At 72.9% G+C, this 55837-nt stretch carries 56 protein-coding genes and 1 tRNA gene (1 of these 57 cut by a window edge); 27 read left to right on the top strand and 30 right to left on the bottom strand.

Annotated elements, in window-relative coordinates:
- Positions 1–39: 39 nt before the first annotated feature.
- The 11 genes from JOE61_RS11625 to JOE61_RS11575 all read left to right on the top strand — a co-directional run bounded on the left by JOE61_RS11625 (position 40) and on the right by JOE61_RS11575 (position 9892).
- On the top strand, positions 40–549 hold the full coding sequence (locus JOE61_RS11625) for a VOC family protein (RefSeq protein WP_193669598.1): 510 nt from the start codon (positions 40–42) through the stop codon (positions 547–549).
- Positions 546–1229: a GntR family transcriptional regulator gene (locus JOE61_RS11620; RefSeq protein ID WP_193669640.1), complete on the top strand. Its 684-nt coding sequence runs from the start codon at positions 546–548 to the stop codon at positions 1227–1229. The genes JOE61_RS11625 and JOE61_RS11620 overlap by 4 nt, the downstream gene beginning before the upstream one ends.
- Entirely contained in the window at positions 1226–1690 is a 465-nt protein-coding gene (locus tag JOE61_RS22525; RefSeq protein ID WP_193669597.1) for a (2Fe-2S)-binding protein, read from the top strand. The genes JOE61_RS11620 and JOE61_RS22525 overlap by 4 nt, the downstream gene beginning before the upstream one ends.
- On the top strand, positions 1687–3762 hold the full coding sequence (locus JOE61_RS11610) for a xanthine dehydrogenase family protein molybdopterin-binding subunit (RefSeq protein ID WP_307822957.1): 2076 nt from the start codon (positions 1687–1689) through the stop codon (positions 3760–3762). Before JOE61_RS22525 ends, JOE61_RS11610 begins: the two co-directional genes overlap by 4 nt.
- 49 nt (positions 3763–3811) lie before the next feature.
- Entirely contained in the window at positions 3812–4390 is a 579-nt protein-coding gene (locus JOE61_RS11605; RefSeq protein ID WP_193669596.1) for a carboxymuconolactone decarboxylase family protein, read from the top strand.
- A complete protein-coding gene (locus JOE61_RS11600) occupies positions 4383–4886 on the top strand; it encodes an OsmC family protein (protein ID WP_193669595.1) in 504 nt (167 codons plus the stop codon). The genes JOE61_RS11605 and JOE61_RS11600 overlap by 8 nt, the downstream gene beginning before the upstream one ends.
- 382 nt (positions 4887–5268) lie before the next feature.
- Positions 5269–6261 carry an ABC transporter substrate-binding protein gene (locus JOE61_RS11595; RefSeq protein ID WP_193669594.1) on the top strand — a complete coding sequence of 331 codons (993 nt, stop codon included), beginning with the start codon at positions 5269–5271 and terminating at the stop codon, positions 6259–6261.
- Between the two features lie 63 nt (positions 6262–6324).
- Positions 6325–7122: an ABC transporter ATP-binding protein gene (locus JOE61_RS11590; RefSeq protein ID WP_193669593.1), complete on the top strand. Its 798-nt coding sequence runs from the start codon at positions 6325–6327 to the stop codon at positions 7120–7122.
- Positions 7115–7882, top strand: a complete 768-nt coding sequence (locus JOE61_RS21715; protein ID WP_193669592.1) for an ABC transporter permease — start codon at positions 7115–7117, stop codon at positions 7880–7882. The genes JOE61_RS11590 and JOE61_RS21715 overlap by 8 nt, the downstream gene beginning before the upstream one ends.
- Positions 7879–8706: an ABC transporter permease gene (locus JOE61_RS11580; RefSeq protein WP_193669591.1), complete on the top strand. Its 828-nt coding sequence runs from the start codon at positions 7879–7881 to the stop codon at positions 8704–8706. The genes JOE61_RS21715 and JOE61_RS11580 overlap by 4 nt, the downstream gene beginning before the upstream one ends.
- Positions 8707–8719: 13 nt before the next feature.
- Complete coding sequence (locus JOE61_RS11575) at positions 8720–9892, top strand: M24 family metallopeptidase (RefSeq protein ID WP_193669590.1); 1173 nt, start codon at positions 8720–8722, stop codon at positions 9890–9892.
- A 33-nt stretch (positions 9893–9925) separates the two neighbouring features.
- On the opposite strand, the gene JOE61_RS11570 is transcribed toward JOE61_RS11575, so the two are convergent.
- The 4 genes from JOE61_RS11570 to JOE61_RS11555 are packed head-to-tail and all read right to left on the bottom strand — an operon-like array spanning position 9926 to position 14754.
- The gene (locus JOE61_RS11570) at positions 9926–11386 is read right to left on the bottom strand and encodes an NAD-dependent succinate-semialdehyde dehydrogenase (protein WP_193669589.1); all 1461 of its coding nucleotides are present in this window, start codon (positions 11384–11386) and stop codon (positions 9926–9928) included.
- 34 nt (positions 11387–11420) lie between these two features.
- Positions 11421–12662, bottom strand: coding sequence for a M24 family metallopeptidase (locus JOE61_RS11565; protein ID WP_307822956.1), 1242 nt, complete (start codon positions 12660–12662; stop codon positions 11421–11423).
- A gap of 5 nt (positions 12663–12667) precedes the next feature.
- Entirely contained in the window at positions 12668–13618 is a 951-nt protein-coding gene (locus tag JOE61_RS11560) for an NAD(P)-dependent oxidoreductase (RefSeq protein WP_193669588.1), read from the bottom strand.
- 2 nt (positions 13619–13620) lie between these two features.
- Positions 13621–14754 (bottom strand): alpha/beta hydrolase family protein, encoded by a 1134-nt coding sequence (locus JOE61_RS11555; protein ID WP_193669587.1) that lies wholly within the window; start codon positions 14752–14754, stop codon positions 13621–13623.
- Positions 14755–14904: 150 nt separating this feature from the next.
- Between JOE61_RS11555 and JOE61_RS11550 the strand changes: the two genes are divergently transcribed.
- From JOE61_RS11550 to JOE61_RS11530, 5 genes are all read left to right on the top strand, one after another.
- On the top strand, positions 14905–15807 hold the full coding sequence (locus tag JOE61_RS11550) for an ABC transporter substrate-binding protein (protein ID WP_193669586.1): 903 nt from the start codon (positions 14905–14907) through the stop codon (positions 15805–15807).
- Positions 15791–16990 carry an MFS transporter gene (locus JOE61_RS11545; protein WP_227491884.1) on the top strand — a complete coding sequence of 400 codons (1200 nt, stop codon included), beginning with the start codon at positions 15791–15793 and terminating at the stop codon, positions 16988–16990. Before JOE61_RS11550 ends, JOE61_RS11545 begins: the two co-directional genes overlap by 17 nt.
- A gap of 5 nt (positions 16991–16995) precedes the next feature.
- Positions 16996–18012: a LacI family DNA-binding transcriptional regulator gene (locus JOE61_RS11540; RefSeq protein ID WP_307822955.1), complete on the top strand. Its 1017-nt coding sequence runs from the start codon at positions 16996–16998 to the stop codon at positions 18010–18012.
- A 121-nt stretch (positions 18013–18133) separates the two neighbouring features.
- The gene (locus tag JOE61_RS11535; RefSeq protein WP_193669584.1) at positions 18134–19378 is read left to right on the top strand and encodes an MFS transporter; all 1245 of its coding nucleotides are present in this window, start codon (positions 18134–18136) and stop codon (positions 19376–19378) included.
- 15 nt (positions 19379–19393) lie between these two features.
- Positions 19394–20287 (top strand): hypothetical protein, encoded by an 894-nt coding sequence (locus tag JOE61_RS11530; RefSeq protein WP_193669583.1) that lies wholly within the window; start codon positions 19394–19396, stop codon positions 20285–20287.
- Here the strand turns inward: JOE61_RS11530 and JOE61_RS11525 are convergent, their stop codons facing one another.
- A complete protein-coding gene (locus JOE61_RS11525; RefSeq protein ID WP_193669582.1) occupies positions 20288–21523 on the bottom strand; it encodes a fatty acid desaturase family protein in 1236 nt (411 codons plus the stop codon).
- Between the two features lie 43 nt (positions 21524–21566).
- Positions 21567–22727, bottom strand: a complete 1161-nt coding sequence (locus tag JOE61_RS11520) for a ferredoxin reductase (RefSeq protein ID WP_193669581.1) — start codon at positions 22725–22727, stop codon at positions 21567–21569.
- Positions 22728–22811: 84 nt separating this feature from the next.
- Here JOE61_RS11520 and JOE61_RS11515 point away from each other — a divergent pair, with 84 nt between their 5' ends.
- The gene (locus JOE61_RS11515) at positions 22812–23981 is read left to right on the top strand and encodes a PucR family transcriptional regulator (protein ID WP_193669580.1); all 1170 of its coding nucleotides are present in this window, start codon (positions 22812–22814) and stop codon (positions 23979–23981) included.
- Positions 23982–24015: 34 nt separating this feature from the next.
- A complete protein-coding gene (locus JOE61_RS11510) occupies positions 24016–24984 on the top strand; it encodes an SGNH/GDSL hydrolase family protein (RefSeq protein ID WP_193669579.1) in 969 nt (322 codons plus the stop codon).
- A 15-nt stretch (positions 24985–24999) separates the two neighbouring features.
- Here JOE61_RS11510 and JOE61_RS11505 read toward each other — a convergent pair whose 3' ends face one another.
- Complete coding sequence (locus tag JOE61_RS11505; protein WP_193669578.1) at positions 25000–26529, bottom strand: amidohydrolase; 1530 nt, start codon at positions 26527–26529, stop codon at positions 25000–25002.
- 64 nt (positions 26530–26593) lie between these two features.
- Between JOE61_RS11505 and JOE61_RS11500 the strand changes: the two genes are divergently transcribed.
- Complete coding sequence (locus tag JOE61_RS11500) at positions 26594–27256, top strand: hypothetical protein (protein ID WP_193669577.1); 663 nt, start codon at positions 26594–26596, stop codon at positions 27254–27256.
- 24 nt (positions 27257–27280) lie between these two features.
- On the opposite strand, the gene JOE61_RS11495 is transcribed toward JOE61_RS11500, so the two are convergent.
- The 4 genes from JOE61_RS11495 to JOE61_RS11480 form a co-directional block, all read right to left on the bottom strand.
- Positions 27281–28723 carry a serine hydrolase domain-containing protein gene (locus JOE61_RS11495; RefSeq protein ID WP_193669576.1) on the bottom strand — a complete coding sequence of 481 codons (1443 nt, stop codon included), beginning with the start codon at positions 28721–28723 and terminating at the stop codon, positions 27281–27283.
- Between the two features lie 36 nt (positions 28724–28759).
- A complete protein-coding gene (locus JOE61_RS11490) occupies positions 28760–30121 on the bottom strand; it encodes a DUF222 domain-containing protein (RefSeq protein WP_193669575.1) in 1362 nt (453 codons plus the stop codon).
- A gap of 130 nt (positions 30122–30251) precedes the next feature.
- A complete protein-coding gene (locus JOE61_RS11485) occupies positions 30252–30416 on the bottom strand; it encodes a MerR family transcriptional regulator (protein ID WP_193669574.1) in 165 nt (54 codons plus the stop codon).
- Positions 30417–31078: 662 nt separating this feature from the next.
- A complete protein-coding gene (locus JOE61_RS11480; protein WP_193669573.1) occupies positions 31079–31549 on the bottom strand; it encodes a hypothetical protein in 471 nt (156 codons plus the stop codon).
- Between the two features lie 118 nt (positions 31550–31667).
- On the opposite strand from JOE61_RS11480, the gene JOE61_RS11475 reads away from it, so the two are divergent.
- A tRNA-Gly gene (locus JOE61_RS11475) sits at positions 31668–31741 on the top strand.
- Between the two features lie 130 nt (positions 31742–31871).
- Entirely contained in the window at positions 31872–32564 is a 693-nt protein-coding gene (locus tag JOE61_RS11470; protein ID WP_193669572.1) for a hypothetical protein, read from the top strand.
- Here JOE61_RS11470 and JOE61_RS11465 read toward each other — a convergent pair.
- The 3 genes from JOE61_RS11465 to JOE61_RS11455 form a co-directional block, all read right to left on the bottom strand.
- Positions 32521–33363 carry an MBL fold metallo-hydrolase gene (locus JOE61_RS11465; RefSeq protein ID WP_193669571.1) on the bottom strand — a complete coding sequence of 281 codons (843 nt, stop codon included), beginning with the start codon at positions 33361–33363 and terminating at the stop codon, positions 32521–32523. The two genes, JOE61_RS11470 and JOE61_RS11465, sit on opposite strands and share 44 nt — an antisense overlap.
- Before the next feature lie 76 nt (positions 33364–33439).
- Positions 33440–34615: an FAD-dependent oxidoreductase gene (locus JOE61_RS11460; RefSeq protein ID WP_193669570.1), complete on the bottom strand. Its 1176-nt coding sequence runs from the start codon at positions 34613–34615 to the stop codon at positions 33440–33442.
- Between the two features lie 22 nt (positions 34616–34637).
- Positions 34638–34859, bottom strand: a complete 222-nt coding sequence (locus tag JOE61_RS11455) for a PspC domain-containing protein (protein ID WP_193669569.1) — start codon at positions 34857–34859, stop codon at positions 34638–34640.
- Between the two features lie 158 nt (positions 34860–35017).
- On the opposite strand from JOE61_RS11455, the gene JOE61_RS11450 reads away from it, so the two are divergent.
- Both JOE61_RS11450 and JOE61_RS11445 read left to right on the top strand, forming a co-directional pair.
- Positions 35018–35875, top strand: a complete 858-nt coding sequence (locus tag JOE61_RS11450; protein WP_193669568.1) for a hypothetical protein — start codon at positions 35018–35020, stop codon at positions 35873–35875.
- Positions 35872–36225: a GntR family transcriptional regulator gene (locus JOE61_RS11445; protein ID WP_193669567.1), complete on the top strand. Its 354-nt coding sequence runs from the start codon at positions 35872–35874 to the stop codon at positions 36223–36225. The genes JOE61_RS11450 and JOE61_RS11445 overlap by 4 nt, the downstream gene beginning before the upstream one ends.
- Before the next feature lie 9 nt (positions 36226–36234).
- Here JOE61_RS11445 and JOE61_RS11440 read toward each other — a convergent pair whose 3' ends face one another.
- Complete coding sequence (locus tag JOE61_RS11440; protein WP_307822954.1) at positions 36235–37719, bottom strand: serine/threonine-protein kinase; 1485 nt, start codon at positions 37717–37719, stop codon at positions 36235–36237.
- A gap of 35 nt (positions 37720–37754) precedes the next feature.
- Here JOE61_RS11440 and JOE61_RS11435 point away from each other — a divergent pair, with 35 nt between their 5' ends.
- From JOE61_RS11435 to JOE61_RS11425, 3 genes are all read left to right on the top strand, one after another.
- Positions 37755–38333, top strand: a complete 579-nt coding sequence (locus JOE61_RS11435; protein WP_193669566.1) for an RNA polymerase sigma factor — start codon at positions 37755–37757, stop codon at positions 38331–38333.
- Complete coding sequence (locus JOE61_RS11430) at positions 38330–39805, top strand: M1 family metallopeptidase (RefSeq protein ID WP_193669565.1); 1476 nt, start codon at positions 38330–38332, stop codon at positions 39803–39805. Before JOE61_RS11435 ends, JOE61_RS11430 begins: the two co-directional genes overlap by 4 nt.
- Positions 39806–39936: 131 nt before the next feature.
- Positions 39937–40917, top strand: coding sequence for a Rossmann-fold NAD(P)-binding domain-containing protein (locus JOE61_RS11425; protein ID WP_193669564.1), 981 nt, complete (start codon positions 39937–39939; stop codon positions 40915–40917).
- On the opposite strand, the gene JOE61_RS11420 is transcribed toward JOE61_RS11425, so the two are convergent.
- Genes JOE61_RS11420 through JOE61_RS11405 form a run of 4 tightly spaced genes read right to left on the bottom strand, consistent with a single transcriptional unit; the run spans position 40901 to position 43545 of the window.
- Positions 40901–41734, bottom strand: a complete 834-nt coding sequence (locus JOE61_RS11420; RefSeq protein ID WP_193669563.1) for a PH domain-containing protein — start codon at positions 41732–41734, stop codon at positions 40901–40903. The two genes, JOE61_RS11425 and JOE61_RS11420, sit on opposite strands and share 17 nt — an antisense overlap.
- Positions 41735–41747: 13 nt before the next feature.
- Positions 41748–42935, bottom strand: coding sequence for a hypothetical protein (locus JOE61_RS11415; RefSeq protein ID WP_193669562.1), 1188 nt, complete (start codon positions 42933–42935; stop codon positions 41748–41750).
- Entirely contained in the window at positions 42932–43240 is a 309-nt protein-coding gene (locus JOE61_RS11410) for a hypothetical protein (RefSeq protein WP_193669561.1), read from the bottom strand. The genes JOE61_RS11415 and JOE61_RS11410 overlap by 4 nt, the downstream gene beginning before the upstream one ends.
- On the bottom strand, positions 43237–43545 hold the full coding sequence (locus tag JOE61_RS11405) for an SAV_915 family protein (protein WP_193669560.1): 309 nt from the start codon (positions 43543–43545) through the stop codon (positions 43237–43239). The genes JOE61_RS11410 and JOE61_RS11405 overlap by 4 nt, the downstream gene beginning before the upstream one ends.
- An 81-nt stretch (positions 43546–43626) precedes the next feature.
- Between JOE61_RS11405 and JOE61_RS11400 the strand changes: the two genes are divergently transcribed.
- Entirely contained in the window at positions 43627–45099 is a 1473-nt protein-coding gene (locus JOE61_RS11400; protein ID WP_193669559.1) for a carboxyl transferase domain-containing protein, read from the top strand.
- Here the strand turns inward: JOE61_RS11400 and JOE61_RS11395 are convergent.
- From JOE61_RS11395 to JOE61_RS11345, 11 genes are all read right to left on the bottom strand, one after another.
- Complete coding sequence (locus JOE61_RS11395) at positions 45090–45875, bottom strand: acetoacetate decarboxylase family protein (RefSeq protein WP_193669558.1); 786 nt, start codon at positions 45873–45875, stop codon at positions 45090–45092. The two genes, JOE61_RS11400 and JOE61_RS11395, sit on opposite strands and share 10 nt — an antisense overlap.
- 26 nt (positions 45876–45901) lie before the next feature.
- Positions 45902–46711: an acetoacetate decarboxylase family protein gene (locus tag JOE61_RS11390; RefSeq protein ID WP_193669557.1), complete on the bottom strand. Its 810-nt coding sequence runs from the start codon at positions 46709–46711 to the stop codon at positions 45902–45904.
- Positions 46684–47322, bottom strand: coding sequence for a nitroreductase family protein (locus tag JOE61_RS11385; protein ID WP_227491882.1), 639 nt, complete (start codon positions 47320–47322; stop codon positions 46684–46686). The genes JOE61_RS11390 and JOE61_RS11385 overlap by 28 nt, the downstream gene beginning before the upstream one ends.
- Positions 47323–47375: 53 nt before the next feature.
- Positions 47376–48161 (bottom strand): SDR family NAD(P)-dependent oxidoreductase, encoded by a 786-nt coding sequence (locus JOE61_RS11380; RefSeq protein ID WP_193669556.1) that lies wholly within the window; start codon positions 48159–48161, stop codon positions 47376–47378.
- Positions 48162–48248: 87 nt separating this feature from the next.
- A complete protein-coding gene (locus JOE61_RS11375; RefSeq protein WP_193669555.1) occupies positions 48249–49250 on the bottom strand; it encodes a zinc-dependent alcohol dehydrogenase in 1002 nt (333 codons plus the stop codon).
- The gene (locus tag JOE61_RS11370) at positions 49251–50093 is read right to left on the bottom strand and encodes an SDR family NAD(P)-dependent oxidoreductase (protein WP_227491881.1); all 843 of its coding nucleotides are present in this window, start codon (positions 50091–50093) and stop codon (positions 49251–49253) included.
- Entirely contained in the window at positions 50090–51022 is a 933-nt protein-coding gene (locus JOE61_RS11365) for an ABC transporter permease (protein WP_193669553.1), read from the bottom strand. Before JOE61_RS11365 ends, JOE61_RS11370 begins: the two co-directional genes overlap by 4 nt.
- A 79-nt stretch (positions 51023–51101) precedes the next feature.
- Positions 51102–52649, bottom strand: a complete 1548-nt coding sequence (locus JOE61_RS11360) for a sugar ABC transporter ATP-binding protein (protein WP_193669552.1) — start codon at positions 52647–52649, stop codon at positions 51102–51104.
- Positions 52650–52692: 43 nt separating this feature from the next.
- Positions 52693–53667 (bottom strand): sugar ABC transporter substrate-binding protein, encoded by a 975-nt coding sequence (locus JOE61_RS11355; protein WP_193669551.1) that lies wholly within the window; start codon positions 53665–53667, stop codon positions 52693–52695.
- Between the two features lie 112 nt (positions 53668–53779).
- Positions 53780–55351 (bottom strand): class I adenylate-forming enzyme family protein, encoded by a 1572-nt coding sequence (locus JOE61_RS11350; protein ID WP_193669550.1) that lies wholly within the window; start codon positions 55349–55351, stop codon positions 53780–53782.
- Positions 55348–55837: the final stretch of an acyl-CoA synthetase gene (locus tag JOE61_RS11345; protein ID WP_193669549.1), read on the bottom strand. It continues 1103 nt past the right edge of the window; 490 of the gene's 1593 nt are visible here — the last part of the coding sequence; its start codon lies beyond the right edge, outside the window; its stop codon occupies positions 55348–55350. The genes JOE61_RS11350 and JOE61_RS11345 overlap by 4 nt, the downstream gene beginning before the upstream one ends.

The raw sequence follows: 55837 nt of genomic DNA, 5'->3' as shown, positions 1-55837 counted from the left end.
CCAATCAGCGTCGCATCGTCCGACGAAGGGGAGGCCCACGTGCCGCTGCCCGGTCTGCGCCGCCTCGACCACGTCGGCTTCACGGTGCCCGACCTCGAGGAGGCCCACCGCTTCCTGGTCGACGTGCTGGGCTGCGAGTACCTCTACTCCCTGGGCCCCTTCGCCCACGACGACAGCGAGTGGATGAGCGAGCACCTCGACGTGCACCCGCGCGCGGTGATGGTCGAGAACCGCTGGTTCCGCTGCGGCGAGCAGGCCGTCCTCGAGGTCTTCCACTACTCCTCCCCCGACCAGCAGGTCGTGCGCCCGCGCAACAGCGACGTCGGCGGGCACCACCTGGCCTTCTACGTCGACGACCTCGACGCCGCGGTCGAGCACCTGCGCGAGGCCGGGGTGCGGGTGCTCGCCGGCCCGACCGCCAGCCGCGGCCCCGCCGAGGGCAACCGCTGGATCTACTTCCTCGCCCCGTGGGGGATGCAGATGGAGCTGGTCAGCGCGCCGGGCGGCAAGGCCTTCGACCGGCAGGATGGTGCCTCGTGGACGACATGAGCACCCAGAGCACCGAGAGCCCCGAGACCACCGAGGGCAACGGCAGCGCCGCCTCGACCCGGGTGGCCGCCCAGCTGCGCGAGGCGATCCTGCGCGACGAGCTCAAGCCCGGCGAGCGGATCCGCCAGGAGGAGGTCGCCGCCCGCTTCGGCGCCAGCCGGCTGCCGGTGCGCGAGGCGCTGCGGATGCTGGAGTCGGAGGGCCTGACCCAGCTCGAGCCGCGCAAGGGCGCCCGGGTGACCCGGCTGAGCCAGCACGAGGTCGAGGTGGTCTACCGGATGCGCGAGCGGCTCGAGCCGCTCGCGCTGGTCGAGAGCCTGCCCAGCCTCACCGACGCCGACCTGGCCCGGCTGCGCGACATCCAGGACCAGATCGAGGCCAACGACGACCTCGAGCGCTTCCTCGACCTCGACCGCGAGTTCCACCTGCTCACCTACAGCGGCTGCACCCTCGACCCGCTGGTCTCGATGGTGGTGCGGCTGTGGAACTCCACCCAGCACTACCGGCGCGCGTACGTCGCCCTGGGCGGCGGCAGCCGGATGTGGGTCGTCAACTCCGAGCACCGCCTGATCCTCGACGCGATCGAGCGCCGCGACCCCGTCGACGCCGAGCGCTACCTCGAGGGCCACATCCGCCGCACCCGCATCGAGCTGGGCAACCACCCGGAGGTCTTCACGTGAGCGACCCGACGACCGTGGACGTCAACGGCGTCAGCGTGACCCCGACCAGCGACGGCGACACCCCCCTGCTCACCGTGCTGCGCGACGAGCTGGGCCTGCTCGGCAGCCGCTTCGGCTGCGGCCAGGGCCTGTGCGGGGCCTGCATGGTCGACGTCGACGGCACCGCGATGCCGTCCTGCCAGACGCCGCTGTGGCAGGTCGCGGGCCAGCAGGTCACCACGGTCGAGGGGCTCGGCACCGACGGGCGCCCCCACCCGGTGCAGCAGGCCATCCTCGAGCGCCAGGCCGCCCAGTGCGGCTTCTGCCTCTCCGGGATCGTGGTCGCGGCCGCCGCGCTGCTCGCCGAGGAGCCCGACGCCGACGCCGACCGGGTCGCCGAGGCACTGGACCGCAACCTGTGCCGCTGCGGCGCGCAGCGGCGGATCATCGACGCGGTCCTGGCCGCCGGGGGTGCCCGGTGACCACCACGACCGCGGGCGCCCCCGCCGCCACCCTGCCCGCCCACGTCGCCGAGAACCCGCGCCTGGGCTCGTGGGTCACCGTGCGCGACGGCCTGGTCGAGGTGCACCTCGGCAAGGTCGAGCTCGGCCAGGGCATCGTGACCGCGATGGCCCAGGTCGCCGCCGACGCCCTCGGCCTGCCCACCTCGGCGATCCGGATGGTCGCCGCCAACACCGCCACCGGCCCCGACCAGGGCCTGACCGCCGGCAGCCTCTCGGTGCTGCAGACCGCCCCCGCGCTGCGCCACGTGGGCGGGGTGGTGCGCGCCCTGGCCGGCCCGGCCCCCAGCGGCGCCGAGCCGCCGACGGCGTACGTCGACCGCATCGGCGCGCTCGACCCGGCCACCGACCTCACCACCCAGGTGCCCGCCGGCCCCGCGCCGCAGGTCGCGGTGGGCCGCGACGAGCCGCGCCTCGACCTGCCCGACAAGGTGCTGGGCCGCCCGCGCTACCTGGGCGACCTGCGCCCCGAGGGGCTGCTGCACGGTCGGGTGCTGCGCCCGCCCTCGCCCACCGCCCGGCTGGCCACGCTGGCCGACGACTGGTCGGCGCCCGGGGTGCGGCTGGTGCGCGACGGCTCGTTCCTCGGCGTGGTCGGCGAGCGGGAGGTCGATGTCGACCGGGCGCTCGAGCGGCTCGCCGCGGCCGCCACCTGGACCGAGCAGGACACCCTGCCCGACGAGGACGACCTGCCGGCCTGGCTGCGCCAGGGCCCGCACGAGGAGATCGAGGTCGTCGACGAGGACGGCGCACCCGGAGCCACGAACGGGGCCGGGACCGCCACGCTGACGGCGTCGTACTCCAAGCCGTTCCTGGCCCACGCCTCGATCGCGCCCAGCACGGCCCTGGCGCGGTGGGGCGACGACGGCTCGCTGCACGTGCACAGCCACAGCCAGGGCATCCACGCCCTGCGCGACGCGCTGGCCGCGGTGCTCGGCCTCGCCACCGACCAGGTGGTGGTCGAGCACGTCGAGCAGGCCGGCTGCTACGGCCACAACCCCGCCGACGACGCCGCCCTCGACGCCGCCCTGCTGGCCCGCGCCGTGCCCGGGCGACCAGTGCTGAGCCGCTGGAGCCGGCCCGACGAGCTCGCCGCCGGGCCGCTGTCGCCGCCGGCGACCGCGACCCTGTCGGCCGAGCTGGTCGACGGCCGGATCGCCGGCTGGAGCCACGACGTGTGGAGCCTGGGCCACAGCTCGCGCCCCGGCTTCCGCGGCACCCCCGGGCTGCTCGCCGGCGCCCACCTGGCCGAGCCCGTCCCGCTGCCCGACCCGACCGACCCGCCGCTGGTCGCCGGCGGCGGCACCACCCGCAACGCCGTCCCCCTCTACACCGTCGGCCCGCGCCGGGTCACCGGCCACCGGCGGCTGCAGGCGCCGCTGCGCACCTCGGCGATGCGCGCGCTGGGCGCCTACCTCAACGTCTTCGCGATCGAGAGCTTCATGGACGAGCTGGCCGAGGCCGCGGGCGCCGACCCGGTGGCCTTCCGGCTCGCCCACCTCGACGACCCGCGGGCCGCGCACGTGCTCGAGACCGCCGCCCGCCTCGGCGACTGGCACGACCCCCTGCCCGACGACGTCGGCCGGGGCCTGGGCCTGGCGCGCTACAAGGACAAGGGCGCGTGGTGCGCGGTGGTGGCCGAGGTCGCCGTCGAGGCCGACGTGCGCGTACGCCGCCTCACCGTGGTCGCCGACATCGGCAGCGTGGTCAACCCCGACGGCGCGCGCAACCAGCTCGAGGGTGGCGCGACGCAGGCCACCAGCTGGACCACCAAGGAGCGGGTCCGCTTCGACCGCCGCCGGGTCACCAGCACCGACTGGGAGACCTACCCCGTGCTGCGCTTCGCCGAGACCCCGCTGGTCGAGGTCCACCTGGTCGAGAGCGACGCCCCGTCGCTGGGCGCGGGCGAGGCCGCCCAGGGCCCCACGGCGGCCGCGATCGCGAACGCCGTCCACCGGGCGCTGGGGGTGCGGGTCCGAGACCTGCCCCTCGACGCCGCCGCCGTGGTGCGGGCCATCGAGGCCCACGACTGACCACACGACCAGACGACCCGAAGACCCGAAGACCGACAGAGGAGACCGCATGCCCCGCATCAGCTACGTGCCGATGGACCAGATGGACGACCAGATGCGCGCCGAGATGGAGCGCTGCGCCCGCGACGGCACGCCCCGCCCGGAGAGCTCGGCGGTGCGCGCGCACTCCCCCGAGGTCTTCAAGACCTTCACCGACTACTGGCACGCCACCTTCCGCTCCGGCGAGCTCGACCACGCCATCAAGGAGCTGTGCCGGCTCTACATCACCCGCACGACCAACTGCCAGTTCTGCGGCAACCAGCGCTCCTCGAGCGCGGCGCTGCCGGAGTACGCCGACGACGACCTGCTCAACTTCGAGGACGCCGAGTCCTACGACGAGCGCCAGAAGGCCGCGCTGGCCTACGCCCAGGCGATCGCCTGGGGCGAGCAGGACCTGGACGGGTTGTGGTCGCGCCTGCACGAGCACTTCACCGAGACCGAGCTGGTCGAGCTGGGCTGCTTCGTGGCGCTGACCTTCGGCCAGCAGTCGTGGATCCGCCTGCTCGGCATCGGCCACCAGGAGTACGCCGTCGAGGGCATCTCGTCGACGACCGGGCTGGCACCGGGCGTGGCGGCGTCGCATGGCTGAGCCGACGAGCAGCACCCGCGTGGTCGAGCGCGCCGACGCCGCCCCCGACTTCCTGCGCCGCAAGACGCTGACCGCCCACAACGAGGCGACGATGCGCACCGTGGTCGACACCGGCGAGTTCGGCACGTTCACCACCGACGAGCCGGTCCCCCACGGCGGCAGCGGCGAGGGCCCCTCCCCGCTGCAGGCCGTGCTCGGCGCCCTGTGCGGCTGCGAGGCGGTCACCTTCAACCGCACCGCCACCGACCTGGGCTTCAGCTACGACTCGCTCGACTTCGAGGCCGCCTTCACCATCGACATCCGCGGCCGCCTCGGCGACCGCACCGTGCGTCCGCACTTCCAGACCGTGCGCGTGCGTGCCGTCGTGGCCACCAGCGAGACCCCCGAGGCCTTCGCGGCCGTCGTCGAGGAGACCGAGGCCCGCTGCCCGGTGATGAACCTGATCGTCGACGCCGGGGTCGACCTGCGGGTGGAGTGGGTGCGCGACGCGGGCTGAGCCGCCCCGACCACGAAGAACAGCACTGCAACGGCCGCATTCGTTTGCAGCAAACCCCTGGCAGGGAGCTCCCCCGGAGCGCGCCCGAGCCTGCCCGGATGCGGCCGGAGAGGCCGGCCACCCGGCCGGTCCACAGGCGCGCCCAACTCCTGTACAGGCGCGAAAGCAGGCTCGTCCAGCATGTGACGGCAACCACATCCAATTGCCCGAATCCGTTGACACTCGCGTCGGCTCGGTGCTTCACTTTCGGTGCAATCGATTGTAGTTCTGCTGGGGTGTCAGCGTCGGGCTCAATCGACCTGAGGAGAGAGAGGGTCTCGTGACACGACGAAGCATCGGCTCGAAGCGAGTAGCGGCAGTCCTGAGCATCGGAGTCGTCCTGATGGCGGCTGCCTGCTCCGGCGGCGACGACGACGACGCGCAGGGCGCGGACGGATCGAGCGGCAACGGCCAGCTGAAGGTGAGCATGCCGGTCATCCCGCCCAACTTCGTGCACGTGATGCCGTGGGTGGCCCAGGACCAGGGCTTCTACGACGACTTCGGCGTCGACGTCGAGCTGGTGAGCCTGGACTCCGGCGTGACCGCCCTGCGCGGCGCCGAGGCCGGTTCGGCCGACATCGCGGCCGTGCCCACGCCCACGCTGATCAACGCGGTCGCCCAGGGCGGCTCGGCCAAGGCGTTCTACACCTACTCGCCCAACCTCGACGTGCAGATGGTGGTCAGCGACGACATCGGCTCCTGCGAGGAGCTCGAGGGCCAGGTCGTGGGCGTCGACGAGGTCGGCGGCTTCGCGGAGGTGCTGACCAAGAAGTTCTACACCTCCTGCGGCCTGACCCAGGACGACGTCAAGTACGGCAACTTCCCCGGCGCCGAGGGCCAGGCCATCGCCCAGGGCCAGGCCGTCTCCGGCGTGCTGCACATCGACGAGGCGGCCGGCGTCATGCAGCAGTTCCCCGACGCGGGGCTCAAGTCGCTGGTCAACCTGTGGGAGGTCGTGCCCGACTGGCACTACGCCGGCTACGCGGCCCCGACCGACCTGCTCGAGGAGAAGCGCGACGAGATGGTCGCCTTCACCGCGGCCAACATCGCGGCCAACGAGTTCATGAGCGACTCCGCCAACAAGGAGGCCGTGCTCGACACCGCCGTCGAGGTCACCGGTCTGGACCGCGAGATCCTCTCCGACACCTACGACACGTTCCTCGAGGACGGGCTGTTCCCGAGCGACAACGGCTACCCGCAGGACATGGTCGACTACACCGCCGACCAGCAGGTCGAGCTGGGCAACATCGAGGAGGGCGACAAGCCCGCCTACGAGGACCTGGTCGACACGACCATCTACGAGGACGCCCGCGCCCTCGTCGACGAGCAGTCCTGATCCGTGAGGGGGTGGCCCGCCCGGGCCACCCCCTCCCCCGGCTTCTTCGAAAGGCTCCATCCAGTGGCGAACGTTGACATCACCGGCCTCAGCAAGCACTTCGACTCGCTCAGCGTCTTCGACGACGTCGATCTGCACGTCGGCGACAACGAGTTCGTGTCGATCCTCGGCCCCAGCGGCTGCGGCAAGACGACCCTGCTGCGCATCGTCGCCGGCATCGAGGAGCGCACCTCGGGCTCGGTGCTGGTCGACGGCGACGAGGTCGAGCGGCCCCGCCCCGACACCACCCTGGTCTTCCAGAACTTCCGGCTGCTGCCCTGGCGCACCGTCGAGGACAACGTCGCCTACGGCCTGCGCCTGCGCGGCAAGAGCAAGGCCGAGTCCCGCGCCGCCGCGCAGCCCTACATCGCCATGGTCGGCCTCGAGGGCCGCGAGAAGAAGTACCCCTACCAGCTCTCCGGCGGCATGCAGCAGCGCGTGGGCCTGGCCCGCGCGCTGGCCATCAAGCCCGGCACCCTGCTGATGGACGAGCCCTTCGGCGCCCTCGACGCCCAGACCCGCGAGCTGATGCAGGACGAGCTGCTGCGCATCTGGAGCAACGACAAGCGCACCGTCATCTTCGTGACCCACTCGATCGACGAGGCCATCGTGCTCTCCGACCGGGTCATCGTCATGCAGTCCAACCCCGGTCGCATCGTCGAGGACATCACCATCCCCTTCGAGCGCCCCCGCACCCCCACCGCGATCCGCACCGACCCCCGCTTCGCGCGGCTGCGCGCCGAGATGTGGTCGCTGCTGCGCCAGGAGCCCCTGAGCACCGAGCTCAGCCCCGAGCTGCTCAACGGTGTGAGCGGTGAGTGACCGCGGCCTCTCCCGCAGCCGGGTCCTGCAGCTGAGGGTCGGCTTCGCGCTGTTCGTCCTGGCCGCCTGGTACCTCGTGGCCCTGACGATGGGCGGGCTCTTCCTCGCCCCGCCCCACGAGATCGCCTCCCGGCTGGGCGAGTCGATCGCCAGCGGCGAGTTCACCACCTACCTGGCCCCCACGGCGTACGTCGTGGCGGTCGGTGCCGGCCTCGGCGTCGCCGTGGGCGTGCCGTTCGGCCTGCTCATCGGCCGGGTGCGGATGCTCTACTGGCTCACCGAGGCGCCGATCAACATCTTCTACACCACGCCGCTGGTGGCGCTGATCCCCTTCATCCTGGTGATCGTCGGCTTCAACTACACCTCGAAGATCTTCATCGTCTTCCTCTTCACGGTGCTGCCGATCATCATCAACACCTCCGCGGGGGTGCGCACCGTCGACCGCGACCTGGTCGAGCTGTCGCACTCGTTCTGCGCGAAGGAGTGGACGGTCTGGCGCGACGTGCTGGTGCCGGGCTCGCTGCCCGCGACCATGACCGGCCTGCGGATCGGACTGATCCACGCCCTCGTCGGGGCGGTGCTCGCCGACTTCTACGCCGGGGCCAGCGGCTTCGGCTACCTGATCATCCTCTACTCCAACCGCTTCGACATCGCCGGTGCGCTGGGCCCGGTGCTGGTGCTCGCCGCCGCGGGCGCCGGTGTGGCCAGCCTCCTCAAGATCGCCCAGCGACGACTCTCACCCTGGCAAGGAGTGTCATGACCCAGGTCAGCGACGCCATCGGCACGCCCCGCACCGTCACCCCGCGCCCCCGGCGCGCCGGCATGTCCGCCGCCACGAAGGAGCGCCTGTGCTGGTGGAGCGGACTGCTGCTGATCCCCGTGGTCTGGCAGCTCTACTCGATGGTGGCCGAGAGCCCCCTGATCGTGGGACCCATCGAGGTCGCGCAGGCCGCCGAGGGCATGCTCGCCGACGGCTCCCTGTTCACCGCGGCGCGCGAGAGCGCCCTGGTCTTCGCGGCCGGCATGGCCGCCGGCACCGCCGTCGGCCTGCTCATCGGGATCCTGGTGGGCCGCTTCCGCACCGTCGACGTGATGCTCGACCCCTACATCTCGGCCCTCTTCGCGACCCCCCTGGTCGCCGTCATCCCGATCCTCATCGTGGCGCTGGGCTTCGGCTTCCAGGCCAAGGTCGTGATCGTGGCGATGTTCGCGTTCTTCCCCGTGGCCATCAACACCGCGGCCGGAGTGCGCGGCGTGCCGCGCGACCTCGACGAGCTGGCCGCGTCGTTCTGCTCCTCCGAGCTGCAGACCTGGCGCGACATCCTCGTGCCCGGCGCCCTGCCCTTCATCGTCACCGGGGTCCGCCTGGCCGTGGGCCGCTCGCTCATCGCCGTCGTGGTCGCCGAGTTCTCCACCGCCGTCACCGGCCTGGGGTTCCTGATCCTGGTCAACTCCCGGCGCTTCAACATGGCCGAGGCGCTGGTGCCGGTCGTCGTGCTGATGGCCACCGGCTTCCTGCTCTACACCCTGCTGAAGAAGGTCGAGGCGCGCCTGGCGCCCTGGATCCTGCGCAGCTCCGACTGATGGGCTCCGACTGATGACGGCCGACCGCGAGGCGGCGCTGCCGCCGCTGTTCAGCCCCGACGAGATGGCGCGGCGCCGCAGGGCGCTCGACGAGGTGCTCGAGGCGCACGGCCTCACCCACGTGGTCCTGCACGGCGCCAACCGCTCGGGCAGCGCCGTGCAGTGGCTCACCGGCTGGCCGGTGACCCGCGAGGCGCTGGTCGTGCACAGCCACGGGTCCACCGGCGTGCCCGACACGCTGCTGGTCAACTTCTACAACCACGTCCCCCAGGCCCGCCGCGTCGCCGCCGACGCCGACGTGCGCTGGGCGGGCTCGCGCACCCACGAGACGATGCTCCAGGAGCTGGCGCGCCGCGGCGCGCTGGGCGGCGGGGTCGGGGTCGTCGGCGCCCTGCCGATGATCGGCCACGACACCCTGCGCGGGGCCGCCGACCGGGTGCTCGACCTCTCCGGCGCCTACACCCGGCTGCGCCTGCGCAAGTCGCCCGAGGAGCTGGCCTGGCTGCGCCGCGCCGCCGAGCTGACCGACCTGTCCTGCGCCGCGATGCGCGACGGGGCCCGCCCCGGCAGCACCGAGCACGAGCTCGGCGCCCTGGTCGAGGGCGCCTACCTGCCGCTGGGCGGCACCAGCTACATCCACTACTTCTCGATCACCTCGATGGCCGAGCCCGCCCAGTGCGTTCCCTCGCAGTGGCCCAGCGCCCGCCGGCTGCACGCCGGCGACGTGGTCTCCTGCGAGCTGAGCACGAGCTGGGGCGTCGACTACCCCGGCCAGCTGCTGCGCACCTTCACGGTCGGCGCGGAGCCCACGGCGCAGTACGCCGAGCTGCACGCCGTCGCCGACGAGGCGCTGGCCCGCGTCGAGGCCGTGCTGGCCCCGGGCGTGGCGCCCGCCGAGGTCGTCGAGGCGGCCTCGGTGATCGAGGAGGCCGGCTTCACCACGGTCGACGACCTGGTGCACGGGCTGGGCGGCGGCTACCTGCCGCCGGTCTTCGGCTCGCGCAGCCGCACCCTGGAGCCGCTGCCCACCACGACCTTCGAGGCGGGGATGACCGTGGTCGTCCAGCCCAACGTCACCACGCCCGACGGCACGGCCGGCGTGCAGACCGGCGAGCTGCTCCAGGTCACCGACGGCGGCTGCGCCCGGCTGCACTCCTTCCCACGCGGGATGGGCCGCATCGCCTGATGCGGCCCATCCCGGGGGGTGGAGCGGCCGGGGTCACCAGGTGACGGCGACGTACTTGGACTCGAGGTAGTCGAGCATCCCCTCGTGGCCGCCCTCGCGGCCCACGCCCGACTGCTTGGTGCCGCCGAAGGGGGCGGCCGGGTCGGAGACCACGCCGCGGTTGAGCCCGACCATGCCGGAGTCGAGGCGCTCGCTGACCCGCAGTCCGCGGGCCAGGTCGCGGGTGTAGACGTAGGACACCAGGCCGTACTCGGTGTCGTTGGCCATCGCGACGGCCTCGTCCTCGTCGGTGAAGGTCACCACCGGGGCCACCGGGCCGAAGATCTCCTCGCCGAGGATGCCCGAGGTGCGCGGCACGTCGAGCAGCACGGTCGGCTCGTAGTAGAAGCCCTCGCGGTCGGGGCGGCTGCCGCCGGTGACCACCCGGGCGCCGTCGGCGACCGCGCCGTCGACCAGCTCGGCGACCTTGGCAGCCGACTCCTCGTTGACCAGGGGGCCGACCTCGGTGTCGTCGTGGGTGCCCGGCCCGACCCGCAGCGCCGCCATCCGCTCCGCGAGGCGGCGGCTGAACTCGTCGGCGACGTCGGCGTGCACGTAGAACCGGTTGGCGGCCGTGCAGGCCTCGCCGCCGTTGCGCATCTTGGCGATCATCGCCCCGTCGACCGCGGCGTCGAGGTCGGCGTCGTCGAGGACCAGGAAGGGCGCGTTGCCGCCCAGCTCCATCGAGCAGTTCACGACCTGGTCGGCGGCCTCGCGCAGCAGCACCCGGCCCACCTCGGTGGAGCCGGTGAAGGACAGCTTGCGCACCCGCGGGTCGTGCAGCATGGCCGAGACCACGGCCCCGGAGCGGCGCGCGGGCAGCACGTTGACCACGCCCGGCGGCACGCCGGCGTCCTCGAGGATGCGGGCCATCAGCAGCGCCGTCAGCGGGGTGTCGCTGGCCGGCTTGAGCACCACCGTGCAGCCGGCGGCCAGGGCCGGGCCGATCTTGCGGGTGGCCATGGCGGCCGGGAAGTTCCAGGGCGTGACCAGCACGCAGACCCCGACCGGCTGGCGCAGCACCAGGATCTTGTTGGCCCCCGAGGGGGCGGTGGTGACCTCGCCGCCCGCGCGCACGGCCTCCTCGGCGTACCAGCGGAAGAACTCGGCGGCGTAGGCCACCTCGCCGCGGGCGTCGGTGAGTGCCTTGCCGTTCTCGAGGGAGATCAGGAAGGCGAGCTCCTCGCCGCGCTCGCGCATCAGCTCGAAGGCGCGTCGCAGCACCTCGGAGCGCTCGCGCGGGGGCGCCGCGGCCCACGCGTCGGCAGCAGCGGCGGCGGCGTCGACCGCCGCCATCGCGTCGTCGACGGTGCCGTCGGCCACGCTGGCCAGCACCCGGCCGGTGGCGGGGTCGAGCACGTCGAACCGGCCTCCGTCGGAGGCCGGCACGACCTTGCCGCCGACGCACAGGTCGAGCGGCAGGTCGGTGATCTGGTCGAGGGTGAGGTCGCTCATGGCGAGACCTTTCGCGCGGTGGGTCGGCTGGGGATCAGTAGGGGTTGGTGACGAAGAGCTCGTCGGCCGGGAAGAGCGTGAGCACCTGGGGGCCGTCCTCGGTGATGACGATCTCCTCCTCGATGCGGGCCGCGGAGTAGCCGTCGGAGGCCGGGCAGTAGGTCTCCAGCGCGAAGACCATCCCCACCTGCAGCTCGACCGGCTCCTTCATGGAGTTGAGGCGGGAGATGATCGGGCGCTCGTGCAGCCCCAGGCCCAGGCCGTGGGCGAACTGCAGCCCGAAGGCCTCCATCTCGCTGTCGAAGCCGAACTCCTCGGCCTTCGGCAGCAGCGCGGCGACCTCGTCGGTGCCGACCCCGGCCTTGATGCCGTCGATGCCGCGGTCCATCCACTCGCGCGCCTGGGTGTAGGCGTCGCGCTGGGACGGGGTCGAGCTGCCGACGGCGAACGTGCGGTAGTAGCAGGTCCGGTAGCCGTTGAAGGAGTGGATGATGTCGAAGAACGCCTGGTCGCCCGGGCGGATCAGCCGGTCGGTGAAGTTGTGCGGGTGCGGGTTGCAGCGCTCGCCCGAGATCGCGTTGACGGCCTCGACCTGGTCGGAGCCCATCTCGTAGAGCCGCTTGTTGGCCAGCGCCACGATCTCGTTCTCGCGCACGCCGGGCTTGAGCGCCTCGGTGATGTCCTGGTAGACGCCGTCGACCATCGCCGCCGCCTGGTTGAGCAGGACGATCTCGTCGTGCGACTTGATGCACCGCGCGTCGAGCATCAGCTGCTGGGCGTCGACGACGCGCAGGCCCTGGCGCTCCATCTCGAAGAGGAACGGGGGCTCGACGATGTCCATGCCGACCGGCAGGTCGGCCACCCCCGCCTCGACCAGCAGCGACTTGATCTCGGAGACCGCGCTCTGCATCAGCCCGACCGACGGGGCCACCGCGCCGCGGAAGCCCAGGAAGCCGGCGCGGTAGTTCTCCTTCGGCACCCAGCGCGAGTGCTGCTGGTGGTGCTTGACCGCGGAGCCGAAGTCCCACAGCACCGGCTCCTTGTCGCGGGCCAGGAGCGCGTAGCGGATCATCTTGTCGCCCAGCGCACCGCCGATCCACGTCTGCGTGGTGTAGCGGATGTTGTAGAAGTCGAAGAGCAGGAACGCCCCGCACTCGCTGCTCTCGAGCGCCGCCTTGGCCCGGCCCAGGCGGTAGTCGCGCAGCCGGTCGAAGTCCACGCGCCGCTCGTAGTCGACGCCCATGTGACCGGGCGCCGGCAGCGGTCGACCCGCCACCGGGCTCACCCGCCCAGGCCGTCGTCGACGACGACGTCCTCGGGCTTGAGGCTGATCCCCGACGCGGCGGCCTGCAGGTCGAGCAGGATCGCGAAGTCCTCGGAGAGCCGCCCGCTGCTGACGCTGGCCTGCACGGCCGCCGCGGTGGCCGCGGCCACCGGCATCGGCACGTCGAGGTCGTGGGCCGCGGCGAAGCCGAGGTCGAAGTCCTTGCGCAGCAGCACCGGCGTGAAGGTCGGGGTGTAGTCGAGGTTGACGAAGGCCGGGGACTTGTAGCGGGTGAAGACCGAGCCCATCACCGAGTTGTTGAGGAACTCCAGGAAGGCCGCGCGCGGCATCCCGCCCTTCTCGGCCAGCACCGTGATCTCGGCCAGGCACTGGGTGACCACGCCGAGCATCAGGTTGTGGCAGATCTTGGCCAGCCGGGCCACGTCGCCCTCGCCGACGTACGTCGCTCCCTTGCCCAGGTGCTCGAGCAGCGGCGCGACGCGCAGGTAGGTCTCCTCGGGTCCGGAGACGACCAGGCTGAGCCCACCGGAGGTGACGACCTTGCCGTTGCCGCTGACGGGCGAGGCGAGGAAGTCCACGCCGCGCTCGGTGCAGGCCTCGCGCATCGCCGCCGACGACTCCGTCGAGACCGTCGAGCAGTCGACGACCACCGAGGGCACGTGGTCGGGGTCGGCCAGCAGTCCGCCCTCGCCGACGAGCACCTGCTCGAGGTCGGCGGGCGTGGAGACCATCGTGAAGACGACGTCGTGGCCGCGCAGGTCGGCGATGGTGTCGGCGACCGAGCAGCCGACGTCGGTCAGCGCCTCGGCCTTGGAGCGGGTGCGGTTCCAGACGGTGACGTCCTCGCCGGCCCGGGCCAGGCGGGTGGCCATGGCAGCGCCCATCCGGCCGGCTCCGATCCAGCCGATCCGCAAGGTGCCGGGGGTGGGTGCGTCGGTGGTGTCCATGGTCAGCCTGCCTTCGTGGTGAGGGGGTCGGTGGAGATGTCGGTGGTGTCGTCGGTGGAGATGGTGGGGGCGGGAGCGCCGGTCAGCCGGGCGGCCAGCCAGTCGGCGGTGCGGGGGCGGTGCCAGGGCGCCAGGTCGGCGCACCCGTGGTTGCCCTGCTCGAGCATCAGCAGCTCGACCGGCCCGGAGACGGCGTCGCGCAGCCGCACGGCGTGCTGCCAGGGGATCAGCCGGTCCTGGCGCCCGAAGACGATGAGGAGGGGGGCCACCACGTCCGCGGCCACCGGCTCCATGCCCAGGCCCAGGGCGACCTGGCGGGCCTCGTCGTCCGTGGCCACGCCGGCGCGCACCCGGAAGGTGTCGCGGGTCAGCTGCGGCAGCCCGTCCCAGCACTCGCCGAAGTTGAAGGGACCGGCGAGGGAGACGCAGGCCGCGGCCCGCTCGCCCAGCGCAGCGGCGACGCGGGGGGCGTAGTAGCCGCCCAGGCTCACGCCCCACACGCCCAGCCGGCCGCGGTCGATCTCGGGCAGGTCGCCCAGCGCGGTCCACAGCGCCTCGGCGACCGGCGACCAGTCGCCACGGATCGGCAGGTCGTACTCCGCCTCCCCCTGGCCGGGGCCGTCGACGGCGAGCGTGGCCAGGCCACGGTCGAGGAAGCCCTGCTCGGTGGTGCGCAGCTCCTCCTTGGTCGAGTCCAGGCCGGGCAGTATCACGACGACGGGGTGCGGGCCGTCGCCGTGGGGCAGGCGCAGCACGCCCACGAGCCGGGTGTCCTCGAAGGGGACCTCGACCCGTCGGCCCGGAGGGTCGAGGTGGGGCAGGGCGTCGGTGAGGCAGTCCACGGCCCGGCGGTGCGCGGCGCGCATCTGCTCGAGGTCGTCGACGAAGACGAACTTCGCGAAGTGGTGGTAGACCGACGCCTGCGCGAGGTGCTCGCCGGCCGAGCGGTGCCGCCCCTCGTCGAGCGCGGCGCGGCCCAGGGCCTCGTGCTCGGCGCCCTTCTCGGTCCACGCCGAGCACCACTGCTCCCAGCTCTCGACACCGCTGGTGACCCGCGCGAAGTCGCCCGCGGTCACGCCGTTGGCGGTGAACCGGGGCCCCCAGTGGGAGATCGCCGACGCGACCCGCTCATCCATGTGCACTCCTGTCCCACCCCTGGCGGGAACGCCCCGCCGTGGGTTCTGCAATCGACTGCAGCCTGACCTAGGCATCAGCCGGATGTCAAGCGCCACCAGTCCCGTGCAACTCGGGCTGCAATCGACTGCACAATCCGGTACGGTTCTCAGGTGACTGTCACCGTCGTCGGCTCCTTCACCCCCTCCGTCCTCCTCGACCTCGCCGCCTCCACCGGGCAGCTGCGCGAGCACGGGCTCGACGTGGAGGAGGTGCCCGTCTCCTCCTCGCCCGGCCAGTTCCGCTCGCTGCTCGACGACGAGCTGCACGTGGCGCTGACCAGCCCCGACAACGTGATGGCCTACCGCTTCAGCCCCGCCAACCCCCTCGGCGCGCTCGCCGACGTGCGCATCGTGGGCGCCGTCGACCGCGGCATGGGCCTGGGGCTCTACGCCCGCCCGGGCCTGGGCCGCGACGACCTGGCCGGCGCCCGCGTGGGGGTCGACGTGCCCACCTCCGGCTTCGCCTTCGCCCTCTACGCCCTCGCCGACGCCCTGGGCACCTCCCGCGACGACTACGAGCTGCTCACGCTCGGCTCCACCCCGCGGCGCCTCGAGGCGCTGCTCGCCGGCGACTGCGACGTGACCATGCTCAACGCCGGCAACGAGCTGGTCGCCGAGGCCGCCGGCTGCGTGCGGCTGGCCGGGGTCGAGCGCCTGGGCGCCTACCTGGGCACCGTCGTGGCCGTCGCCGGCGAGCGCCACCTGCCCGAGGCCGAGGCACTGGTGGCGGCGTTGCTGGCCACCGGGCGCGACGTGCTCGAGGGGCGGCTCGACGCCGAGGCAGCCGCCGCCGCGGCCGCGCGCCTGGACCTCACCCCCGACCTCGCCGCCCGCTACGTCGCCCGGATGCGCAGCGCCACCGAGGGCCTGGTGCCCGACGGCGCGGTCGACCGGCCCGCGCTCGAGACGCTGGTGCGGCTGCGCACGACCTACCAGCCGGTGCCCGCCCCCGGCGGCGGCGACGTGCTCGACGCCGCCCTCGACGAGGACTCCGGGCTTGTCCACCCGCGCTGAGGCGGCGGCGCCACCCGGCCCGGCCTCGCCCATCCGGCTGCTGCAGACCACCGCCTTCGTCAGCACCCTCGACCGCTTCGCGATGCCGCCGCTGCTGGTGGCGATCGCCGCCGACATGGGTGCCCCGCTCTCGTCGGTGGTGCAGGCCGCCGGGGTCTACTTCCTCGTCTACGGGCTCTCCCAGCCCTTCTGGGGCGTGGTGTCCGACCGGCTGGGGCGGGTCCGGACGATGCGGCTGACCCTGCTGCTGGCCGGGGTGTGCACGATCGCCTCGGCCCTCACCGGCTCGCCGGCGGCCCTGGGCGCGGCCCGGGGCCTGGCCGGTGGCTTCTTCGGCGCCGCCTACCCCGCCACGCTGATCTACCTGGGCGACACGGTGCCGGCGGCCGTGCGGCAGCGCGACATCGCCCGGCTGATGGTCGGGGTCGCGCTCGGCACCGCGCTGGCCTCGGTGGGCGCCGGGGCGCTGGCCGACGTGGCGAGCTGGCGCGTGACGTTCGTGATCACCGGCGTGGCCTCGCTGGCCCTGGCCTGGGCGCTGCACCGCCTCCCCGAGCCGGTGCAGGAGCAGCGCGCGCCCTCGCCGCTGCAGTCGCTGGCGCTCATCGGCCGCTCCCGCATCGGGCTGCTCGTGCTCTGCTTCGCCTTCACCGAGGGCGCGGTGCTGCTCGGCGCGCTGACGTTCCTGCCCCCGGCGATCGAGAGCGTGGGGGCCTCGGCCGCCCTCGCCGGCGCGGTCACCGGCATCTACGGCGTCTCGGTGCTGATCAGCTCGTGGGCGGTCGGCCGCCTCTCCCAGACCTGGCACCCCAGCCGGCTGATCGGCGGCGGCGCTGTCGCCGGCGCCGTGGCCTGCGTCCTGATGGCCATCAGCCAGCAGCCGGTGATGGGCGGGGTCGCGGTGGTGCTGGTCGGGGTGGCCTGGACCTCGATGCACTCCTCGCTGCAGACCTGGGCCACCGAGGTGCTCCCGGGCGCCCGCGCGGTGATGGTCTCGTTCTTCGCCGGGTCGCTCTTCGTGGGCAGCGCGGTCTGCGCGGTGGCCGTCGCCGGGCCCGCGGCGGCCGGCGACTACACGGCCGTGTACGCCGCCCTCGCGGTGCTGGCGCTGCCGCTCGGGCTCGCCGCGGCCTGGGCCCGCGCGCGCTGGCAGCGCCCCGCGGCCCCGACGTCCCTAGGATGAGCACCGTGCAGACCCCGACGCTCCGCGACGTGGCCGAGGCCGCGGGGGTCCACGCGGCCACCGCCTCCCGCGCCCTCAACCCCGGCACCCGTGGCCTGGTCAACGCCGAGACCGCCAAGCGGGTGATCAAGGTGGCCGAGAGCCTGGGCTACCGGCCCAACCCGATCGCCCGCGGCCTCAAGACCGCCAAGTCGGGCACGATCGGCCTGGTCATCCCCGACCTCACCAACCCGTTGTTCCCCCCGATCGTGCGGGGCATCGAGGAGGTCCTCGAGCCGGCGGGCTACGGCGGGCTCATCGTCAACACCGACAACGACCCGGGCCGCGAGCGCACCCTCATCGAGTCGCTGCGCTCGCGACAGGTGGAGGGGCTGATCGTCGCCACCGCCCTGGTCGAGCACCCGCTGCTCGAGCAGCTGGCGCGCGAGCGGGTGCAGATGGTGATGGTCAACCGGCGCCCCGGCGGCATCGACGTCCCCTCGATCACCCCCGACGACGCCGCCGGCATCGCCCTCGCCGTCGAGCACCTCGCCTCGCTGGGCCACCGGCGCATCGCCCACCTGGCCGGGCCCACCTCGACCTCCACGGGCGTGACGCGCGCCCGGGCGTTCCGCAGCGCCGTGCACGACCTGTCCCTCGACGTCGACCCCGCCCTGGTCGTGGAGTGCTCGCAGTGGACCGAGGACGCGGGCGCCGAGGCGCTGCGCGGCCTGCTCGACGCCGGCCAGCGCCCGACCGCCGTGGTCGCGGGCAACGACCTGATCGCCCTGGGCTGCTACGACGTCTTCGCCGAGCGCGGCATCTCCTGCCCCGACGACGTCTCCGTGGTCGGCTTCAACGACATGCCCTTCCTCGACAAGCTGCGCCCGCCGCTGACCACGGTGGCCATCCCCCACCAGCAGATCGGCGCCGAGGCGGCGCGGCTGCTGCTCGACGCCATCGCCGAGCCCGACCGCCCGGCCCGCTCGGTGCTGCTGCCGCTGAGCCTGGTGGTGCGCGGCTCCACCGCCCCGCCCCGCTGAGCGCGGGCACGGATTCCCGGGCCCTCGCCGCGGCGCACTAGCATCGGGGACGCAGAGGGTTCAACGCGCGCTTGGAGGTGGGTTCGGCGCGTCGCTGTGACGCACCCGAAAGGCACCACCCGTGAGCCCCCTGTCCTCCTACCGGCGACTGATCGCCCTCGCCGGCCCCACCTACGTCCTGGTGGCGTTCCTGGGCCGCCTGCCGCTGGCGATGAGCCAGCTCGGCACCCTCCTGCTCGTCTCGACGGCGTCGGGCAGCTACGGCCTCGGCGGCCTCTCGGCCGGCGCACTGGCCGTGGCCAACGCCCTGGGCGCCCCGGCCGCCGGCTCGCTGGCCGACCGGATCGGCCAGCGCCCGGTCGTGCTCGTGCAGTCGCTGCTCGGCGCGACCGGCCTGCTGCTCCTCGTGGCGACAGTCGGCGGCGACGCCGGTGACGCGACCGTCGTCGCGGTCGCCGCGGCCACCGGCCTCGCGATGCCCCAGGTCGGACCGCTGGCGCGGGTGCGCTGGCGGCCGCTGACCAGCGGCACCGGCCCGCAGCAGCGCCGCCTGGTCGACGCCGCGTTCTCCTACGAGGGCGCGGCCGACGAGGCCTCCTTCGCGCTCGGCCCCGCCCTGATCGGCCTCGCCGCGGTGCTCGTCTCCCCCAGCGGTGGTCTGGTCACGGCCGCGGTGCTGCTGGCCGTCTTCGGCAGCGCCTTCGCCCTCGACCCCTCCGCCCGGCTGGTCCCCCGCCCCGACGCGACCGTCCACCCCGGGCGCCTGGTCAGCGTCGTGTTCGTCGTGCTCGCCGCCGCGCAGCTGCTCGTCGGGGTGCTCTTCGGCGCCACCCAGACCGGCGCCACGGTGCTGGCCACCGAGGCCGGGCAGCCGGGGGTCGCCGGCCTGGTGCACGCCACGCTGGGCGTCGGCAGCGCGGTGGCCGGCATCGCGACGGCGTACCTGCCCGAGCGGATCGGCCACGAGCGCCGCGCCCTGGTCGCCGCGCTGGCCCTGGCCGCGCTGAGCTGGCCGCTGCTGCTGGTCGAGGGCCTGCTGGGCGCCACCGCGGTGGTGCTGGTGCTGGGCTGCGCGGTCGCGCCCTACATGATCGCGGTCTTCTCGCTCGCCGAGCGCGTGGTGCCGCGACCGCGCGTGGGCGCGGCGATGACCACCCTGGCCAGCGCCACCGGCATCGGCTACGCCCTGGGCTCCTCGGTCGCGGGCCGGCTCGCCGACGCGCACGGCTCGACGGCCGCCTTCTCGGTCACCGTCACCACGACACTGCTGGCCACGCTCCTGATGGCCACCCAGCAGCGCCGCCTGCGCGCCGCGACCGAGGCCGGCAGCGGCCGCGACGAGGCTCTCGCCAGCACCCCCGCGTAGTGCCATGCTCGGAGGATGCGGGTCGAGCAGGCCACCTCCGAGCAGTACGACGCGCTGGTCGCGCTGGGCGTGCGGCGCAACCGGCACCTGAGCGAGACCGACGCCGGCTGGCAGCTGATGGTGCCCGAGACCTGGCCCGGGCTGGTGGCGCTGCGCGCGGTGCGCGGCGACGGCACCACGATCGGCTACGGCTGGGTCACGCGTGCCGCGCACCTGCCGCCGGGCTGGGCGGTCGAGTGGATCACGGTGAGCGCCGAGGCCGAGGGGTGCGGCGTCGGCTCGGCGCTGCACCGGGCACTCGCCGCACGCACCCCCACGGGCACCACGCTGCTGACCACGAGGGTCTTCGACGACGAGCCGCGCAGCCTCGCGGTGGCACGGCACTGGGGCTACGAGGTGGAGGAGCTCTCGATCGAGTCGGCGCTGGCGCTGGTCGACCTGCCCGAGCCGCTGCTGCCGGCCGGCGTCGAGCTGGTGGCCTGCGACGACCTGCGGGTGCGTGACCAGCCCGCCCTCGACGCGATGCTGCGCGCCAGCCAGACCAACCCCGAGGCGGTGCACGGCGGTCGCTACGTCACCGCCGGGTCGCTGCGCTCCTCGAGCCGGGGCGCCCGCCCGGTGGGCGTGCTGGCCCGCGTCGAGGGACGCCCCGCCGCGATCACCCACGGCGTCGTGGTCGGCACCGAGCTCTTCGTGGCCTACACCGGCGTCGACCCGGCGCACCGCGGCCACGGGCTGGCACTGACGGTGAAGATGCAGCTGCACCGCCGTGCCGCCACGGCCGGCGCCAAGGTGGCGTCGACCCAGAACGAGGAGCACAACCGCGGCATCCGCGCCGTCAACGCCGCCCTGGGCTACGAGGTCCGCCAGGGCACCTACCGGCTGCGCAAGCCGGTCGGGCGCGCCTGATCAGGCGGCGGTGGCGAGCTTGCGCGCCTGCTGCTGCAGCCGGGCCTGCGCGGCGCGGCGCACCTTGGGACCCTTGGTGGTCATGCCGTAGAGCAGCTTGAGCTGGCTGGGCAGGTTCTTGGCGTTGGTGGTGGCCATCCAGCCGTTGGGCAGCGAGAGCCGCACGACCTTGTGCCAGGCCGAGTAGACCTGCGCCGGCAGCGAGGCCTCGTGGTAGTTCAGGCCGTACTCGTCGAAGAGCGCCTTCACCTTCACCGCGACCTCGGCGTACCGGTTGGAGGGCAGGTCGGGGAAGAGGTGGTGCTCGATCTGGTGCGAGAGGTTGCCGGTCATCAGGTGCATCGCCTTGGAGCCGGAGATGTTGGCCGAGCCGAGCATCTGGCGCACGTACCACTGGCCCCGGGTCTCCTTGACCGGGATCTCCTTCTTCTCGAAGGTCTCCACGCCCTCGGGGAAGTGGCCGCACATGATCACCGAGTGCGTCCACAGGTTGCGCACCAGGTTGGCGGTGGCGTTGGCGGCCAGGGTCGGCAGGAAGGAGCCGGTCGGGATCGACAGCGCCGGGTGCACGACGTAGTCCTTGGTCGCCTGCTTGCGGATCTTGCCCAGGGTGCCCTTGACGTTGGCCTTGAAGACCTCGGAGCGCTTGTGCTTGGGGGTGCGCAGGTTCTTGCCGAGCTCGAGGTCGTAGGCGGCGATGCCGTACTCGAAGAAGCAGGCGTTGATGAAGTTCCACAGCGGCTGGGCGAGGTACATCGGCACCCAGCGCTGGTCCTCGTCGACGCGCATGATGCCGTAGCCGAGGTCGTTGTCCTTGCCCACGATGTTCGTGTACGTGTGGTGCACCTCGTTGTGGCTGTGCTTCCACGCCTCGCTCGGGGTGGCGTTGTCCCACTCCCAGGTGCTCGAGTGGATCTTCGGGTCGCGCATCCAGTCCCACTGGCCGTGCATGATGTTGTGGCCGATCTCCATGTTGTCGAGGATCTTGGCCACGCTCAGTCCGAGGGTGCCCAGCACCCAGGCCGGCGGGAAGACGCTGGCCAGCAGCACCGCGCGCGAGCCCAGCTCGAGCTTGCGCTGCACGTCGATGACCTTGCGGATGTACGCCGCGTCGTCGGCGCCGCGGGTGTCGACGACCTCCTGGCGGATCGCGTCGAGGCGTGCCCCGATCTCCTCGATGTCGGCGTCGCTGAGGTGGGCGATGGGGTTCTCGGGCTTGCGGGTGATGGCAGTCATGGGGATCTCCTCGAGTCGATCGGGGGTCGGTGGTCGATCGGGGTCAGTGGTCGATGGCGCAGGCGCCGGCGGCGGCGCTCACGCAGGTCTGGACGAGGACGCCTCGCGGGTCGGTCTCGCCGGGCACGGCGGTGGTGACCTCGCCGTTGCGCAGGTCGCGCACCGAGCCCTCCTTCAGCGGCAGCACGCAGCCCATGCAGATGCCCATCCGGCAACCGCTGGGCATCAGGACGCCGGCCTCCTCGGCCGCGTCGAGGATGGGGGTGGCGCCGTCGGCCTCGACGACCGTGCCGCCCTGCTCGAAGGTGACCGCGCCACCCTCGCCGGGCGCGACGCGGGCGGTGCGGAACTGCTCGACGAAGAGGTCGACACCGGCGGTGCGGTGGTGCTCCTCGAGGGCGTCGAGCAGCCCCGACGGGCCGCACGCGAAGGTGCGGCGCTCGGCGAGGTCGGGCACGAGCTCGTCGAGGTCGGCGACGTCGAGCACCCCGTGGGTGTCGTCGTAGCGGGCGACCAGGCGGATCGCGCCGGCCTCGTCGAGGGCGACCAGGTCGTCGCGGAAGATCGAGCTGGGCTCGGTCGGCGCGACGTGGACGACCACGATGTCGAGGTCGTCGCTGCGACGCAGGCGCAGCACGCCGGTGTCGGTGGCCGGGAAGAGGTTGCGCAGCATCCCGATGACCGGGGTGATGCCGGAGCCGGCGGTGACGAAGAGCAGCTTGGTGGGCTGGCCGACCACGGTCTCGGGCAGCACGAACTCGCCGGCCGCCTGCTCGAGGTGGACCATCGTGCCCGCGGTCGCGCGGTGCACGAGGAAGTCGCTGACCCTGCCGTCGGGCACGGCCTTGACGGTGATCGAGATCAGCCCGTCGCGGCGCGGGCCGTGGGTCAGGGAGTAGGCGCGCCAGTGGCGCACCCCGTCGACGTCGATGCCGATGCGCAGGTACTGCCCCGGCACGTGCCCGGCCCAGTCGGCACCCGGCTTGATCTCGATCGTGGCCGCGTCGTCGGTCTCGGGGCGCACCGCCACGATCCGCCCGCGCAGCGGGGCGCCGCGGCGCAGCGGGTGGAAGACGTCGAGGACGTCGTCGACCTCGAGCGGGGTGACGGCGGCCTCCGCCACGCGCCGGGCCTGCCGGCGCAGGGCGGCCGACCACGACGGACGGGCCGTGGTGGCGGGTGCACGGAAGGCGGTGCTGGTCATGGGCTCCACTCTGCTGGACCGAGCCGCTAAAGTCCTGTGCAGACGATGCAGACTTCTGCCTCACTATTGTTCGGAGCGAACAACATGGCTCGACGGCTCCCCGCGCACATCGCCGGGCACGGCCTCCAGCTGCCCGCGCAGGCGGTCACCGAGATGCGCGCCGACCTGGCCTCGGTGGCCGACCGGGTCGTCGCGGCCATCATCGCCGAGGTGCCGTCGTACGACGACGCGCTGACCGGGTCGATGGGCGAGAACATCCGCAACGCGGTGCAGCTGGCGCTGGGCGGGTTCCTGTCGCTGGCCGGCGGCCGGCGCGGCGCCGACCCGCGCACCCCCACCGCGCCGTCGGTGGAGGGCGCCTACCAGCTGGGCCGGGGCGAGGCGCGCAGCGGGCGCACCACCGACGCGCTGCTGTCGGCGTACCGCATCGGGGCGCGGGTCTCGTGGCGGGAGATGTCGACGACGGCGGTGCGCACCGGCATGGACGCCGAGACGCTGGGCGGCTTCGCCGAGCTGGTCTTCGCCTACATCGACGAGCTGTCGGCGGCCAGCGTCGCCGGGCACGCCGACGAGCTGGCCACCACCGGCCGGGTGCGCCAGCGGCTGCTGGAGCGGCTGGCCCGCCAGCTGCTGACCGGCGCGCCCGCCGAGACCGTGCTCGAGACCGCCACCCGCGCCGAGTGGGAGCCGCCGACGACGCTGACGGCGGTGCTGATGCCCGACTCGCAGGTGCGGCCCGTGCTGGTCTCGCTGCCGGGGGCGACGATCGCGGTGGCCGAGGCCCCCGACATCGAGGAGGGCGGGCTGCTGCTGGTGCCCGACGCGCACGGGCGGGCGCGCGGCGCGCTGCTGCGCACGCTCGAGGGCCGCGACGCCGTCGCCGGGCCGGCCCGGCCCTGGCTCGAGGCCAGCGCCTCGCTCGACCGCGCCCGGCGGGCCAAGGCGCTCGGCCTGGGCCCCGACACCGAGGCGCACCTGCCCGAGCTGGTGCTGGCCGCCGACGCCGACGCCCGCGCCGACCTGCGCGCGGCGGTGCTGGCCCCGCTGGACGACCTGCGCCCGGCCACCGCCGAGAAGCTGACCGAGACGCTGCGCGCGTGGCTGCTGCACCAGGGCCGGCGCGACGCGGTCGCCGAGGAGCTCTTCGTGCACCCCCAGACCGTGCGCTACCGGATGGGCCAGCTGCGCGAGCTCTTCGGCGACGACCTCGAGGACCCGGCCACGGTGCTGGCCCTGGTGATCGCGCTGGGTTGAGGGGGGTGGGGGTGCTCGCCGTACGGTGGCGCGCATGACCTCTCGCCGCTCCCGCACCCTGCGGGCCGCCGTCTCGACCGCCTCCGCCGCCCTGCTCCTGGGCGGGCTGGCGGCCTGCGGCGACGACGCGGAGCCCACCGCGTCGACCTCGTCGCCCTCGCCGACCCCCTCGGCCGCCGAGGAGCGGGGCGGCAGCAGCCGCGAGGGCGCCCGCGACAGCGACTACCCGACGTACGTCGCTCTGGGCGACTCCTACACCTCGGCGCCGTTCGTGCCCGAGACCGACCGGGGCGACGGGTGCCTGCGCTCGAGCGGCAACTACCCGAGCCTGGTCGCCGAGGAGCTCGGCTCCGAGCTGGTCGACGTCAGCTGCGCCGGGGCGCAGACGGTGTCGCTGGTGGGGGCCCAGCAGACCTTCGACGGCGAGACCCGCCCGGCGCAGTTCGACGCGCTCCACGGCGACACCGACCTGGTCACCGTGGGCATCGGCGGCAACGACCTCGGGCTCTTCAGCAAGCTCACCGCCGGCTGCGTCGGCGCGGCCGAGCAGGAGGCCGGCGGCACCCCCTGCACCGACGCCGCGACCGGCACCGCGACCGCCGACCTCGACCAGATCAGCGAGCGGGTCACCTCGGCCCTCATCGGCGTGCAGGACCGCGCCCCGCAGGCCCGGGTCGTGCTGGTCGGCTACCCCCAGCTGGTGCCCGCCGAGGGCTCCTGCCCCGACCTGCTGCCGCTCGCCGAGGGCGACCTGCCCTTCGCCCGCACTGTCAACCGCGGCCTCGCCGACGCCCTCGAGAACGCCGCCGAGGCCGCCGAGGTCGAGTACGTCGACACCTTCGCGCTGAGCCGCGGCCACGACATCTGCGCCGACGAGCCGTGGGTCAACGGCCAGGTCAACGATCCGGAGCGGGCCCTGGCCTTCCACCCCTTCGCCGCGGGCCAGGAGGCGGTCGCCGACGAGCTGCTGCGCCTGCTGGCGCAGCCCGTCCCGAACGCCTGACCCCCGCCCGGTCCGTCAGCCGAAGGTGGTGAACACCTCTCGGCCGGCCACCCAGGTCCCGGCCACCTGCATGTCACGCAGCTGACGGGCCTGCTCCTCGGCGGAGCCGTGCGGCAGCGGGTCGGCGTCGAGGAGCACCAGGTCGCCGCGGCTGCCCGCGCCGACGGTGGGCTGGGCGTCGACGGAGGCCGAGAGCACCTCCTGCGGGGTCAGGGCGTGCTCGCCGTGCCAGGCCTCGCGCTCGTCGCCGCTGCGGTGCACCGCGGCGGCCATCGCCAGCCACGGGTCGAGCGGGGAGACCGGGGCGTCGGAGCCCATCGCCAACCGCACCCCGTCCTCGAGCATCCAGCGGAAGGCGAAGCAGCGCTCGGAGCGCTCGCCCCAGATCCGCTCGGTCAGGTCGCGGTCGTCGAGCAGGTGAGCCGGCTGCACGCTGGCGCGGATGCCTAGGCGCGCCATCTCGCGCACGTCGGCGCGGTTGACCATCTGGGCGTGCTCGATCGAGCCGCGCGCCCCGGTCTCGGCGTACGACGCCAGCGCCTCGGCGACCGCGGCGTCGCCGATGGCGTGCGTGGCGACCTCGAGGCCGGCGGTGTGGGCGGTGCGCAGCAGGTCGCGCAGCTCGGCCCCGGACAGGTTGGGCTGGCCGGAGGGGTACTCGAGGCGGTGGGCGTCGCCGTACGGCTCGCAGCACCAGGCGGTGCGGGTGTTGAGCGAGCCGTCGCTGATGATCTTGAGCGGGCCCATGGTCAGGCGCGGGTCGACCGGGCCGGCGCCGAGCAGGTCGAGGCGCAGCGGGTCGCCGCTGCGCAGGCCGTGGGCGAGCACCGGCTCGAGGCCCTCGGCGTAGGTCGCCATCCGCACGCGCAGCACGTCGCAGCCCTCGACCCAGCGCTCGGCCCACTCGGCGGCGCCGCCGCTGAACTCGAAGTCGACGAGGCCGGCCACGCCCATGGAGGCGGCGTGGTCGAGGGTGCGGCGGTAGGCCTCGGGGGAGGTGCCGTCGTTGCCGACGAGGCTGGCCAGGCGGGGGTAGGCGGCGAACCACTCGGCCTCGCGGACCACGGAGTCGCGCACCGGCATGGCCAGGAAGAGCAGCGCGACGGTGTTGAGCCAGGCGTGGTGGCCGTCGCCGGAGATCAGCACGACGGGGGTCTCGCCGGAGACGGCGTCGAGCTCGCTGACGGTGACGTCGCGGTCCCAGCCGGCGGAGCGGTGGCCCCAGCCGATGACGGGGAGGTCGGGGTAGTCCGCGACCCGCTCGGCGACCATCGCGAGCGCGGCCTCGGGGCTGCGGGCGCCGGCGAGGTCGAGGCGGCCCGAGGAGAGGGTCCACTGCGCCAGGTGCACGTGCTGGTCCCACAGGCCGGGGATCACCCACCGCCCGTCGGCCCGCACCTCGGGTGCGCCGGGGGGTCGTTCGAGGCTCTCGCCCACGGCCGTGACGACGCCGTCGGTGACCTGCACGTCGACCGGCTCGTGGGGCACCTCGTCGCCCGCGTGCACCGGGACCAGGCGCGCGTGGCGGATGATCAGGCTGCTCATGGCGCAACGGTAGGGCCGGGGCGGCCGCACCGACGAAGCGGCGTCGAGGGTCTACCGTGGCCACGTGAGCGCGCGCGGACTCGGGTCGGCCACCGCCCTGGTGGTGCTGCTCGCCCTGGGGGGCGGGGCGGCGGGGTACGCCGTCGCGCGCGCCGACCACGAGCCGCCGGCCCCGCTGGGCGAGGTGCGGCCGCTGGTGGCCGTCGACCCGGCGTACCCGACGGACCGGCCGGTGCTGGTGCGCGAGGACCGCGACGAGCCGCCCCTGGCCGGTGACGTAGCGCTGCGGCGGGTGGTGCTGGGCACGCCGCCGTTCACGGTGTCGCTGGCGGTGCCGCGCGACTGGGTGCGCAGCGACTCGGCGGGGGGCGAGTGGCGCTGGTACCCGCCGCCTGGGCCGGACGCGGCGGAGAACCTCTACTTCCTGCGGGTGCGCCAGGTGGCGAACCTCTTCCAGAGCGTGCCGGCGGCGCGGGTGGCGCGGCGCTCGGCGCTGGCCACGGCCTCGGAGGTGCAGAGCCTCGAGGTGGTGGAGGAGACCTACGACGGCCTGGAGGTCAGCTACGTCTCGGAGGGCTACCGGCGGCACTCGTTGGAGCGGTGGCTGACGACGCCGGGCAGCGGCGAGACGGCGCAGTACTACCTGGGCATGATCGGGCGCGGGGCCGACCGCGACGCGATGGAGACGCTGATCGAGCGCATCGCGGCGAGCGCCGAGGTGGGCTGAGGCGAGGTGGGCTGAGGCCGGGTCTCAGGTCTGCTCGGCCGGACGCGTGCGGCCGGTGTGGGCGACGGCGAGCCGCAGGACGGCCCAGGCGACGCCGGTGAGGGCGCCGGCGAGCAGCACCAGGCCCAGGTCGGGCTGGAAGAGGCGGATCGTGGCGAGCGGCGCGCCGAAGAGGCGGGGCACCAGGAAGAGCAGGACCCAGGCCGCGGCCGTGGTGGTGAGCAGCGGGAACCACAGGCTGAACCGGCCGGCGACGCCCGACTTCGCGCGGAGCGCGCCGCGGTGGCGCCACGCCCAGAGCATGCTGAGCAGGTAGCCGACCGGGAGCAGCAGCAGCGCGACGTACAGCGCCTTCTGCGACCAGCGGGAGCCCTCGCCGTCGTAGTCGAGGTCCAGGGCCGTGGCGGTCACGGCGTTGAGCAGCTGGGTGGTCTCGCCGAACCCGATCCCGCTGCCGGCGTTGGCGAGCACCACGGCGCCCGTGCCCCGGTCGGGCCGCATGGTCGCGAGCGTCTCGACGCCCGGGGTGGTGCCGCCGTGCCACACCTGCCCGCTGCCGGGGTCGACGAACCAGCCGAGCCCGTAGTGGGGCGAGGCCGGCCCGGCGGGCCGCATCATCTGGGCCTTGCCCTCGGCGCTGAGCACGTCGTCGCGACCGTTCATCATCGTCTGCAGGTAGCGCGCCAGGTCGGCGGCGCTCGCGACGACCCCGCCCTGCGGGGCCGAGACCCGCTCGGTCGGGCCCGGGGCCAGCGCGCGCCTCGTGCCGAACCACGGCCGGTGCCCGGTCGCCATCTCGTCGTGCACCTGGCCGTCGGCGACGAAGCTGTGGGTCATGCCGAGCGGGCGCAGGACGTGGGCGGCGACGTAGGCGTCGTACGGCTGGCCGCTGACGACCTCGACCACGCGACCGAGGAGCTGGTAGTTGAGGTTGGAGTACTCCCAGCGCTCGCCAGGCTCGTGGGCGGGAGCCACGTCGGCGAGGTGGGCGACCCGGCGCTCCAGCGCGTCGCTGCCCTCGACACGGGGGTACGACGCGTTGCCCTGCAGCGTCGAGAAGCCGCTGGTGTGGCTGAGCAGCTGGCGGGTGGTGACGTCGGCGGCGGGCCGGTCGGCGAGCTCGTCGAGGGTCTCGGCGAGCGTGGTGTCGAGGTCGAGCTCGCCCGCCTCGACCAGCTGCATCACGGCCAGCGCGGTGAAGCTCTTGGAGATCGAGCCGATCACGAACGGGGTGTCGGGGGTGACCTCGTCGTCCTCGCCGAGGCGGCGGACCCCGCGGGCGCCGACCGAGGTGGGCTGCCCCTCGGTCACGACGGCGTACGCGACCCCGGGGACGCCGGCGGCCGACATCTCCTGCTCGACCACGGCGTCGAGCCCCTCCACCGAGCCCTGGGCGGAGCCGGGCGAGGCGGTCCCCGTGACGAGGACAGCCAGGGCGGCGAGCACCACCACGAGCCGAGCGAGCATGACCACCTCCCCGCCCGACGATAGTCCGACTCGCGCTCAGGCGGCGTGGTCGATGCGGCGGGTGCCGGTGGGGTCGACGAGGTAGATGGCACCGAAGCGGTCGCGCCACAGGAAGATGCCGGGGAAGGGTTGCTTGACCCGCAGGTGTCCGAACGTCTTGACCCGGTGGTGGGTGGCGGTCATCGGTCCGTAGTTCCCGACCTCGCTCGACCCACCGGCCACCCCGGGCGCCCAGGGGTCGGTGTGGTCTGTCTGCATCGTGTTGCTGGTGCAGGAGGAGTAGGGGAAGACGTCGGCCGGCGAGATCACGCGCACGGCCCGTCTATGTCGGGCCGGGATCTCGTAGGCATCCACGGGTACTTGTCCGAGTGGGTCGAAGACCGGGCGGATCGTGAACCTCGCGTGCGGGCCCAGGACCTCGCGGACCCACTCCCGGGTCACCGGGCCGTGGCCCTCCACCCTCGCGATCGCCGGGACGCCACCGGTGCCGCTGTCGGTGGTGGTGTCGTGGCCGTCGAGGTGGACCACCATCTCCACCCTCGGCGTGAGCCCGGTCAGGTCGAGGTCCTCGGGGCGGGTGTCGGGGTTGGCGAGCATCAGCACCGCCAGCACCCGCCGTTCGTCGGCGCACACCACCGTGGTGGCCTCGTCGGGCTGCTCCTCGCCGACCGGCTGGCGGATCGGGTCGGCGGCGTGCGGGTCATCGGGCAGCTGCCCGCGCAGCCGCTCGGCCAGCGCCCCGATGGTCGCGTCGAGCTGGGTGATGACCGGGATGGGGGCGCGGATCAGGAACGAGGCCATCCCGTGCTCGGGCTTGCCGACGATCTTCGCGAACGTCGCCCGTCGGGCACGCTCCTCTTTCTCCCGCGCCAGCTCCGGTGCCGCGGTCGCGACCTTGCCGACCACCAGCGCCTCGAACCGGGTCCAGGGGATCCGGCCGTCCGCGGACTCCGCGACCTCGGCATCGACCCAGGCGGCCTCCAGCGCGGTCAGCTCACGGGTCTTGGTCACCACGAACCGGGCATAGGAGGACCGCACCTCCCCGGCCACCACCCGTGCCCACAGCACGGGGTGGCGGTGGTGCAGGTCCTGCGCGTCCGCGATCAGGGACGCCGCCGCGTGGGTGGTGCGCCCGATCCGGACACCCAGCTCGGCGGCCGCGAACTCACTGACCGGCGCGGTGCCCTCACCGCCGTACTGGCGCGCCTTCTCCCGCCCCGGCAGCACCGCCACCTTGGGATCCAGCACCCCAGGGCGGGCGGGGTCGTGCAGCACCGCCCACCGGTACGCCACCCGCAACAACCCCACCTCAGCCCGCTGCGCCGCGGTCGCGAGCTCGGCAGCGGTGTCGAGGACAGCCTCCTCCGACATCTCCTCCACCACCGCGTCCTTGAGCATGAGACCAGCCAAGCACCCGCCGCCGACACTCGAGAGAAGTCGCAGATCGATGCTGTGGAGGACATCGGCACGACGGCATCCCGCCGCGATCGTGTCGCGAGTCGTGCTGTGCGAGAGGTCGTCTGAGAGGTCAGCCCTGGAAGTGCGCGCGGACCTCTGTCGCCTGATCCGATGTCAGTTCCCAGCGGGCGTAGGGGACGCTCTGCCAACCCTGATCCCGGAGCCACCGGCGGATGGTTCTGTCACTGACGCCCAGCTCCACCGACAACTGCTTCGGGGTGATCGGCTCTGTCATTCTTCGAGCGTAGTCTCACGTTCGCCGCGCTGTGAAGGTCGTCAGCCGGCCGCGGCGACCGAGGGGGAGGCACACACCCAATGCGACCAAGGTCGTGCACCTCAAGGATCAATTCACTCTCCGGAGTCGTAGACCCCTGACACGACTCGTTGATGGGTTTGGTTGCGGATCGCTGCAGCGTCAGCCAGTTCGGGCACGAAATAGCCCACGCCCGGCTTCCCGGTCTCTGCGCCGACCACGAAGGCTGTGAGGCGGGGGGACCAGGACCAGGTTCCACCTTGGTCTCGAAGGTGAGTGAGCACTTGACCCATCAACCGTGCCGGTAGGGGCGCCTCGCCTGGTTCGGTGATCCTCTCAGCCAACCAGCCGTAGCTGACGGGGTCCGCGCCCGCGCGAACGACTGGCAGAAGCACCTGCTCAGCGCGTGCTGCCAGTTCGGGTATGGATCGAGACTTCGCCACTCCCACAGCGTGTCACGAGCGGCTGCTGCCCTCGCCGCACTCAGGGTCGTCGTCGGAGCCATGGGAGCGGACGCGTCCCGGCCGACGCGGTCCTGATCGGAGCAGTCGAAGCGGTCGTCTGGCACGCGGTCCGCCGGCGATTGAAACCGTTCTCTCGTCGCGCGCTCAATCGGCGAGGCGCCCACAAACCGACTCCCTCGGTCAGTCCCGAGTCGGCCGGTAGCCCCACTCGAGGGCGCTCTCACGGGATCGCGCGCGACCGCGGAGCCGGATGGTCCCTCGTGAGCGGCCACCCGCACCTCGCTCCACGGCGCGACGGGCACCGGCGACGACGTGCACGCGCTGGGTGAACACCACGAAGCGAGCCTCCTCGACAGTGCTCCCCGCCGGGGTCACGTCCACCGCGAGCCACAAGCCGTCCGGCTCAAAGCCGACGACGGCCTTGCCCGTGCCGGCGCGCTCCTTGCTCACGGCAGCGGAGGTGACCTGGAGGTCGAACTCGACCGCTCGGGCGTGCGCCCCGCGGGTCCTCCGCAGCAGCTGCGTCGCCTCGACGAACGCCCGCTCCTCCGAGGAGATGACGCCCGCCCGGATCCACGGCGCCTGTGGGCCGGTGGCGCCGATCCCGGGTCGGACCTTGTCGCCGTTGACCCAGACATCTCCCCAGCTCATCCACGCATCCTCGCACTGGTCCTGGGCCCGGCGTCCGGAGGAGGTGGACCCCTTGGTCCGGCTGGTCCTGGCGGTAGTCCATAGTTGACCCGTGCCGGGCTCGTCAGAGGCCGGCTCCGCGGACGTGGTGTAGTTGCAGCGCGCTTCCCTTCCAGGGAAGAGGTCGAGGTTCAAATCCTCGCGTCCGCTCCACAAGCTCGAGAAGTGGCGCTGCTGAGGCAGCGCGACGCTGGCCAAGGGCACCCGGCCAGGTCGACAATGCCTGATGGAGCCCACGCGCAGGCCACGCGGCGCCGCAGGCAGCGACGCAGAACCTCCGGACATGTCCTGGAGCACCCTGTACAGGTTCGGGGGCTACGCGGCGGTCCTCTACGTGCTGCTGGTGGCGGTCCCGGTGGTGCTGATCTTCACGGCGCCGCTGCCGCCCACCGAGGGTCGGGAGCTGCTCGAGTACATCGCTGACCACCGGGTCGTCTACCTGACCCAGCTGGTCTGCTTCGTCGGGCTGGCGGTGCCCGCGCTCGTGGTGTTCGGCGCCGTCGCCGTGGCGCTCAAGGGCGTCGACAGGTCGGTCGCCGCCATCGGCGGCCTCCTCGGGATCGTCTCCGAGGTCATCGCCCTCGCCACGGCCAGCAGCCCCCAGTCGCTGCACGGCGGGCTGGTGCTGCTCAGCGGCTCCTACGTGGAGGCCGACACCGAGGCCGAGCGGGCGGCGCTGGTCAGCTCGGCCGACGCGCTCATCGCCGCCACCAACGCAGTCGGCTGGGGCGGGGTCCTCACCGCCGCCGCCATCCTGGTCCTGTCCACGCTCATGCGGCACAGCTGCTTCGGCAGGACGGTGGCGTACGTCGGCATGGTCACCGGCGCGCTGGGCGTCGTCTCCGAGGCGCTGCAACCCGTGCTCGGGTTCGGCTACCTGCTCTACGGGCTGCTCCTGCCCACCTGGTTCGCGCTGGTGGCCTGGAAGCTCCTCACGGCAGGTCCACATGCCGCCGGCGCATCGCCTCGCGAGTGACGCTGCGAGCCTGCCCCTCGTGGATGTCGCCCACCCACTCCCAGCCCGGCTCGGCCGAGTCGCCGAGGCGCGGGTCGTCGGGGCGACGGCCGTCGCGCAGGGCGTGCAGGTAGGCACGGTCCTGCTCGATCCGGGCGCCCACCTCGTGGCCTCGAGCGACGGAACCGTGGCCGGGGACGACGACGTCGACGTCCCTCGCCGCCTCCTCGAGCACGTCGAGTCCGACGAGGTACTCCGCCACCGGGTCGTTGTCAGCGCCGAACTCGTCGAGCATCGGGATGAAGACGTCGGAGAGCATGTCGCCCGCGATGAGCATCCCGCTGTCCTCGACGACCAGGGCGGCGTGCCCGGGCGAGTGCGCGGGATGCTCGACGACCCGGATGCGCGGGCCCTCCCAGGGGAACTCGGCGGCGCCGTCGGGGAGTCCTTCGACGAGGCCGTACAGCTCCAGCGGCGTGTCCTCGGCGATCTCCGGCGGCAGGCCCGCCGCAGCATGGTCCCGCCAGTCCACCTGCGCGCGAAAGGCGCGCAGGAGCGCCGCACAGCGCCGAGTGCCGTAGCGCGGGACGTCGCCGAAGGCGTCGTGCCAGAGCACGTGGTCCCAGTCCGGGTGCGTGGCGAACCCTGCCACCACAGTCCGGTCCAAGGCGCCGACGTCACCCGCGAGGCAGGTCATCTCGGCCCACGTGATGCCGGGGTCCACGAGCAGCACCCCGCTCCGGCCCTCGACGACCACGGTGTTGTTGCGCAGCAGCTCGCTCTGGTGGACCAGGGTCCCCGTCGCCACCTCGGTCAGCACGGGCGTGCCCGCCTCGTCAGTCGTCGATCAGTCATGAGGCTGAGACCCGTCGTGCTCGACCGTTTCATCGGTGCCCTCAGACCTTCCCCCGCAGGATGCGCGTGAAGTAGGTCAGCGGCAGTCCGTAGCGGTCGGCGTACCAGGTCATCACCCGCGGCTTGGTGAGGTCGGGGAACGGCACGGTGGGGGCAGGGCGCCCGTCACGGTCGACCTCGACGAGCATCAGCCGACGACGGGAGGTGGTGATCGGCATGACCGTGTAGCCGTCGTAGTGCTGCGGGGGCTCGGAGCCGGCGGTGGTGATGTTGTGCGAGAGCACCTCGACCTGCTTGCGCAGGCCGCCGCCGGAGGGGCGGGTGCGCAGGTCGGCGACGTCGCCGAGCGACCAGACCGACGGGTGCCGGCGGTGCCTCATCGTCTGGGGGTCGACGTCGACGAGCCCGGCGTCGCCCGCCCCTTCGAGGTCGCTCTCGGTGACCCATCGCGGCGCCCGGTAGTGCGGCACGACGTGCGCGTAGGTGACGTCGTCGAGCTCGACCTCCCCCGCGGGCGTCGTGAAGGTGACGCGGCGGTCGGCGAGGCCGGTGACCCGACCCTCGCGCAGCACCCGCACGCCGTACGACGCCAGCACCTGCTCGAGCCGCCCGTCGGGCCCGGCCAGGCCGAGCGGCGTCGGGCCGGGGAGCACCAGGTGCACCTCGATGTCGCGGAGCACGCCCTGGCGGCGCCAGTGGTCGCAGGCCATGAACAGCGGCTTGAGCGCGGTCGCGCCGCAGGGTGCCGGTTCGGGCGGCACCGTGAAGACCACCCGGCCCGCGCGCAGGTGGCGCAGGGCGGACCAGACGACCGGGGCCGTCTCGATGACGAACGTCGACCCGGCCCAGCCGGCCGCCTGGGCCTCCCGCAACCCGGGGGTGGCGTCCCAGTCCTCCTCGAGGCCGGGGCAGACCACGAGCGTGGTGCACCCGACCTCGCGGCCGCTGGCCAGCCGCACGCTGGGGCCCGCGGGGTCGACCGCGACGACCTGGTCCTCGATCCAGGTGGCGCCCTCGGGCATCACCTTGGCCGCGGGTCGCTCGAGCGACGACATGGTCGCCTCGCCCGAGCCGACGTAGTTGAGCAGCGGGCGGTAGCGGTGCACCGCCTGCGACTCGACGACCGCGACGTCGTCGGCGCCGTCTCGCAGCAGCCGCGCCGCGAGCGAGACGCCGGCGTTGCCGCCGCCGATGATCAGGACGCCCCGGTGCTCCATCGAGCCAACGTAGCCGCGCCGGCTACACCCCCCTGTCCTCGTCGGGCATCAGGATCCACAGCACGGGGTAGATCAGCAGCTGGCTGCCCGGCACGACCATCAGGATCAGCACGAACAGCAGCCGCGCGATCCACGGGGTGAGGCCGAAGCGGCGACCCAGGCCGGCGCAGACACCGCCGAGGATCCTCCCCTCGCGCGGGCGCACGAGCCCCTGGTTGCCGAAGCTGGCACGGATGTCGGTCATGGCGTTCCTTCCTGGTGGTGGCTGATGACTCCAGTGTGGATCGCCCGAGCGCTGCGGGCCATCGGGATCCGCCCTGGTCCGACCCTGACCAAGGTCCCGAAAGTTGTTGTGCTGCTACAGTTGCGTCAAGCATTGACACAAACTCCGGGGAGCACACCATGAGATTCGTCGTGTACGTGTCGGGACTCCTCGCCATCGCGGGCTTCTTCGCCGTCGTGGAGGTCAGGGTGCGGAGGAAGAAGGCCGAGTCCGAGCTCGAGACCTTCGCCGCGGGCGTCCCGGCACCCCTGACGCCCGAGGTGCGTGAGTGGCTGCGACCTCAGCTCGCCCGGCGCTACTTCTACCCGCAGATCGGTGGGACCGTGGGGCTCACGGCCGCCCACGTCGCGATGTTCCCCGAGTGGGGCGAGCTGCCCTGGTACTGGTTCGAGGTGCTCATCGGGTCGATGACCGGCGCCGTCGCGGGGGCGCTCCTGGCCGGCTACCGCACCACGCCCCTCGTCGACGGTCCCCGGCGCACCGTTGACCCGGTCCGACGTCGCGTGTCGGACTTCTGCAGCCGCTCCCGCGTTCTGCGGCTGCGGCTCGCCCCGGTCGTGTCGGGTGCCGCGTTCGTGGTCGCACTGGTCATCGCGACGTCGTACGACGGTCCGACGACCCGGCGCGCGCTGGTCACCTGCGCGCTCGGCCTCGTGCTGACCCTCGCCCACCAGTGGGTCGTCACCGCGGTCGTGACCCGCCCCCTGGTCGCCAGCTCGCCCGACGGGCTGGCGTGGCAGAGGGCCCTCGTGGCCAAGACCGTCGATGCGTTGCCCTACCAGGCCTTCTTCATCGCCGTCTTCAGCGCGGCGATCGCCCTCTTCGCCGCGGCCGTGACCATCCGCGACCTGCCCCTCCCGGTCCTCCTCCTCAGCGCGGGGCTGGCGGTGCTGACGCTGGCGTCGGTGGTGGTCGTGGTCGTGGCCATCCGCGACGAGAAGCAGCCGTCACCCCAGCAGGAGAGCACCCTGCCGTGAGCATCGCCATCGACACCGCCTCCAGCGTGCCGCCGTACGAACAGCTGCGCGCGCAGATCGCGGCCATGGTCGCGAGCGGCAGCCTCGCGGCGGGCACGCGCCTGGCCACCGTGCGGCAGATGGCGGCCGACCTGGGGCTCGCGCCCAACACCGTGGCCCGGGCCTACCGCGAGCTCGAGGCCGACGGCCTCATCGACACCCACGGCAGGCGCGGCACCTTCGTCCGCTCGGCCCGTACGCCGAGCCCGGACCTGCGCGCGCTGGTCGCCGACTACGTCAGCGCCGCCCGCGCCCTGGGGCTGACCTGCCCCGAGGCGCTCGCGCTGGTGCAGGAGGAGTGGACGAGCTGACCGGCCCGCTCAGATGCCCGAGGTCTCGACGCTGTCGAGCACCCGGTTGGCGGCCGCCCGGTCGAGGCTGCGCACCTGCACCCACAACAGCCGGTTGCCGGCGACCTGCACCACCCGCTCGACCGTCACCCCCGACCCGCCGCAGCCGGTGTGCAGCACCGTGACCGACGGGCTCTCGCCCTCCTCGACCACCGGCGACTGCTCCTGGTCGCACTCGGGGTGGGTCGGCATCAGCTCGGGCAGGGCGCTGCCGGGCATCAGGCCCAGGAACACGCCCTCGGCCTCGCGACGCGGGTCGGTCCAGGCCGGGTCGGTGCCCACCGAGAGGGCGGCGTAGGAGCCGGAGCCGTCGGGGCCGGCCCAGCCGGAGCCGCCGACGCTGCGCTCCCAGTCGGCCGGCACCTCGACCGAGAGGGTGCCGCCCTCGTCGCCCACCACGCGCAGGTCGGGGCGTGCCTCCCGCTCGATCGCGTGCCCGGCCCAGGCACCGCCGGCCGCGGCCAGCAGGCCGGCCACGACGGTCGCGGCGACCAGGCCGCGTCGACGCCGGCGCGTCGGCGGCTCGGGCTCGGACAGCGGCGCCGACGGCACGTGCAGCGAGGGCCGGTTGCCGGGCTGGGTCAGCTCGGGGTCGACCGGCAGCCAGGGCGCGGTCGCCGCGCCCCCGGCCCCGCGCACCGCCGGCTCGAGCGCCGCGGCCAGCTCGGCCACGAACGTCTCCACGTCGGGCCAGCGCTCCTCGCGCTCGACCGCCAGCGCGCGGCGTACGACGCCGTCGACGGCCGCGGGCAGGTCGCCGCCCAGCGGCGCGGGCGGCTGCGGGTCGGCCGCGGCGCGCAGGCTGGCGTGGGAGAAGGCCGGTCGCCCGGCGAGCAGGAGGTAGGCGACCGCGCCCAGGGAGTACTGGTCGGCCCGGGCGTCGGGGGCCTCGGCCTGCGCCTGCTCGGGCGCCACGTAGGAGGGGCTGCCGGCGACCATCGTCAGCCGCGACGACACGTCGAGCGCCTTGCCCAGGCCGAGGTCGCCGAGCATCGCGCGGACCTCGCCCTCGACGGTGCGGAACAGCACGTTGGCCGGCTTCACGTCGCGGTGCAGGATGTCGCGCGCGTGCAGCGCGGCGAGCCCCGAGCCCACCTGGCGCACGATCTCGAGCGACTGGGCGGCGCTGAGCCCGTCGATCTCGAGCCGGTCGGCCAGGGTGCCCTGGTCGGCGTACGACATCACCAGGTAGGGCCGGCCGTCGTCGAGCTCGCCGGCGTCGTAGACGCTCACGACGTGCGGCGACTCGACGCGGCGCAGGTAGCGTCCCTCCTCGAGGAAGCGGCGTCGCACCTGCGCGTCGTCGGTCCAGTTGTCGGCCAGGACCTTCACCGCGACCGGGGAGTCGAGGTGCTCGTCGTAGGCCAGCCACACGGTCGCGAAGCCGCCCGAGCCGATGCGCCGGCGCACGGCGTAGCGGCCGAGGCGCTGGGGGATCCGCTGGCCGGTGGACACCCAGGCATGATGGGCCATGGAGGTAAAGGAGACCAGTGGGCGCACCGCGGGCGTACGACGCCGACGAGATCGACGACCTGGCCCGGCGGGCGCAGGCCGGTGACCGCCCTGCCCTCGAGGAGCTGCTGACCGCCGTCCGCCCGCGGGCGCTGCGGGTCTGCCAGGGCGTGCTGCCGCACTCCGCCGACGCCGAGGACGCCTGCCAGGAGGCGCTGATCAACATCGCCGGCAAGATCGGCGGCTGGGCCGGACGCGGCCGCTTCACCACCTGGATGCACGCCGTCGCGGTCAACAGCGCACGCACCACCTACCGCCGGATGAGGAACCAGGCCGTGCCCGCCGACCCGCAGGCCGAGGGCGGCGGCCGTCTCGAGCGACCCGACCCGCGCACCACCAGCGTCATCGCCGGCACCCGCCTCGACCTGCTCGAGGCGATGGAGACCCTCGAGCGCGAGCACCCCCAGCTGGTCGAGCCGCTGCTGCTGCGCGACGTCTACGGCCTGCCCTACGACGAGATCGCGCGCCTGGTCGACGCCCCGCTCGGCACCGTCAAGGCCCAGATCCACCACGGCCGGCGCCTGGCCCGCCCGCTGCTGCGCGGGGACGACGCGTGAGGCGCGCGCTGCTGGCTGTCCCCCTCCTGGCGCTCGCCGCCTGCTCGGGCACGGCCGAGGAGCCGCTGCTCGAGCGGCCGGCCGGCGCCGAGGCACCGGCCCTCGTGGTGCCGGCCGCGGCCGGGGCGGCGGCGTACGACGGCGTGGACGACCCGGCGCTCGACGTCGCGCTCAGCGAACCGGTCGAGGACTCGGTCTACCCGCGCATCGGCGACCCCGGCGTCGACGCGCTGCACTACGACCTCGACCTGGCGTGGGACCCCGACGCCGAGGTGCTGACCGGGCAGCAGGTGCTCCTGCTGCGCTCGACCGAGGACGACGACGAGCTGCAGCTCGACCTGAGCCCCGAGCTGCGGGTCGGCTCGGTCACGGTCGACGGCGAGGAGGCCGACTTCCGCCACGAGGGCAAGGACCTGGTCGTGGTCGCCGACGTGGAGGCCGACGAGCGCTACGAGCTCGCACTCGACTTCGAGGGCACCCCGCTGCCGGTGCCCGCGCCGACGACCCGCGGCGACTTCGCCACCAACGGCTGGACCACGATGCCCGACGGCTCGACCTGGACGATGCAGGAGCCGCACGGCGCCTACACCTGGTACGCCGTCAACGACCACCCCTCCGACAAGGCGCTCTACGACATCGCCGTGACCGTGCCCGAGCCGTTCACCGGCGTCGCCAACGGTGAGCTGGTCGACACGACCGAGGCCGACGGGCTGCGCACCACGACCTGGCACCTGGCCGAGCCGGCGGCGTCGTACCTGATGACGATCGCGACCGGCGACTACGTGCTCACCGAGGACGACTCGGCCAGCGGGGTGCCGATCCAGTACTGGGTGCCGCGTGAGCGGCAGCGCCTCGCGCGCACCCTGGCGCCGACGCCCGAGGGGCTGGCCTGGCTCGAGGAGATCCTGGGCCCCTACCCCTTCGACACCCTGGGCATCCTGCTGGTCGACAGCGAGAGCGGCATGGAGACCCAGACCATGATCACGCTCGGGATGACCGACTACGCCACCTCGCCCGCGGTGGTCGTGCACGAGCTCGCGCACCACTGGTGGGGCGACGACGTGACGCCCGCGGACTGGCGCGACGTGTGGATGAACGAGGGCATGGCGATGTACCTGCAGGGCATGTGGGAGGTCGAGCACGAGGACTACACGCTCGAGCAGCTGATGGACTACTGGGCCTCCTTCGAGGACGAGGAGCGCGCCGCGGCCGGCCCGCCCGCCGACTACGACCCCGCCACCTTCGGCGAGTCCAACATCTACTACGGCCCCGCGCTGATGTGGCACGAGCTGCGCCGCGACCTCGGCGACGAGCTGTTCTTCGAGCTGGTGCGGGCCTGGCCGGCCGAGCACCAGAACTCCACGTCGTCGTACGACGAGCTCACCGCGTGGTGGTCGGAGCGCTCCGGGCGCGACCTCGCCGGGTTCTTCGACGACTGGTTGCTGGGAGCGGTGACGCCGGCGCGGGGGTAGTGCCGGCGGCTGCAGGAGTCCCCGGCCGGCCGGGGACTCCTGCGCTTGTCAGGGGTTGCACCACCCATCAAGCGCAGGAGAAGGCTGACAAGTCCGTTGCGCCGGCGACCCCGATGCACTGCGATGGCCCCATGCGGTTCCTGGTGCTGGGCGGGTCGGTCTTCCTCTCGCGGGCGGTGGCGCTCGAGGCGGTCGCGCGCGGCCACGACGTCACCGCCGCCTGCCGCGGCTCGTCCGGGTCGGTGCCCGAGGGCGTGCGCCACGTCCCCGTCGACCGGCTCGCCGGGCTCCCCGACGAGCTGACCTCGACGGCGTACGACGCCGTGGTCGACGTGGCGCGCTCGCCGTCGTGGGTGCGGGCGGCGGTCGCGGCGTGGCCCGGGGCGCGCTGGACCTTCGTGTCCACGATCAACGTCTACGCCGACGACGCCACCCCCGGCGGGCGGCCCGGCACGCTGCCGCTGCGCGAGCCCCGCGACGACGCCGACCTGCGGGAGGAGCCCGATGCCTACGGGCCGTTGAAGGTGGCCTGCGAGCAGGCGGTGCTCGACGAGGCCGGCCAGGCCTGCGTGGTGCGGCCCGGGCTGATCGTCGGGCCCGGCGACCCCACCGGCCGCTTCACCTACTGGCCGGCACGGCTCGGCGGAGCCGGCGACGGAGAGCCGGTGCTGGCCGGCGGGTCGCCCGACGACCTGGTGCAGGTGATCGACGTGCGCGACCTGGCCCGCTGGTTGGTCGACGCCGCCGAACGCGGCCTGACCGGCGTCTTCGACGGGGTCGGGCCCGCGATGCCGCTCGGCCGGCTGCTCGACGAGGTGGCCGCCGGGGTCGGCGCCACGCCGCGCTGGGTGTGGGCCGACGACGAGACGCTCGAGGCCGCGGGGGTGGCGCCCTGGATGGGCCCGCGCTCGCTGCCGCTGTGGCTGCCGCGCCCGGCGTACGACGGCATGCTCGCCCACGACTGGACACCCTCGCGCGACGCCGGGCTGCGTGTGCGACCGGTCGGCGAGACCGCCACCGACACGCTGGCGTGGCTGCGGGCCACCCCCGACGCGGTGGTGACCGGGCTGACCCGGGCCGAGGAACAGGAGGTGCTCAGGGCCCTGTCGTGACGTCGGCCCAGCGGGTCGGGTCGGTGCGGCATGCCTCGAGCAGGTCGGCGACGAGGGTCGCGTCGGAGCCCAGGAACGCCACCGGCACCGACACCTCGTCGGCTGCGACGACCGGCCCCCCGACCGTGCGGGCTCCGAGCGACGTCGAGGCCGCGCCGAGCGTCGTACGACGGGCGGCGACGGTGGAGGCGTGCAGCACCAGCCGACGCCCGGGGTCGGCGACGAGGCGCACCTCGGCCAGCTCGGCCCACGCCACGGCCGTCGCTCTGCGCCAGCTGCGCGAGGTGACGCCGTCGGCGTCGAGCACCAGCGACGGGGCCCGCAGCCGTCCGCTGAGCACCTGCACGAGGAGCGGGAGGCCCAGCGGCAGCAGCACCAGCGCGAGCACGACCGCCCCCGCCGACCCCTCCAGGCTCCCGCGGGCGGCCCAGGAGCCGAGCAGCGTGAGCGGCAGCAGCAGGATCAGCGCCAGCAGCGCGACCAGCAACCCGGCAAGCAGGCGCGAGCCGGGGAGCTCGAGGCGGTCGGGGCGGCGACGCACCACGAGGCGTCCGCGGTGCAGCGTGGCGGGCAGCAGGGTGCCGAGCAGCAGCACCGACCAGCCTCCGACGAGCAGCGCCGTCGCCTGCACCGCGATCAGGACACCCCAGCCGTCCGTCGCCCCGGCCACGAAGCCGAGTCCGGCGAGCGCGACCGTCAGGCCCACGAGCAGGTGCGTGCCGATCGTGCGCCCGAGCGGCAGGGCGGGCAGTGATCGGTGGCCGACGGGGAGCCGGACCACCTGTCGGTGTGCCGTCCGGTCGTCAGTGGCGCTCACGGACCGCATCGTCTCAGTTCCAGAAGGTCAGGGCGTCGCCGACGTCCCCGGCGACGTCCACGACCCCGCTGCCGAAGTCCTCGAGGCCCTGGTCGATCTTGTCGCGGACCTCGTCGGGCACCCAGCTCTCGTAGGCGTACTCCGCGGCGAGGCCCACGCCGACTCCCACCACCGCGGCCCCCGCGGCGACGGCGATCACGGGCGCCCCCACACCGAGGAGCGCCGCGCCCCCGACGACCGCGGCTCCGCCGAGCACCCCGCCCACGACCCCGCCCACCTCACCGACGACGACCGTCGAGGGAGACGCGCCGCCCGCGACCTCGGATCCGGCGAACCCGAGCGTGGCGATCGTCCCGATCACCGGGAGACGGCGAACCACCCGCTCGGATCCCTCCGCGAGGGCGTCGAGCCCGCGTGCGGCGGCGCGGTTGCCTCGCACGTCGACGGCCTCGCCGGCCGCGCGGCGCGCCGGGTTGCCCGAGCGACGCTGCGCCTTGGCCTCCCGCGCCTCGTCGCGCAGACGGGCTCCCTCGACCCGGGCCCGCTCGGCCGCCTCCTTGAGGGCGCGGGTCCGGGCGTCGATGCCGAAGCCGGTGACCGCGGCGGGCAGCTTGCCCAGCACGTCGGTCACCACGGTCGCCAGGCTCGGCCCGTGGACGTCGGACCAGAAGCCCTGCAACCGCTCCTCGATCCACTGCTGGTGCTCGCTCAGGTCGGCCTGCACCTCGCCCAGCAGCCGGTTGTAGGTCTCGACCCTCGTCAGCTGCTGCTGGAACGCTGCCACCCGGTCGGCGTGCGCGTCGGACTGGGCCGGTGTCGGCCCCGGGCCGAGGTCGGCGGGCGCGACCGCGTCGGCCGGGCGCTCGATGACCTCGCCGGCGACAGTGAGGCCCACCGCGGCGGCCTCACCCCGGCGCGACGCCATCCGCTCCTGCAGGCGCTCGAGACGACCAGCGTAGGCATCGAAGCGCTGACCGGCCTCGCGCAGGTGGTCGACCTGCTCGTCGGCGGCCTGCACCAGCTGTCGGGCGAAGCCGCGGTAGGCGACCGACGCCTGCCCGTCCCAGGTCGCCAGGGCGCGCGAGCGGGCGGTGGCAGCGTCGTCGCCGGCGGCGTCCACCGCCTGCCGCAACGTGGACCTGAGGTACGTCGCGGCGGAGCGGACCGACGCGGCGCTCCCCTCGACCCCGGTGTCGATCACGGGTGGTCCCCGCCGGGGTCGACGTCCGTCTGCATCCGGGTGAACTCGGCGCCGACCTCCTGGTCGGTCCCGTAGAAGTCGGCGGCGACGGCGCGCAGGACGCCCGCCGTGCCCCGGTTGGCCAGGGCCAGGTCGTCGGCGTCGGAGACCAGCTGGGCGAGGATGGTGCCCAGGATGCCGCTGGCCAGGCCGCCGTCGACGGACCCGGGCAGCGTCGGGGCGGTGCCCTCGATCCCCTCGGCGCCCGTCTCGTGCAGCCCCGCCACCACGCGGGCGTCGGCGTCGCTGATGCGGATGTCGCTCATCGCGCGGCCTCCGCGCCGTGCCACTGCTCGCGGGGCAGCGGCTGGTCCATGGCCACCACGTCGTAGGGCGAGGTCCGCCCGAGCTCGCCGAGCTGGTCGGTGCGGTACAGGACCCACGGCTGGGCAGGGCCGCAGCAGGCCGCGAGCCGGTCGAGGGCGGTGTAGACGAGCAGCGCGACCCGACCGTCGGCGAGCCGGCGCATCTCGACCTCGGGCTCCTCGGCCGACGACCCCGGACGGACCGGGAGGTAGAGCACGGGCGGGACCGGCTTGCGGTCAGGGGTCGGGCTGTCAGGTGTGCTCACAGGCGTCCTCGGGTCGGGGTCACCGTGAGCATGGCCACCGGACCTGCTCCTCAAACGCGCCGACGGCCTACTCTTCGGCGCATGGCCAGGCTGACCTCCCACGACCTCATCGACCTCGTGCTCGACGAGGGGTCGTGGCGCGGCTGGGACGAGGCACCGGCGTACGGCGAGATCAGCGAGCAGTACGCCGCCGAGCTCGCGGCGGCGCGCGAGAAGGCCGGCACCGACGAGGCGGTGGTGACCGGCGAGGGCGTGCTGCGCGGGCGCCGGGTGGCGGTGGTGCTGGGCGAGTTCGGCTTCCTCGCCGGCTCGATCGGGCGGGCGACGGCCGACCGGCTGGTCGCCACCATCAAGCGGGCCACCGCGGAGGGGCTGCCGCTGCTGGCGGCGCCGATCAGCGGCGGCACCCGGATGCAGGAGGGCACGCCGGCGTTCGTGCAGATGGTGCGCATCGCCGAGGCGGTGATGGCCCACAAGACCTCCGGGCTGCCCTACCTGGTCTACCTGCGCCACCCCACGACCGGCGGCGTGATGGCCAGCTGGGGCTCGCTGGGCCACGTGACGGTCGCCGAGCCGGGCGCGCTGGTGGGGTTCCTGGGCCCGCGGGTCTACCAGGCGCTCTACGGCGAGGACTTCCCCGAGGACGTGCAGACCTCGGAGAACCTCTACGCCCGCGGCATCATCGACGCCGTCGTCGCACCCGAGGACATCGCCGACATCCTGCACCGCGCCCTCGACATCATGCTGCCCCCGCGCGAGCAGATGGCACAGGTGGGCGACCCCGGCGACGACGACATCCCCGACGTCGACACGTGGGAGGCCGTCACCCGCTCGCGCGACCCCGAGCGTCCCGGCGTACGCCGCCTGCTGCGCTACGCCGCCTCCGACGTGGTGCCGCTCAACGGCACCGGCCAGGGCGAGGCCGACCCGGGGCTGCTGATCGCGCTGGTGCGCTTCGGCGACGTGCCGTGCGTCTTCCTCGGCCAGGACCGGCGCGGCCAGACCAAGGCGCACCCGCTCGGGCCGGAGGCGCTGCGCGAGGCGCGGCGTGGGATGCGGCTGGCCTCCGAGCTGCGGCTGCCGCTGCTGACCGTCATCGACACCCAGGGCGCGGCGCTGAGCGTGAACGCCGAGAACGGCGGCCTGGCCGGCGAGATCGCCCGCTGCCTGGGCGACCTGGTCACCCTCGACGCGCCCACGCTGAGCCTGATGCTCGGCGAGGGCAACGGCGGCGGGGCGCTGGCGCTGCTGCCGGCCGACCGGGTGGTGGCCGCCCAGCACGCGTGGCTCTCGCCGCTGCCGCCCGAGGGAGCCAGCGCGATCGTGCACCGCGACCTCGACCACGCCCCCGACATGGCGCGCCAGCAGCGGGTGCGCGCCCTCGACCTGCACGAGGCGGGCATCGTCGACCGGGTCGTCGCCGAGCGCCCCGACGCCGCCGAGGAGCCCGAGGAGTTCTGCCGCCGGGTCGGCGCCGTGCTCGCCCACGAGCTGGCCGGTCTGCTCACCCGCGGCGCGGGCACCCCCGAGGAGCGGGTGCGCCGCTACGAGTGAGTGGGCAGCCTCGCGCTGACCAGTGCCGGCCAGTAGTCCGAGCGCCCGAGAGCCAGTGGGAAGAACTCGGCTGCGTCCATCGCGCCCACCACCTCGCAGCTGGCCCGCATCCCCGTCTCCACGTACACCGCGTCACGCTGCTCCAGGATCTCGAGCTCGTGCAGCGGGTCGTGCACCGTCCCGCCCAGGGTCAGGGACGCGGGACCGGTACGAAGCACCGTCGTGTGCTGGGCGAACTCGGCTCGCATCAAGGTCGGGGAGCCGATGAGGCCGCTGCCGTCGGGCGCGAGGTCGTACTTGACGTTGTAGTTGCGTCCGAGCACCTCACGCGGTCCACGATCCTCCCCCAGATCGGCCTCGATCCGGATCAGCTCGTGCCCGTGCCGTGCGAGGACACCGGTCATATGTCCGTCGTTGCGGTGGATCGTCGAGCTCCCGAGCTTCTTCGGCTCCCCGTAGAGGTCACGCCCGAACAGCAGCGGCATGTCGCTGTTCATGAACATGGTCAGGACGTAGTCGCCAGTGACGCCTTCGTCCTGGGCGCTGACGTAGACAGCCGACGCCGCGAAGTCGCCCACGCAGTTGCTGCGCCATCGGCTGACCTGCGCCGTGAGTCGCGGCTCGTCGCCAGGCTCCAGCTCGGCTGGCAGGATGGCTCTCACCGTGCCGGGGTGGGTCAGGAAGTCGACGCTGAGCGACTCCCCGCCCACGAACTCGACACCCGACAACGTCGTGCGGATCGCGGCGATCTCCTCGGCGGTGCGGCGGTAGCCCATGTTCTCTCCTCGGGGTCGGGGCGTTCTCAGGAGCGCGGCACGACACGGCCGAGCGGAAGGGTGAAGTCGGTGAGCGAGGTGAAGGCGTCCAGCACCCGCAGGGGCCGGAACACCTGCCACGGGTCAGCAGCGCTGCCGGAGCCCAGGTCCACGGCCCCGCGCCCACGCCAGAGCTCGGGCCGGCCGTCTGCGCCACGGTGCGCGCGCGGCCGGACGTCTACGGCCACGAGCTCGTCGACGACCGGCGGACGCCCTGCCTCGGAGGCGGGGACCATGCGGTGGCTCAGCGTCGGCAGCATCTCCGCGGCCGGCAGCGACACCAGCTCCTCGCCGGACACCAGCCGCTCAGGTTGCATGGAGAGCGTCATCAGGCGCACACCGCGCGGCCGCTCGACCGTCATGACCAGCTGCTCGGCTCCCGGGCCCCCTGCCTCGCGACCGGACCAGGTCAGGTGGGCCAGCTTCTTGCCGTAGCCCCAGAGCTCTCGCCCCGCAGCCATCGGTGCCTCGGCATCGGTGACGATCACCGGTTGGTACCAGAACCGTTCCCCTGCGACCTCGACCCGCACCACGAGGTACGCCTCGAGATAGGGACCGAAGGTGGAGGACGGGTAGTGGCAGGCCCAGGCCGCGCACACGGCCGGGTCGCTGTCCGGCTGCACACCCGCAGGCAGGTACGCCGCCAACATCGCCGCGTCGGCCTCGTAGACGACCCAGGTCTGGCGCGCGCCGCGGAACTCGAAGGGTGGCGCTGGGTAGAGAGGGGCCGCCACCGGCATGGAGGCGGCCCCAGCCGGACCGACCGGACTCATGCGTGCCGCCGGGTCGGCGGCCACAGGGGTTCCTCGGTGCTGAACCCGGGGTCGGCGCCCCAGCGGTTGCGGTAGGTCACGGTGTGTGCCGGCTGGCGCGGGGCCACGCCCCACCGGCCCTTCGGGTAGCCCATCGCCACGGTGGCGGCCAGGGTCCAGCCGCGGTCGGGTGGGACGCCCAGCAGCGCCTTGGTCGTGTCAGGCCTGAAGATGTCGAGGACGTTGGTCATGGCGCTTCCCACCCCCTGGGCACGCGCCGCGAGCATCGCGCTCCACACGGCGGGGAACGTCGAGCTGCCGTCACGGTCGTTGCGGGAGAAGGCGAAGAACAGCAACGGCACCTCCTCGAGGTGGTCCGCCAGGTACTGCACGCTCGAGCGCAGCCTCAAGAACTTGCGAGAGGTCTCGGCCTGGGGATCCGCCTCGGCAGCCGCGGCCTGCGCGGAGTAGTGGCCGCGCCACAGCAGGCGAACCGAGTCACGATATGGCTCCGCGAGCTGCCCCTTGACCGTCGGGTCGTCAACGAGCAGGAAGCGCCACGCCTGGCTGTCGCCGCCGCTCGGTGCCCGTACCGCGGCGTCCATGATCCGCGCCTGCACTTCCATCGGGATCGGATCCGGGTGCATTCGTCTCATGGCACGCGTCGTGTACAGCACCTCCCAGACACCCACGTCCGGGAGCGGCGCACTCATGCCGCGGTCCAGCCGCCGTCGACGACCAAGTTCGACCCGGTCATGAACCCCGAGGCGTCCGACGCCAGGAAGAGCGCCGCGGACACGATCTCCTCCGGGACACCGAACCGGCCCATGGGGATCTTCGAGAGCAGGTGACCGCGCCACTTCTGGTGGCCGCGCAGGGCCTCTGTCATGTCGGTCTCGAAGTAACCGGGCGAGATGGTGTTGACGCGCACGCCCCGCTCAGCCCACTCGAGGGCGAGCGTGCGGGTGATGGAGTCGACGGCGCCCTTGCTCGCGGAGTAGGCCAACATCCGCTCCATGCCGACCTGCCCGTGGATGCTGGAGATGTTCACGACGGCTCCCCCGCCGCTGTCCAGCATCAGCTTGCCGGCCTCGCGTGCGCAGAGGAACGTGCCTGTGACGTTGATGTCCAGCACGTGACGCCACTCCTCGTCCTCGAGGAGCTCGGCGCGCTTGAACGTCGGACTGATGCCGGCGCAGTTGACCAGGACGTCCAGGCCGCCCCACTCCTCGCGGATGATCGCGGCGGAACGCGACACGGCCTCGCTGTCGGAGACCGAGCCGACCAGGACGAGGGGCTCACCACCCATCGCCTCGATCTCCACGGCCACCTCCTTGATCCCGTCAGCCGAGCGGGCGGTCAACGCGACCTGGGCGCCTGCGGCGGCGAACCCGAGGGCCATCGCCCGACCCAGGCCACGACTGGCGCCCGTGACCCACACGCGGGACCCGGCGAGGTCGAAGGTGACTGAGCTGGGGACGGAAGGTGCATTCATACGACGGGAGCTCCTTGACAGTGGACGGCCCCGTTCGCGGGCGCGCCCGAGGGCAGTGTGGTGGCGGCGGGGGGGGCGGGGGCGAGGTCAGGCCCGAGGCACGATCGCGGCCTTGACGACGTGGTCGTCGGGGTGAGGCGCTCCGAGGGCCCGGTCCGCATCTTCGAGGGCGTATCGATGGGTGACCATGGCGCCGAGAGACACCCGCCCGGTGCTGATCAGGTCGACGGCATCTGCGAAGTCCGAGTCCACGTAGGCGAACGAACCGCTGACACGGTGCGCGCCGACAGGCCAGGGCACGGCGGCGTCGTTGAGGCCGACCAGCACCACCGGCGCGGTCGGGGACAGCAGGGACAGCACCGCGGTCACCGCGGCGGGCACCCCCGACGCGTCCACGAGGGCGTCGAACGTGGCTGTCTCGGCGAGCTCGCCCGGTGCCCAGGCACTGGCGCCCACGTCCCGAGCTGCCGCGCGTCGCTCGGCCAGGGGCTCGACCACCTCGACCTCGAGACCGAGGGCGATGGCGGCGCTTGTCACCGCCAGTCCGACGGCACCGGCGCCGGTCACCAGCAGGCGCCGCTTCGACGCGGGACCGACGAGGCGCACGGCGTGCAGGGCGACGGCCAGGGGCTCGGCCCAGAGCAGGTCGAAGGGGTCGACGTGGTCGGGCACCGGCAACAGGTCTCGACCGACCACGACGTCTGGGACGAGGAGCTGCCGCGCGAAGGCTCCCTGCACGCCGTAGCCGAGCGATCGCCCGGCCGTGGCGCCGCACAGGTGCGTGTCTCCCTCGGCGCAGTAGTCGCAGGTCCCGCACGAGCGCATCGGACGCACGGCTACCCGCTCACCCACCCGCAGGCCCTCGAGCGCGTCGCCCAGCGCCGCCACGGTCGCGGACAGCTCGTGTCCCATCACCTGCCCGGGCTCGATGTAGTGACCGTGCGCGTACGACGCCAGGTCGGACCCGCATACTCCGCATGCCTCCACGTCGAGGAGCACGTCGCAGCGGCCCAGGGGCGGCTGCACGAGCTCTTCGACGCGTACGTCGTGGGGGCCGTGGAAGACCAGGCCCGGCGTGGTGGTTCCCATTCAGTGCATCTCCTGCCCACCGGTCACGTTCAACGCCTCACCGGTGACGAAGGACGCGCCCTCGGATGCCAGGTAGACCGCTGCCGCAGCGACGTCACCGGGCACACCGAACCGACGTGCCGGGATCTGGCGAGCCAACCGGCGCCGGTACTCGTCCTCCGAGCGGCCCGCGGCCCCCGAGAACGTCTGGTAGACGCCGCCCTGCACGGCCAGCAGCGGTGTGTCGATGGTGCCGGGACAGATCGCGTTGACGGTGACGCCGTGCTCGCCGAGCTCAGCCGCCATGCTCTGGGTGAGACCGATGACCGCGAACTTGGACGCGGAGTAGGCAGCTAGGAGCGGCATCCCGGTCTTGCCGGCCTGCGAGGCGATCGTGATGATGCGACCCGCGCCCCTGGGCACCATCCGACGTGCCGCCTCGCGGGCACAGAGGAACGCGCCGGTGGCCATCACGTCGATGTTGACCTGCCAGTCGCGCAGGGTCAGCTCCGTCACCGGCGTCAGCCCGATCGCCAGGCCTGCGCAGTTCACCAGCACGTCCACCCGCCCGTGCTCTGCGACCGCGGCGTCGAACAGCGCCTCGACCTGCTCCTCGTCGGTCACGTCGCAGGCGACCGGCAGGACCGGCCCCAGCGCGTCGAGCTCGGCCGCGGCCTGCGAGAGGTGGTCCGGCGGCGCCACCTCGTAGTCGGGATGGCTCGCGAGGGGTGCCCCGACGTCCGAGAGGACGACGGCGTCACCCAGGCGCAGGAAGGACTCCGCGATCGCGCGGCCCATGCCTCCTGCTCGAGCGCCTCCGGTGACGACGACGACGCGATGGTCTGGTCCGCCCGCCTCGCTCATCGCCGCCTCATCACGAGGAAGCTCGCGGCGAACACGGCCAGCAACAGGATGATGCCGCGCACCGCGTACTGCCAGAACGTCTCGACACCCATGATCGACAGGCCGTTGTTGATGACCCCGATCAGCAGCACCCCCACCACCGTGCCGAGGATGTGGAACCTGCCCGGGCGCAAGGTAGAGGCTCCGATGAACGCCGCCGCGAACGAGTCGAGCAGGTAGGTGTCACCGACGCCCTGGGGCCGGCCGACACCCAGGTTGGCGGCCACGACCATGCCGCCGAGGGCAGCGCACGCCGCCGAGATCCCCAGCGCGATCAAGGCGTAGCGCCTGACCGGGATGCCGGACAGCCGCGACGTCTCCGCATTGCCCCCGATGGCGTACATGTGGCGACCGATCTGGGTCTGCTCGAGCAGGACGTAGAGCACGACAGCGACGACGGCGAGGATCACGACCGGCGTCGGGATGGGGCCGACCTCCCCCTGCCCCATGATGAGGAACCCGTCGGGGATGCCTGAGAGGACCGTCTGGGAGTCCGAGACCCCGAGAGTGACGCCGGTGAGGATGGAACCCATCGCCAGGGTGACGATGAAGGCGGACACGCCTCCGTACGCCACCACCACTCCGTTGAAGGCCCCGATCGCCAACGCCAGCGCCAGCACGATGAGGACGGCGAGGATCGGGCTGCTGAGCGTGCCCTCCGCCAACCACTTGCAGGCCAGGAAGCCACCGAGCGTGGCCATGCCGGCGAGACTGAGGTCGAAGAGACCCTGGACCAGCGCCACCGTCAGTCCGAGGGCAATGATGCCGAGGATGGCCACCTGGTTGAGCACGTTGAAGAAGTTCTGGCTGGTCGCGAAGACCTCGGGCCGCAACAGGCTGAAGACGGCGATGCACGTGACCAGGCTGGCGATGGTCCCGTAGCGGCTCACCAGGTCGACGATCTTGTCGCCCCTCGATGACTGCTGGCGCGGGTGGTTCGCCGGTGGCGCCTCCACCACTGGGGTTGTGCTAGTCACTATTCCTCCCGAAGGACAGTCGCATGATCGAGTTGACGGTGTTCTCGTCGCCAGCGAGCTCGCCGACGACCTCTCCGTCGTGCAGCACGAGGACCCGGTCGCAGACCCGGACGAACTCCTCGAGCTCGGTGGAGGTGAAGATCACGGCCGCGCCGTCGTCGGCGAGGCTGCGGGCCAGGGCATAGATCTCGCCCTTCGTGTGCACGTCGACTGCGGCGGTGGGCGAGTCGAGCAGGTAGACCGTGGCGCGGCTCAGCAACCAGCGGCCGATGACCACCTTCTGGGCGTTGCCACCCGACAGTGTTCGGACCTCGCTCTCGAGACCCCCACTCTTCAGGTTCAGCTGGTCCATCACCGCTGTGACGTCGCGGCGCTCCCGCCCCTTGCGCATCCAGCGCAGGACAGGATCGCTGACGTAGTCGCGGGTGGTGGCCAGGGTGGCGTTCTCGCGGATGGAGAGGTCGCTGACCAGCCCCTGCCCCAGCCTGTCGCGCGGCACGAGCGCCATCCCTGCCCTGACTGCTTGCTGCGGGCTCCGGATCTTCTTGGGCACCCCACGGACCAGGATCTCGCCCTGCGCGCGACACAGTCCGTAGAGCGACTCGACGACCTGCTCGGCTCCCTCTCCGGGAAGGCTGGCCACGCCCACGACCTCCCCGGCCCGAGCCACGAGGTCGAGGCCACGCAGCACGTCACCACGCAGTCCACGGACCTCCAGGACCACCTCACCCGTTTGTCCCGCACCGCGGTAGGCCTCGTGCGAGATCTGCTTCTCCGCGCCCACCAGCTGGTCCACGAGCGAGTCGTGATCGAGGTCCGCTGCGTCCCACGTCCCGACCAGGGCCCCGTCACGCATGACGGTGATCCGGTCGCAGACCTTGAACACCTCGCCGAGCCGGTGGGTCACGAAGACGAACCCGATGCCCTCCTCCGTGAGCTTGCGCATCTGGGCGAAGAGCGTGTCGACCTCCGCCGGCTGGAGCGCCGTGGTCGGCTCGTCGAGGATGATCACCCGAGCGTTGCTGGCCAGGGCCTTGGCGACGGCGACCATGGCCTGCTCGTGGGGACCGAGCGTAGAGACTTCGCGGTGAGGATCCAGCTCGGACAGGCCGACCCGCTCCAGCAGCCGGGCAGTGCGCCGGTGGGCTGTGCGCCAACTGACGAGGATTCCCGCGCGACGCCCCAGTCCCTCCACCATCAGCACGTTCTCGGTGATCGACAGCTCGGGGATGAGGTTGCCGTGCTGGTGGACGACCGACACACCGAGGGCCTGCGCCCGCTGCGGGTTGCGGATCTCCACCTCGACGCCGTCGACCTCGATGGTGCCGGCGCTGAGCTGGATGGCACCCGCGAGTGCCTTGATGAGGGTGGACTTGCCGGCGCCGTTCTCACCGAGGAGGGCGTGCACCTCCCCCGCCAGGAGGGAGAAGTCCATGTGGTCCAGTGCCCGTGTCCCGGGATAGTCCTTGACTGCGTCGCGGACCTCCAGGAGCGTGCCGGGGCGAGGGGTCTCCCGCCCCGGCTCGTTCTGCTTCGTCACGTCAGGTGCCTGTCGCCTCGTTTTTGCGTGTGGGTGGCTCGGATCAGACCTCACCGGGGAAGTACGCGCAGTTCTCCCAGTCGGGCTCCTCACCCTCAGCAGGCACGGTCTGCACGTTGACCAGGCAGGGCTTCATGTAGACGACCTTGCTGGGCAGCTCGCCGCCACCGACGATCGTCTCGATCGTCTCGACGGCCTTGCCACCCATCAGCGGGAAGGGGTTGGCCGGCTCCAGGACGTAGGGCGAGCCCTCCCGGATCAGGTCCCAGGCGAACGCATTGCCGTCGAAGCCCATTGCGAAGACCTTGTCCTCGAGACCGGCCTCCTCGATGGCGCGAACTGCCGACGGGGCGAGCTCGTCCCATCCCAGCCAGATGGCGTCGATGTTCTTGTCGGACTGGAGCAGGTTCGTCAGCTGGGCGTAGGAGTCCTCCACCTGCCCCGGGACCTTGACCTCGATCTCGCGGACGACCTCGATCCCCGGGTTCTCGCTGACGACGGCCTTGAAGCCGGCGTCCCGGTCCCGCAATGCCTGGAGCACCGTCCAGTTGAGCTTGACGATGCGACCGTTGCCACCGAGACGGTTGACCATCTCCCCCGTGACCAGGGTGCTGTTGATGAACTCGTTGGTGCCGATCTCAGCGTCGACACCCTCCACGAAGCCGCCGTAGATGGAGACGAACGGGATCCCCGCCGCCTCGGCCTCCTCCATCACCCCGGTCATCTGTGCGTTGGGGGAGGAGTTGTTGACGATGACGTCGACCCCGCGGCTGATGAAGTCGCTGGCGGCGTTGTTGGTCGCTGCCTGGTCCCCCTGGCCGTCGAACACCTCGACGGTCCAACCCTTCTCCTCGGCGGCCTCGACGAACTGGTCCTTGATCCCGTTGATGCTGGGCGAGTTGAGGTTCACGGCCACGAAGCCGACCGAGATGTCCTCGACGGGCTCCCCGGCAGTGCTCTCCCCAGAGGTGGTGCTGTCGTTGGAGCCTTCGCTCTCGTTGTCGCCGTCATCGCCCATGGAACACCCTGTGAGGGCCAAGGCGGTTGCGAGTGTTGCTGCGGCAAGGCGGATGGTGCGCTTCATTCCGTGCTCCTTCAAAAGCATGGGTCGAACAGGATGTGGGGATGGATCAGCTGGTGGGAGCGCTGCGGAGCGCAGACTTGACCACCTTGCCGCCGGGATTTCGCGGTAGCTCTTCCCGTATCTCGACCACGGACGGAACCTTGAAGTGGGCGAGATGATCTCGACAGAAGGCGCGGACCCCCTCGGATGTGAGGTCAGAGCCAGGCTTGGCGACCACGTGCGCAACCACGCGTTCGCCGTACTGCTCGTCCGGGACGCCGACCACTGCGGCGTCCAGGACTCCCGAGTGTTGGTAGAGGACGTTCTCGACCTCGAAGCTGAAGACTGACTCGCCTCCACGTTTGATGACGTCCTTGAGCCGATCGCGCAGGACCACGAAGCCGTCCTCGAGGACGGCAGCGTCGCCGGTGGAGATCCAGCCCTCCGTGTCCGTCAGGGGCACGATGCCGTCACCGGTCCAGTAGCCGAGCGCGACCTGGGCACCACGCACCACGATCTCGCCGATCTCGCCGTCGCCGGCCTCCTGGTCGGTCCCGGGCCGAAGGAGACGCAGCTCGGTCAGCGGCAGGGGGCCACCGACGCTGTGCGGCACCCGCAGAACGTCGTCCCCGCCCACGTAGGTGAGCATCGAGCAGGTCTCGGTCATGCCGAAGCCGTTCCCGAGGGTGGCGTCGGGCATCGCGTCGTGCATTCGCTGCAGCAGCGCGGTCGGCATCGGCGCGCCGCCGAAGAGCGCGAGACGCAGCCCGGTGAGCTCGTCTCGACCGTGCTCGTCGCTCTGCTCCAGCATGCGCCACCACATGGTGGGGGCACCGACGGTCGAGGTGCAGCCGTGCTCACCGACCGCGTCCAGGGCACGGGCCGCGTCGAAGCCGTCGAGGAGATACGCCGTCGCCCCCAGCAGAGCCACCGGCACCGTCTGCGAGCACAGGCCGGTGATGTTGAACTGCGGGACCATCACCAGCTCCACGTCGTCGGGTCCCCGACCGATCACGCTGGTGCACGTGACGGCGTTCTGCAGCGCGTTGCCGTGGCTGATCACAACACCCTTGGGCCGACCAGTGGTGCCGGAGGTGTACATCACCGCGGCGGGTGCGTCGCCACCCGGCGTGCGGTCGGGGAGGCCTCCCTCGGCGCCGCCCACGAGCAGCCGGCCGACCCCATCAGCATGGGCGACCTCCGGCGGCGCGCCGCACTGCGCCACCGAGTCGGCGGCCAGCTGCTCCAGGCCCGGCCCGACCAGCAGGAGACGAGCCCCGCTGTCACTGAGCAGGCCCCCGAGGTCCCCGGCGGTCAGTCGGAAGTTCAGAGGCACCGCGATCGCACCTGCGGCCCACACGGCGAACACTGCTGTCGTGAACGGCAACCCGTTGCCGGCCAGGACCGCGACGCGGTCACCGGGTCGCACCCCGGCACCGGCCAGGCGCCGGGCCAGGGCCTCGACCTCTGCACCCGTCTCCGTCCAGGTCAGCCCGCCTCCATCGGTCACGAACGCGGGGTGGGCGCCCCGCTCGCGCACCGTGCTGCGCAACATGTCGACGAGGTCGACCGGTAGCGAGACGTCGTAGTGGCGGACCCCCCTCTGGTCGGTGCGGGTCGGCACGGTCAGGAGGCTCACTCGGTCGCCTCCGGAGGAGCGAACAGGCCCCAGTAGCTGTCCCTCAGCTCGCGCTTGAGGATCTTGCCCGACGCGTTGCGCGGCAGCTCGTCGACGTAGACGACTGCGCGCGGCTTCTTGTACGACGCCAGGTCGCTCCTGAGGAAGTCCAGCACCTCGCTCTGGTCGGGGTGCTCCTCGGTGTCGGAGACCACCACGGCCACGGGCGTCTCGACCCAGCGCGGGTGGGGGACCCCGATGACGGCGACCTCGCGCACGGCTGGGTGCCTCTCCACGGCCCGCTCGACCTCGGCCGGGTAGATGTTCTCGCCCCCGCTGATGATCATGTCCTTGACCCTGTCGACGACGTAGATGAAGCCCTCGTCGTCCTGCCGGACGAGGTCGCCGGAGTGGAACCAGCCTCCACGGAACGCGTCCGCCGTGGCCTCGTCCGCCTTGTAGTAGCCCTTCATCACCGTCGGGCCCCGGTAGACGATCTCGCCGACC

The organism is Nocardioides salarius, assembly GCF_016907435.1.
GTDB classification, from domain to species: Bacteria; Actinomycetota; Actinomycetes; order Propionibacteriales; family Nocardioidaceae; genus Nocardioides; species Nocardioides salarius.
The sequence above is the reverse complement of the archived record's forward strand: the minus strand, read 5'-3'. Positions and strand labels throughout refer to the sequence as shown.

Coding starts and splice junctions, on each gene's coding strand:
- JOE61_RS11555 (WP_193669587.1), bottom strand. CDS start 14,754: ATGGATGAGCGGGTCGCGTCGGCGATCTCCCACTGGGGGCCCCGGTTC.
- JOE61_RS11495 (WP_193669576.1), bottom strand. CDS start 28,723: ATGCTCGCTCGGCTCGTGGTGGTGCTCGCCGCCCTGGCTGTCCTCGTC.
- JOE61_RS11575 (WP_193669590.1), top strand. CDS start 8,720: ATGACGGCCGACCGCGAGGCGGCGCTGCCGCCGCTGTTCAGCCCCGAC.
- JOE61_RS11515 (WP_193669580.1), top strand. CDS start 22,812: ATGGCTCGACGGCTCCCCGCGCACATCGCCGGGCACGGCCTCCAGCTG.
- JOE61_RS11620 (WP_193669640.1), top strand. CDS start 546: ATGAGCACCCAGAGCACCGAGAGCCCCGAGACCACCGAGGGCAACGGC.
- JOE61_RS11385 (WP_227491882.1), bottom strand. CDS start 47,322: ATGAGACGAATGCACCCGGATCCGATCCCGATGGAAGTGCAGGCGCGG.
- JOE61_RS11570 (WP_193669589.1), bottom strand. CDS start 11,386: ATGAGCGACCTCACCCTCGACCAGATCACCGACCTGCCGCTCGACCTG.
- JOE61_RS11355 (WP_193669551.1), bottom strand. CDS start 53,667: ATGGGCGATGACGGCGACAACGAGAGCGAAGGCTCCAACGACAGCACC.
- JOE61_RS11510 (WP_193669579.1), top strand. CDS start 24,016: ATGACCTCTCGCCGCTCCCGCACCCTGCGGGCCGCCGTCTCGACCGCC.
- JOE61_RS11600 (WP_193669595.1), top strand. CDS start 4,383: ATGGCTGAGCCGACGAGCAGCACCCGCGTGGTCGAGCGCGCCGACGCC.
- JOE61_RS11375 (WP_193669555.1), bottom strand. CDS start 49,250: ATGGGAACCACCACGCCGGGCCTGGTCTTCCACGGCCCCCACGACGTA.
- JOE61_RS11425 (WP_193669564.1), top strand. CDS start 39,937: ATGCGGTTCCTGGTGCTGGGCGGGTCGGTCTTCCTCTCGCGGGCGGTG.
- JOE61_RS11505 (WP_193669578.1), bottom strand. CDS start 26,529: ATGAGCAGCCTGATCATCCGCCACGCGCGCCTGGTCCCGGTGCACGCG.
- JOE61_RS11560 (WP_193669588.1), bottom strand. CDS start 13,618: ATGGACACCACCGACGCACCCACCCCCGGCACCTTGCGGATCGGCTGG.
- JOE61_RS11490 (WP_193669575.1), bottom strand. CDS start 30,121: ATGCTCAAGGACGCGGTGGTGGAGGAGATGTCGGAGGAGGCTGTCCTC.
- JOE61_RS11520 (WP_193669581.1), bottom strand. CDS start 22,727: ATGACCAGCACCGCCTTCCGTGCACCCGCCACCACGGCCCGTCCGTCG.
- JOE61_RS11370 (WP_227491881.1), bottom strand. CDS start 50,093: ATGAGCGAGGCGGGCGGACCAGACCATCGCGTCGTCGTCGTCACCGGA.
- JOE61_RS11595 (WP_193669594.1), top strand. CDS start 5,269: ATGGCGGCTGCCTGCTCCGGCGGCGACGACGACGACGCGCAGGGCGCG.
- JOE61_RS11450 (WP_193669568.1), top strand. CDS start 35,018: ATGAGATTCGTCGTGTACGTGTCGGGACTCCTCGCCATCGCGGGCTTC.
- JOE61_RS11460 (WP_193669570.1), bottom strand. CDS start 34,615: ATGGAGCACCGGGGCGTCCTGATCATCGGCGGCGGCAACGCCGGCGTC.
- JOE61_RS11525 (WP_193669582.1), bottom strand. CDS start 21,523: ATGACTGCCATCACCCGCAAGCCCGAGAACCCCATCGCCCACCTCAGC.
- JOE61_RS11580 (WP_193669591.1), top strand. CDS start 7,879: ATGACCCAGGTCAGCGACGCCATCGGCACGCCCCGCACCGTCACCCCG.
- JOE61_RS11530 (WP_193669583.1), top strand. CDS start 19,394: ATGCGGGTCGAGCAGGCCACCTCCGAGCAGTACGACGCGCTGGTCGCG.
- JOE61_RS11605 (WP_193669596.1), top strand. CDS start 3,812: ATGCCCCGCATCAGCTACGTGCCGATGGACCAGATGGACGACCAGATG.
- JOE61_RS11410 (WP_193669561.1), bottom strand. CDS start 43,240: ATGAGCGACATCCGCATCAGCGACGCCGACGCCCGCGTGGTGGCGGGG.
- JOE61_RS11395 (WP_193669558.1), bottom strand. CDS start 45,875: ATGGGCTACCGCCGCACCGCCGAGGAGATCGCCGCGATCCGCACGACG.
- JOE61_RS11480 (WP_193669573.1), bottom strand. CDS start 31,549: ATGAGCTGGGGAGATGTCTGGGTCAACGGCGACAAGGTCCGACCCGGG.
- JOE61_RS11400 (WP_193669559.1), top strand. CDS start 43,627: ATGGCCAGGCTGACCTCCCACGACCTCATCGACCTCGTGCTCGACGAG.
- JOE61_RS11485 (WP_193669574.1), bottom strand. CDS start 30,416: ATGACAGAGCCGATCACCCCGAAGCAGTTGTCGGTGGAGCTGGGCGTC.
- JOE61_RS11470 (WP_193669572.1), top strand. CDS start 31,872: ATGTCCTGGAGCACCCTGTACAGGTTCGGGGGCTACGCGGCGGTCCTC.
- JOE61_RS11455 (WP_193669569.1), bottom strand. CDS start 34,859: ATGACCGACATCCGTGCCAGCTTCGGCAACCAGGGGCTCGTGCGCCCG.
- JOE61_RS11380 (WP_193669556.1), bottom strand. CDS start 48,161: ATGAATGCACCTTCCGTCCCCAGCTCAGTCACCTTCGACCTCGCCGGG.